Raw genomic sequence first — 57,671 nt, 5'->3', positions numbered from 1 at the left:
CTGCAAAGACACAGCAGAAAAGAAACTTGTTAAGAGTTCAGGAACTGCAAAGGATACAGTAAGTAAAACTGTAGCAGAAAAAGAAAATAATATTGAAGAAGAAGAATTTAAAAATGAATTTAATATTCTGATACCTCAAAATTACAGGACTTTTAATAATCAAAATCCGGTAAAAGCATTAAATGAAAAATGGGTTGAATTGTATAAAGAAAATGAAGACTATTTTTTAGGAAAACCAAATTATAAAATCGAAAAAGGATATAGTGAATGTTCCGGAGATTCAGTGCTTTCTATTATTCCGGAAAAGAAGGTGGTATTGTTGATGGATTATCCGCAGTTAAAAACCGGAAAAATAAAATCGCTGAAAATTGACATTGACAAAATCTGGCCAAAAGAAAAACTAAGTTTTGTGTTTAATAATGTCAATTATACTTTGAGAGGAGAAGGGAAGGTTCTTTCTGAAGAAAAAATAAATACTGACGATGATAAAATAGAGATTTTTAAAAAAGTAGAAGATTATAAGCTGTATTTAACCGTAGGGAATAATCCGGAAAAACTGCTTTTAACAGAAAACTCTTTTAATGATACATTTGTAGAAATGCTTTTTGCAGGTGACATTGATGGTGACGGAAAACTGGATTTTATTTTTGGCGCCAATAGAGATTATGAAGAAGACCGTGCGCTTTTGTTTCTTTCGTCAAAAGCAGAAAACGGAGAGGCAGTGAAAAAAGTTTCAGAAATAGCAGTACAATTTGACTGCTAAATAAAATTAAGATCTAAATAACGCAGATATAAAAAATGAAAATTAAACAATATCGTACTCAGTTTATTAAAGAGTTAGCTCCTTTGTACGATGCGTACGAAGCAGAAAGTTTTTTCTATTTAATTTTAGAAGACAAACACAAACTGCGTCAAATAGATTTAGCCTTAAATCATGAATTGTTTTTTTCTGAATCAGATTTTGCTGTCTGGGATTTATTACTGGCACAATTAAAAAGAGAAGTTCCTATTCAGTATTTACTGGGAAAAACCAGTTTTTACGGTTTAGACTTTGAAGTAAATGAAAATGTTTTAATTCCGAGACCGGAAACAGAAGAACTGGTAGAATGGATTATAAATGAAAATGCGGCGACGGATAAAAGTAAAAAATTAAAAATTTTAGATATCGGAACCGGAAGCGGATGTATTGCGATTTCGCTTGCCAAAAATCTGCCAAATGCAGAAGTTTATGCTATTGATGTTTCGAAAAAAGCCATAGAAACTGCGAAACGAAATGCAAACAGAAATAAAGTTGATGTAACTTTTATGTTTCAGGATATTTTAGAAACCGATGAATTGAAATGTCAGTTTGATATAATCGTTTCGAATCCTCCGTATGTTCGAAATTTAGAAAAAGAAGAAATCCGAAAAAATGTTCTGGACTATGAACCGCATTTAGCACTTTTTGTAGATGACAATGATGCGTTGGTCTTTTACAGAAAAATAGCTTCTCTGGCTCAGAATAATCTTTTAGAAAACGGAAAGTTATATTTTGAAATCAATCAGTATTTAGGAAAAGAAATGATTGATCTTTTAGGTAAAATGGATTTTATAAATATTGACCTGCGAAAAGATATCTACGATAATGACAGAATGATTTCCGGTAGAGTTTCTAAAGCTGTATAGCTGTTATTTTTTTTACAAAGGATGAAAACACGAATTCGGAATTTTAATTTAGATCAAATCTCTGAAGAATTTGATATTTTAATTCCTTCAGAAGGTTCTTCGGATTTAAAAGTTACATATGTTAATTTCGAGTTTGAAGAAAAACCAAACCATAACATCACTGCGAAATTTTTTCTCAATGAAAACAATGATCAATTAGTTGAATTTAATTTTTTTTACTTCAAAAATATAGATCTAATCTTTTTTAGATTTATATATCAATGGGGGATAATTGATTTGAAAAATAAAAGACTAAAGAGAAATGTAATTGATTATTCTCTAGATTTTCCATTTTTCTACTTGTATGAAAACTGTATTTTAATAGTAGATGATGTATTTGCAGAAACTGTAACATTTGATGGTAATACAATAGATACAATTCGAAATGAGCAACCTTATGAAATAATTGAGTTTGATAATTATTTTGAGTTTGACATAATAGGAGTTGAAAAAAGAAAACTTATGAAATTTACTCATAACGCAAAGCTTCAATAGGATCTAATTGAGAAGCCTTAATTGCGGGATACAAACCAGAAACGATAGCCACCATAAAACTTGTTGCAAAAGCAGCAAAAATCGCCATCCACGGAATTACAAAAGCGAAACTCATTGCAGAGGCAAAAGCAAAACCAATTAAAATTCCCAGTACAATTCCCACCAGACCGCCAATTTGTCCAATCAGCAGTGTTTCAATAAAAAACTGAACAGATATAGTCACTTTTGTTGCGCCAAGTGCTTTGCGTACACCAATTTCACGAGTACGTTCTGTAACAGAAACGATCATAATATTCATTAGAGCAATTGAAGAACCTAAAATGGTAATGATAGAAATAATCCAGGATGCCCAGCCCAGATATTTTGTAATTCCTAAAATTCGGTTGATTAAATCGTCGCTTCGTCCAATTCCAAAATTATTATCACGTACCGGACTTAGTTTACGAACTCTTCTCATTGTACTTGTCGCATTATCAACGGCTTCGTCTAAAAGTTCTTTTTTAGAAACCATGACACTAATCGTATAATTAATGTTTGGAGCAGTAAATAAAGAGCGCGCTACCTGAATAGGAATCAATACCCGTAAATCCTGATTGTTTCCAAAAGTAGATCCTTTTTCTTTTAAAACGCCAATAACTTTAAAACGCGCACCGCGAATCGAAATCGTTTTGTCGATTGGGTTGACATCTTTCAGTAAACCTTTTTCAAAATCAGAACCCACAACGCAGGTGTACGTATTATTGTCAATGTCAAATTGATTAAAAGATCGGCCTAATGTAGTTTCTAAACCAGAATTGGAAATATAATGTTCATCTACACCCACAATAGCAATTTCCGGATCCGTTTTAGTATCTAAATATTTAACCTCAGAAGTCGAAGATGCAGTAAAGGAAAGAGAAGTTTCGGTAAACGGATATTTGTATTTGTTTTTGAAGGCAACTGCTTCCGGATAAGAAATAATAGGATTTATAATTTCACGTTCATTTCCGCCTCGGTTTCGAACCGTATTTTCATATTGATTGATATTGAAAGTATTCGCACCCATCGAAGCAAAATTGGTAGAAACTGTATTTTCAAGAGCTGTTACAACCGTTAAAATTCCAACCAAAGCTGTAATCCCGATAGCAATAATTAAAACAGTAAGAATGGTTCGTAATAATTGAGTTTTGATAGAACCAAAAGCAATCCGAATATTTTCTTTAAATAATTTCAGCATCATGACCAATTTGTCACGAAAATACGGTTTTTGTTACAAGTTTGTTTTCGAACTGCTATTATTTATTTTAAAAAGTAAGATATTTGCAGACTTAAATTAAGTTGAAAGTTGGAAAGTAATTTAGTCTAAAAGTGTAAAGCTGCATGTCTAAAAGTCCAACGACCTAAAAATCTAAAAAAAAATAATTTTAAAGGTTTATGAATTTAAGTTTCAAACGAAATCTAAAATCTAAAATCTAAAATCTAAAATCAGAAAAGATGGCTTCAAAACCAAGTATTCCACAAGGGACAAGAGATTTTTCACCTGCCGAGGTGTCAAAACGTCAATATATTATTCAGACGATAAGAACTAATTTTGAGAAATTTGGTTTTCAGCCAATAGAAACTCCTTCGTTTGAAAATTCAGATACTTTAATGGGGAAATATGGGGAAGAAGGAGATCGTTTGATTTTTAAAATATTGAATTCAGGTAATTTTTTCTTCAATAAAAATAAAATTGAATTACCAGAATCTTTGGAAGCACTTCAAACAAATTCTGCAGAAACAATCAGTCTTGATCAAAGAATTGAGCTGAATAAATTTACAGGAAGAATTTCAGAAAAAGCATTGCGTTATGATTTGACTGTTCCTTTTGCCAGATATGTTGTACAGCACCAAAACGAAATAGAATTTCCTTTTAAAAGATACCAAATCCAGCCAGTTTGGAGAGCAGATCGTCCGCAGAAAGGCCGTTACAGAGAATTTTTTCAATGTGATGCCGATGTGGTAGGCTCAAAATCACTTTGGCAGGAAGTTGAATTGGTACAGTTATATGATACAGTTTTTACAGCTTTAGGTCTAGAAGGTGTTACAATTAAAATCAATAACAGAAAAATTCTATCTGGAATTGCTGAAGTAATTGGTGCTTCAGATAAATTAATCGATTTTACAGTTGCCCTTGACAAATTAGATAAAATAGGTGAAGATGGTGTAAAGAAAGAAATGATTGAAAAAGGTATTTCTGAAGAAGCTTTGGTAAAAGTACAGCCGCTTTTCAGTTTTAGTGGCACTTTTGCAGATAAAATCAATCACCTTTCAGAATTGTTGTCATCTTCTGAAGAAGGAATGAAAGGTGTTGAAGAATTAAAATTTATTTGTGACAATGTGGCTGATTTAGGTTTGTCAACTGCAATTTTAGATTTAGATGTTACTTTGGCACGCGGTCTAAATTACTATACAGGAGCTATTTTTGAGGTAGCAGCACCAAAAACGGTTTCAATTGGTTCGATTGGAGGCGGTGGTAGATACGACGATTTGACTGGTATTTTTGGTTTAAAAAACATGAGCGGTGTTGGAATCTCTTTCGGACTGGATAGAATTTATTTGGTTCTTGAAGAATTAAACTTGTTTCCTGAGACTGTTGCGGCAACTTCAAAAGCTATGTTTTTAAATTTTGGAGACAAAGAAGCGTTGTATGCTTCAAAAGCAATCCAAAAATTAAGACAGGAAAATATAAAAGTAGAATTGTATCCTGATAACGTAAAAGTTGGGAAACAGTTTCAATATGCTGATAAACGTTTGATTCCGTTTGCAGTAATTGTTGGAGATCAGGAAATTACTTCAAATACATATGCACTTAAAAATTTAGTGACAGGAGAGCAGGTTTCTGTAGATTTTGACGGATTGAAAAAAGCTTTGTTAGGTTAACTATTTGTAACGAAGTTTTTTGCCACAGATTACACAGATTTAAAGGATTTTTTATTTCACGCAGATTAGGCGGATTTTAGCAGATTTAATTTAATTTTTATATAAAATGAATCTGCGCAAATCTGCCTAAATCTTTTTTAAATCTGCGTGAAATAAAAATTTAGGTTAACTATTTGAAATAAAGGTTTTTGATTCAGACAGCCTATATTTAAAGGATTTTCTTTTGAAATCTCTACCTGAAATAGTTGCTTGAGAAGAAAAAAAACTTTTAATTTGCCAACCTTAAATTACGGGCGTAGTTCAAGGGTAGAATAGCGGTCTCCAAAACCGTTGATGGGGGTTCGAATCCCTCCGCCCGTGCAATATTTTTTTACCGCAAAGGATTTTTTTTACCGCAAAGATCGCAAAGATTTTTACGATGAATACTTTAAAAAGACAAAGTTCACAAAGCTAAATCAATACAAAGCTTTGCGAACTTTTCCTTTTTTAAAAAGCTTAAGAGTAAAAAATCTTAGCGTTCTTTGCGTTAATTTTTTTTTAAGATAAAAAGCATAAAAAAAAGCTTCGTCTCTGTAAGGCGAAGCTTTTTTTAATATAAGGTAAACTTGAATTAATAATTATTTAGAGACCGAAGCCAACCCTTAAATTCAATTTTGATAGGTAATAATTTAGTTTTTACTTTGGAGATCAAATATACGACAAACTAAAACGTAATAGTCTTAAAATTATAATAAAATTTCAAGCCTGTAATTTCGTTTTTTAAAAGGCTCATAATTAATAAAGTGACAATTTGACATTTTCAAAGATTTGGCAGTACTTTTGCAATCCAAAACAAAGTAATAAATAAAATGAAGTTTAAGAATATTTTTAAAAATAAAAGTAATATGACTACGGAAAATACAGAATTCGATCAGGAATTAGATGATGTAACGTTAGAAAACAATGCAAACGGAGAGCAGTTAATTGTTGAAGAATTAAGTGTTGAGGAGCAATTAGCTAAAGACTTGGCTCACGAAAAAGATAAGTTTTTGAGATTATTTGCTGAATTTGAAAATTACAAAAAAAGAACTTCAAAAGAGCGTCTTGAATTGTTTAAAACTGCAAACCAAGAAGTTTTATTGGCTATGCTTCCTGTTTTAGATGATTTTGACAGAGCTGCAGTAGAAATCAACAAATCTGACGACGAAAACCTTAAAAAAGGTGTTGAGCTGATTCATGAAAAATTGAAAAGTACTTTAGTTTCTAAAGGTTTAGAGCAAGTTGAAATTCAGGCAGGAGATGCTTTCAATGCTGATGTTGCAGAGGCAATTACTCAAATTCCGGCTCCATCTGACAAATTGAAAGGAAAAATCGTTGATGTTATTGAAAAAGGATACAAATTAGGAGACAAAATTATTCGTTTCCCTAAAGTTGTAGTTGGAAACTAAAAGCAATTAAGATTCTGAAATTCAGGTTTAATATTGGAATTTGGAATTTTAAAATTTAGAATTTTACCTAAATTATGAAAAAAGATTTTTACGAAATACTAGGCATTTCAAAAAATGCTGACGCTGCCGAAATAAAAAAAGCATACAGAAAAAGTGCTTTAAAATACCATCCTGATAAAAATCCGGGCGACAAAGAGGCAGAAGAAAACTTTAAATTAGCGGCAGAAGCTTATGAAGTTTTGAGTGATCCGCAGAAAAAAGCAAAATACGACCAATACGGACATCAGGCATTTGATGGTTCTGGCGGATTTGGCGGTCATGGCGGTATGAATATGGATGACATTTTCAGCCAGTTTGGTGATATTTTTGGCGGTGGATTTGGCGGTTTCGGAGGCGGAGGCGGAGGTCCTCGTCGTGCTAAAGGAAGCAATCTTCGAATTAAAGTAAAACTAACTTTAGAAGAAATTGCTAATGGTGTTGAGAAAAAAGTTAAAGTAAAACGTAAAGTTCAGGCAAAAGGTGTAACGTATAAAACTTGTACAACTTGTAATGGTCAAGGTCAGGTAATGCGTGTAACCAATACTATTTTAGGAAGAATGCAGTCTGCATCAACTTGTCCTACATGTGGTGGTTCTGGTCAGATTTTAGATAAAAAACCAGCCGAAGCAGATGCTCAGGGAATGGTTCAGGAAGACGAAACAGTATCAATCAAAATTCCTGCTGGAGTTGTTGACGGAATGCAGTTGAAAGTTTCTAACAAAGGTAATGATGCGCCAGGAAACAGTATTCCGGGAGATTTAATTGTTGCTATTGAAGAAATTGAACACGAATTCTTAAAACGTGAAGGAGAAAATGTTCACTATGATTTATACATCAGTTTTCCAGAGGCAGTTTTAGGAGCTTCTAAAGATATTGAAGCTATCAACGGAAAAGTTCGTATTAAACTGGAAGAAGGAATTCAATCTGGAAAAATCTTAAGATTAAAAGGAAAAGGTATTCCAAGTATCAATGGTTACGGAAGCGGAGACTTATTAGTTCACGTAAATGTTTGGACGCCAAAAACATTAAATAAAGAACAAAAACAATTCTTTGAAAATGCTTTAAACGACGAGCACTTTGTTCCAAGCCCGGAAAAATCAGAGAAATCATTTTTTGAAAAAGTAAAAGATATGTTCTCATAATCTAAACTTTTTTAAAAGTGTTTAAATAATTCAAAAACCCATTCTAAGCATAAATAGAATGGGTTTTTTGCGTATTATTATGCAGATTCGCTACTAATTATTTACTTTTACAGCCTGTTGGCAGAAATAGCAGAAACCAACACAAGAAAATCTAAAAAACAAAATGAGCAACTTACTCGAAGTACATAAAGTCGTAAAACAATACGGCGATTATGTAGCGCTTAACGAAGTTTCATTAAATGTGCCAAAAGGCAGTATATATGGGCTTTTAGGTCCAAATGGAGCAGGAAAAACTTCCCTTATCAGAATCATCAATCAAATTACACTGCCAGACAGCGGTGAAGTGATTTTGGATGGAGAAAAATTACAGCCAAAGCATGTGCAGACCATTGGCTATCTTCCGGAAGAAAGAGGTTTATACAGCTCGATGAAAGTAGGCGAGCAGTGTTTGTATCTGGCGCAAATGAAAGGACTTTCTAAAACCGAAGCCAAAAAACAATTAGATTATTGGTTCGACCGCTTAGGAATTCAGGGCTGGTGGAATAAAAAAATTCAGGAACTTTCTAAAGGAATGGCGCAGAAAATTCAGTTTGTGGTTTGTGTACTTCATAAACCAAAACTGCTGATTCTTGATGAGCCTTTTTCAGGATTTGATCCCGTAAATGCCAATATTATTAAAGACGAAATTTTAGCGTTAAAAGAACAAGGCTCAACTATTATTTTTTCAACGCACAGAATGGAAAGTGTAGAGGAGTTATGTGAAAATATTGCCTTAATTCATAAATCAAACAAACTGATTGAAGGAAAAGTAGCCGATGTAAAACGTCAGTTTAGAACGAACAGTTTTGAAGTCGGAATTCTGACTAACAATGTTGAAGGTTTGATGTATGATATTACACAAAAATTTACGGTTTCTCCGGCAAGTTTTAAATCATTAAACGACGATTTAAAACTAAATATTCAAATAGGAAATGCCGCACCAAACGAATTGTTACATGTTCTTACACAACGCGGACAGGTAACGCATTTTGTTGAGAAAATTCCAAGTATAAACGATATTTTTATTCAAACGGTTACTGAAAATAAAGTTTAGATTTCAGATTTTAGATTTTAGAGTGAAGACCTAAAATCTAAAAATCTAAAGTCAACAATCTAAAATCTAAAATCAAGAAATGAGTATTATTTCATTAATTATAAAAAGAGAATTTATTGCCAAAGTCCGCAATAAATCTTTTGTTGTCATGACTTTTTTGAGTCCGCTTTTGTTTGTAGCAATAGCCATTTTTATTGGTTATTTAAGTTCGATGAAAGCCGAAACAAAGCGTATCGCTATTCACGACGAAACCGGTCTTTTTGCATCTGATTTTTTAAAAGAAAACAAAAAAGGTGCTGAATTCAAATATTTAAATCTGTCTGAAATTGAAGTGAATGCTTTAAAAGACAGTATTAATAAAGAAAATTTCAGTGGTTTAATTGTTATTCCTAAAACGAATTCAGAGAAAGATCTAGAAAGCAAAATCGAGTTTATTTCCAACAATAGCCCAAGTATTTCTTTTGTTGAAAATACACAAGATATTATTGCATCAAAAATTACAAAATTAAATCTCGAAAAAGCAAAATTAGATACACTTGCGATTCAAAAAGCCAAATCAAATGTCAATTTACATTTGGTAAAAGCGTCCGGAGAAGAAAGTTTAAAAGGTTTAAATGAAGTAAAAATTGGTATTGGCGGTGCTTTTGGATATCTTATTATGATGTTTATAATCATTTACGGAAACATGGTAATGAGAAGTGTAATCGAAGAAAAAACAAATCGCATTATCGAAATCATCATTTCATCAGTAAAACCATTTCAGTTAATGATTGGTAAAATTGTCGGAACTTCATTAGCCGGGATTCTGCAGTTTACAATTTGGGCCATTATTGGTTTAAGTCTGCTTTTTGCAGCCTCGGCATTTTTTGGGGTTAATGTTGGTCCTGAAACCCGAATTCCGCCCGTATTGATGCAGACACAGCATGATTTACCAGGAATCATACAAATGGGATTAAAAGAGGTATGGAATCTGCCAATTGCCAGTGTTTTAACAGGTTTTGTAATTTATTTTATTGGAGGATATTTTCTATACAGTTCCTTCTACGCCGCGATTGGAGCAGCTGTAGATAATCAAACAGATTCTCAGCAATTTTTACTTCCAATCTTAATGCCTTTAATTTTAAGTGTATATATAGGTTTTTTTACAGTTGTAAATGACCCGCACGGAACGGTTGCTGTTGTATTCTCAATGATTCCGCTTACATCGCCAATTGTAATGTTAATGCGAATTCCGTTTGGAGTGCCGTGGTGGCAAATCGCAATTTCGGTATCATTATTGTTTGCTACCTTTTTCTTTGTAGTCTGGTTTGCCGGAAAAATTTACCGTGTAGGTATTTTAATGTATGGCAAAAAACCAACATGGAAAGAATTGTATAAATGGCTTAAATACTAGCTTTTTAAAGTTGCAAAGTTACAGAGTGACAAAGGTTCAAAGTTTTTGTATTTGAATTTTTTATAACTTAGAAAGGTAACTTTAAAATTGTATTGAAGTATAAAAGATATTACTAATAGCAGGTTAATAGGTAACATAGCGACAAAGATTTTAAACTTTGTCACTCTGCAACTTTGCAACTTTGAACCTTAGAAAAAAATGAGTAAAATACTAATTATCGAAGACGAAGCAGCGATTAGAAGAGTTTTGGTGAAAATTTTATCAGAAGAAAATGATTCTTATAAAGTGGATGAAGCAGAAGACGGTGTTTCAGGTCTTGAAAAAATAAAAAACAACGATTACGATTTGGTTTTGTGTGATATCAAAATGCCAAAAATGGACGGAGTTGAGGTTTTAGAAGAAGTAAAAAAAATAAAACCAGAGATTCCGATGGTGATGATTTCAGGACATGGCGACATGGAAACTGCAATTCATACGATGCGTTTAGGAGCTTTTGATTATATCTCAAAACCGCCAGATTTGAATCGTTTATTAAATACAGTTCGTAATGCTTTAGACAAAAAACAATTAGTAGTAGAAAATAAAATACTAAAGAAAAAAGTCAGCAAAAATTACGAAATGATTGGCGACAGCGAGTCGATTAATCATATCAAAGTAATGATTGATAAAGTCGCTACAACTGAAGCCAGAGTTCTAATTACAGGACCAAACGGAACGGGAAAAGAATTAGTAGCGCATCAATTGCATGAAAAAAGTGAACGCGCTAATTTTCCTTTAATCGAAGTAAACTGTGCCGCGATTCCGAGTGAGTTGATTGAAAGTGAATTATTCGGACACGTAAAAGGTGCTTTTACATCGGCAGTTAAAGATCGTGCCGGAAAATTTGAAGCAGCCGATAAAGGAACAATTTTCTTAGATGAAATTGGAGATATGAGTCTTTCGGCGCAAGCCAAAGTTTTACGCGCCCTTCAGGAAAATATGATTACCAGAGTTGGTGCAGATAAAGATATTAAAGTTGATGTTCGCGTTGTAGCAGCAACTAATAAAGACTTAAAAACAGAAATTGCCGAAGGCCGTTTCCGCGAAGATTTATACCATCGTCTGGCAGTTATTTTAATCAAAGTTCCGCCATTGAATGAAAGGCGTGATGATATTCCGGCTTTGATTAAACATTTTGCAGAGAAAATTGCTTCAGAGCAAGGAAACGCCGTAAAAGGATTTTCTACTCAAGCGATACAATTACTGCAGGAATACGATTGGACAGGAAATATCCGTGAACTTCGAAATGTGGTAGAAAGATTAATCATTTTAGGAGGAAACGAAATCTCTGAAAGTGATGTAAAAATGTTCGCAAGCAAATAAATGCTTCACGCGATAAGCTTTAAGCTGTAGGCTTTAGGCTTTTAAAAGTAATATTTTTAGCTTAAAGCCTACAGCTTAAAGCCTACAGCTTAAAGCCTAAAGCATTAAAAAAAATGAAACTAAAAAAGATAAACGAGAAATTACAAGACGGATTAATTGAAAACGGTTTGACCGAGGCTAATGCTTTGCAGATGGAAACCTTTTCAACCATAAAAAGTGGTGCCGATTGTGTAATTATTTCTCCGGATGGAACGGGAAAAACAACTGCTATTGTATTGAATGTGATTCAGCAATTGGCAGGGAAAAATGAAGAATCACCTCGTGCTTTGATCATTGTTGAAGACAAAGAAAAAATGACAGCAATGGTTGAGCTTTTTAACAAATTAGGGAAATATACCAATCTCGAAATTTATGGCGTGCATGACAAAGGCGATATGGATTATGATAAAAACTACGTTTCAACCGGAATTGATGTTTTAATTGGAACTCCAACCAAATTAAACGATATGTTTAGTACGGCGGGATACAATGTAAATCGTTTAAAAATGTTTATTTTGGATGATGCTGATCCTATTCTGAAATTACGTCACGAGCCAAAAATCATGCGTATTTCAAACAGTATTGCTAAAACGCAGCGTTTAATTTTTGCTGAAACGTTAACTGAACGTATCGAAATCCTTGCAGATAAAATGTTAATTGAGCCTTATTTATTTGATATGGATGAAGAAGGAGAGGAAGAACTGGATGAAGAGGAAGACGATATAGAAGAAGAGTAAATAGTCGCAGTTTACAGTCACAGTTTTTCTGGAAACTGAGACTGAGACTGAAAACTAAAATTAAATATGGAAATACTCAAAACGCTTAAATTCTTTTCAATTGTACTTTTGTGCTTTTTTCTGGTTATTTATATTTTGATGATTTCCTATGTTTATTTTAATCAGGTTGAATTAGTTTTTCATAGTTCGAGACTTCCAAAAGATTACAAATTTGATTACCAGCAGAAATTTGAAGAAATCAATATCAAGTCATTTGATGGAAACAATCTGAATGGATTATTGTTTAAAGCTGAAAATTCTAAAGGCTTAGTTTTTTATCTTCATGGAAATGCCGGAACACTTGAAACCTGGGGCAAAATAGCAAAAATTTATACCTCTTTAGGATACGATATTTTTATTTTGGATTACAGAAGTTTCGGTAAAAGTGAAGGTGAAATCGAAAATGAAGAACAATTGTCAAAAGATATTTCAATTGTTTACAAATCAATGACTAAAAGATATTCCGAAGATAAAATTATAATTGCCGGATATTCTATTGGTTCTGGTTTTGCGACTAAATTGGCTTTAGAAAATAAACCAAAAGCTTTGATTTTACAGGCTCCGTATTATAATTTTCTAGAATTATCGAGTTCAAGAGTGCCTCTTTTTCCAGATTTTATGAAAAAGTTTAGTCTGGAAACGAATGTTTATCTTCCAAAAATAAAAACTCCAATTTATATATTTCATGGAACTGACGATAAATTAATTCCTTTTGAGAATTCAGTTCGGTTAAAAAAACTTTTAAGCTCGAATGCTTATTTATATCCGTTGAAAAATCAGGAACATATTGGAATAAATGAAAATGAAAGTTTTCAAAATCAATTAAAGAAAATATTAGAAAATTAATAACTAAAAATAAATGTCATGGGATTAATGAAAGTGTATTCAGGAAGTGAAGTGTTAGCAATTGCTTTGCAGGAAAGATTAGAAGAAGCGGGAGTAGAAACCGTGAAAAAAGATAATATTCAATCAGCTCGTTTAGGAGGTTTTGGCGGTACAGATCTGGCTGTTGAGGTTTTTATTCAGGAAACAGATTTTGCAAAAGCAAATCCGGTTATTGAAGAATTTAGAATGAGTCTTTAAAAGTTTTCAGTTGCAGTTTTCAGTTTACTATTAGAACTGAAAACTGCGACTGAAAACTGCAAACTAAAAAAATGCAATACAAAATGTTAGTGCTCGACATGGATGATACCTTGTTGACAGATGATCACAGAATTTCGGATTTAAATAAAAAAGTTTTATTAGAAGCACAGGCAAAAGGTGTTTATGTTGTTTTGGCTTCAGGGCGACCAACTTCTGCAATGACAGCTTACGCTAAAGAGCTGGAATTAGATTTAAACGATTCTTATATGATTTCGTTTAACGGAGCAGTTATAAGTCGTGTAAAAGACGATTTGGTTTTCTTTGAACAGAAATTAACCGTAGAACAAATTCATGAATTATATGATTATAGTGTGAAAATGAAAACTCATATTATAACCTATTTAGACGATGAAATTATAAGCGAAACGGATTCTGAATATATAGAAGTTGAAAAGGAAATTACAGGAATGGCGCATCATAAAGTTGCCAGTTTTAAAGATTATGTTGACAGGCCTGCTGTAAAATGTATTTTATTAGAAAATCCGGCCTATTTAAAAACAGTAGAAAAAGATTTGGCAGAAACAATGCCGGATTTGAGTGTTTCTATGTCGAAACCTTTTTTCTTAGAAGCAGCACAGCAAGGAATTGATAAAGCCAACAGTTTAAAGCTTTTGGCAGAAAAACTGGGAATTCATCAAAATGAAATTATTGCTGTGGGAAATGCCGGAAATGATTTAACAATGATCGAATATGCCGGTTTAGGTGTTTGGGTAGATAATGTAAATCCCGAGTTGCGCGATAAAGCTGACTTAATTGTAGCTTCAAATAATAATGATGGCGTTGCTGAGGTTGTGCAGAAATATATTTTAAATTAAAGTTGATGAAAAATCCAATCGAAACAGAACGCTTATTATTGCGAGAATTACTTCTTTCAGATGTAGAAGGAATGTTCGAATTGGATTCTAACCCAAATGTTCATATTTATCTCGGAAATAAACCTGTCACCACAATCGAAGAAAGCAAAGCTCAGATTGAAAATATTCAGCAGCAATATAAAGATTTTGGAACAGGGCGCTGGGCAGTGATTCTAAAAGAAACCAATGAATTTATTGGCTGGTCTGGAATTAAGTTTATTACAAATGAAATAAATAACCATCAGAACTTTTACGAGATTGGTTATCGGTTTATAGAAAAACACTGGAATAAAGGTTACGCAACCGAAGCCGGAAAAGCTTTTATAAATTACGCATTCAGCGAAATGAAAGTCGATGCAATTTATGCCTACGCAGATGAAGGCAATCAGAATTCAAGAAAGATTCTCGAAAAACTCGGTTTACAATTTGTAAACTCTTTTGAATATGAAGGAGAAATTGAAGTTTGGTACGAATTAAAAAATCCAAACTTATAATTTGTTTAAAGAAATCCGTTCCAAATCTTTGAAGCCTTGTAAAAAGTCTGCAAAGATTTGGAAAACGTAGTTCTTTAAATTATTTATTTTTTTGCTACAGAAACAAAATATTTATTTCCGTCACCCATTGTAAGTTTTACACGTTCGTCGCAAAGGTCGATAGCATAATTTACACTTTCGTAACAGCTGCAAGTAGTGTTTTTGTCTTTAGACATTTCAGTTTTGCAATTGTTATTTTTAAATGTAGCTAATTGTGGAGTATATAAACTCACTAAGTCTGTAGAAGCAGTTACCAAAGAGATAATACTTGCAGAGTTATTGTTAGTAATTCTGTAAACAATTCTGTCAGTATAGTTTACTTCATTTACAGTTACTTTACGAATGTAGGTATAGGCTGTAGATTCTGCACCAGGCTCCTTTACTTCAAATTTAAATCCTACCGCACGAATGGCAATATCAAATTGTGACTGAGAATTTAAACTCGCCCAAGTTGTCAAAGTACTAATAGATGGAAATGGATTTGCATTTGCAGCCGGAGCATTAGTTTGCGCTTGCGAACTAAAAATGGTTAAGAACATCAAGCAGATTGTGGGTAAAAATGCTTTCATAGTGGAGTTTTTGAATTTTTAATTTTTGCCTACTCTTTCTGGTTTTCGGCGTTCCCATTCGTTTTTAATAACAAAACAACAACATAACGATTGAAAATCAAAATTGTTTTATATGAATTGTTATAATATTAATATTAACGTTTAAAATCTCTAAAAACTCAATTTAAAACTGAAATTTTCTAAGCAAAGTTAAATGTAAGAAAATTTTAATTTAAAACTAAAAAAAATGCATTTAATCGATAAAATTTGCATTTGATCGATATTTTTGTCATTTTATTCTTATCGAATTAAAAAGTAAATCTTTTAGAATCCTTAAATTTAAGAAATATTTGATTTGAAATTTAGTTTTTTAAATCATTTTAAAATTAGTGATTAATGCAAAATATTGATATATAGTACATTATTGATTTTATTTTAAAGAATATTGTATGTAAATTTGCAAACTCTTTAATAGAGATGTAAATATAATATCTTACTACTTATAAATGTAGTGTACTCCCATGGAAAATAGAAAAAAAGTTGCTTTTTATACACTTGGCTGCAAACTGAATTTCTCAGAAACATCCACAATTGCGAGAAACTTTCAGGATGAAGGTTTTGATCGTGTTGATTTTGAGGAAATTGCCGATATATACGTTATCAATACCTGTTCTGTAACAGAGAATGCTGATAAGCAGTTTAAGCAGGTTGTAAAAAAAGCAATGAAACTTAATGATAAAGCTTTTGTTGCCGCTGTTGGATGTTATGCTCAGTTAAAACCAGAAGAATTGGCCGCAGTTGATGGCGTTGATTTGGTTTTGGGAGCTACAGAAAAATTCAAAATCACCGATTATATTCATGATTTGAGCAAAAACGATATGGGTGAAGTGCACTCATGCGAAATTGCCGAAGCTGATTTTTACGTTGGAAGTTACTCAATTGGCGATCGTACACGTGCTTTCTTAAAAGTTCAGGACGGATGCGATTATAAATGTACCTATTGTACAATTCCACTGGCAAGAGGAATTTCAAGAAGTGATGCTTTAGAAAATGTCTTAAAAAATGCCAAAGAAATCTCAGAACAAAATATCCGTGAAATTGTTTTAACCGGAGTAAATATTGGAGATTACGGAAAAGGGGAGTTCGGAAATAAAAAACACGAACATACTTTTCTGGATTTAGTTCAGGCTTTAGATAAAGTAGACGGAATTGAGCGTCTTAGAATTTCATCTATAGAACCTAATTTATTGAAAAACGAAACGATAGATTTTGTTTCAAAAAGCAGAACTTTTGTACCGCATTTTCATATTCCATTACAATCAGGAAGCAACGATATTTTAAAATTAATGAAACGTCGTTACCTGCGCGAAGTTTATACAGACCGTGTAAATAAAATTCGCGAAGTCATGCCGCACGCTTGTATTGGTGTCGACGTAATTGTTGGTTTCCCTGGTGAAACAGACGAACATTTCTTAGAAACGTATCATTTCTTAAACGAAATGGATATTTCTTATCTGCACGTTTTCACTTATTCTGAAAGAGACAATACGGAAGCGGCGAATATGGAAGGAGTTGTTCCGGCAAATGTTAGGGCAAAACGAAGCAAAATGCTTAGAGGTTTATCGGTTAAAAAACGTCGTGCTTTTTACGAAAGTCAATTAGGAACCAACAGAACGGTTCTTTTTGAAAGTGAAAATAAAGAAGGTTATATTCATGGTTTTACCGAAAACTACGTAAAAGTAAAAACTCCGTGGAATCCTGAATTGATAAATACTTTGCACGAAATTAATTTAACTAAAATTGATGAAGACGGAAGTGTGCGTATGGAGTTTGTAAATAAGCTGGCAGAAGCGTAAAAGATATAGAGTTTTAACTTTGTCAAAGTTTTAAACTTTGACAAAGTTCTAATCGTTACATGAATGACAAAAAAAGCCCTTTGTAAAAAGGGCTTTTTAATTATCAAAATTCTATTTCTGATTCTCAGGAATGACTAATTTCAAAGAATTAATATAATCCGTATCAAATTCTATAACTCTGATTTTTTCGGGATTAAAACTCAATTCGCCGCCAAACTGACCTCTGGTATCCAGAAAATCTATTGTAAGTTCTTCATCTGTCAAAGAAATTAATTTTCCTAAATAAGCTGACTTTGCAGACTTTTTAGAAATCTGAAAAATGCCATGTTGATTGTTGATAAAACTTAAAATTGAATTCAAATCCCTAATTGGAATAATATCTTCAGAATTTGTTTTTAAACCTTTTAAACGAATTACTTTTTCTGTAAAAGCCAAATCCTGATCTCTATGAACAGCTTCAATATTTTTATTTTTCAGAATTACATAACCATCCAAAATATAATCAACAGGATTGTTTCGAAGTAAAATCCAGTCGTCAGAATAATCAATAAGAAATCCTGTAAAAAGTTCCTTCTTATCTGTGAATTCTATCGCTATTAATTGTCTTAAATATTGTTCCATTTGATTTTATGTTAAGGCTGTTAGGAACTTTGTCAAAGTTTTAAACTTTGACAAAGTTGTCAGAGAAATGTTTTTTAAGGATTAGTAGACCAAATACTGCTGTTTTTGATAAAAACTCTACGGTTTAATTTTAACTGCGCAATGATTAAATCAGCCATATCTTCAGACTGCATTACTTTTTCAGGATTTCCGTCAGTTAAGTTTAAATCAATTGCCATATCAGTTGCAACTGTACTTGGCGTTAAAGCCGTAACACGTATATTGTGTTTTCTCATTTCCTGCATCAAAGAATCTGTTAAACCTAAAACAGCAAATTTAGAAGCACTGTAAGCACTTGTCATCGCATTTCCGTTTAAACCGGCAGTTGAAGAAATGTTGATAATATCTCCCGTTTGTCTTTCAATCATATTTGGGATAATAGCACGAGTTGTATAATACGTTCCCATTAAATTAACCTGAATAATTTTTTCCCAGTTGGCAGGTTCTAAATCCAAGAATTTTGCAAAAGAAGCAATTCCGGCACTGTTAATTAAAATGTCTATATGTTTAAATTCGGCTAAAGCTTTTTCAACTGCATTATTTATAGAATTAATATCCGAAACATCGGCAGATAAAGCCAGAGATTTCACCCCCAGTTTGTTGATTTCAGCAGCAAGATTGTCAACGTCAGCCTGAGTTCTTGAAACTAAAATTACGTTTACACCTTCTTTTGCTAAAGCAATTGCAGCGGCTTTACCAATTCCTTTACCAGCGCCGGTAATGAACGCATTTTTATTTTTTAAGTCTGTCATGATTTATTTTTTAGAAATGCAGAAAGCATTATTTTAAGTCTAACAAAAATAAAGCTTTTGCAAACTAAAATAATGCTTTCGGGTGTTTTCTTAATCTAAGTTTAACAACTTTATTATTCTTTCAAAACCATGTCGATACACATTACGGCAGCCAGAATTAATTGTCTAAGCGGACTGTCTGCTGCTACAGTATCTTCAATTTGAAGTACATAATTATCAGCACTTGTAAAAAACTCTTTTCCTAATCCTGCCCATTTTTTACTTACCTGAGCAAGTTGTTTATTTTCATGAGAAAATTTAAAATCCCATCCTGTCCACTTTCCTTGCAATGTTGCAGCAGGTTTGTCATTTTTATCTAAAATTTCAAATCTTCCTCCAAACGAGAAAAATTTTTGTTTAAAAGTTCCAATTAACCTGTCTTTTTCATCAAAGACTTCAACAGTCGAACGGAAAATGGCAATTCCTCTTTTTACAGAAATTAATTTTTCTCCAGAAGCTGTTGTAATATCAATATTAAAAGGCGTTGCTCTTTTATAATCAGTAAAACGAAGTATTTTAGTAAAGAAACCCAAATTGTTTTCTCGGCAATTCATAATTATTTGATTGCTCTGCGGATCATAAATGTCATAATTGTTTGAGGCTTTAAACATTCCGATATGTTCTTTAACTAAAAAAAGATTTTGGCTTAAAATTGGATTCATACGTTTATTAAAAATTAATGATTCGATTAAAAGCCAAATGTAAATAAATATTTATTAATTATATTCTTCAGAAGTTTCAATAAGACGAATAAATTCAGCTTTGTAGCCTCCTTTATCGTATGAAATTCCTTGTTGTGCTAATTCGAGAATATCTTCAGATGATTTTTGAGTAATTAATTTTGAGTCTCTTAGTTTTAATCCAAACCAAGCCACGGCTGTACTAAATTTAAAATCATCACTTGCTTTATCTAAACTAACCGATCTGTTGTTGATTATCTGAACCATTTCGATGCTTTTATCCCCGTCAGGTTTTTTATAACGGAATTTTATGGTCGCCAGCTCTCCGTTGTAATTGTTTGAACTTGTTTCGGTTTTAGTGTATTTCAAATCATCTGGCTGAACGTTTAAATAATCGCTTTTTACACCAGCCGGAATAATTTCATACAAAGCCGTAACGGTATGATTACTTCCTAATTCTCCGGCGTCGATTGCGTCATTTTTAAAATCTTCCGGGCGAAGTTTTCTGTTTTCATAACCAATCAATCGATATGCCTGAACTTGTTTCGGATTAAATTCAATCTGGATTTTTACATCTTTCGCAATAGCAAACATTGAACCTTTAAATTCTTTTCCAAGAAAACGATTGGCCTCATGAATGTTATCGATATAAGCATAATTTCCGTTTCCTTTATCGGCAAGAATTTCCATTTTGCTGTCTTTGTAATTTCCCATTCCGTAACCTAAACAAGTTAAGAAAACACCAGTTTTTCTTTTTTCTTCGATTAATTTTTCCATATCAGAATTGGAAGAACTTCCCACATTAAAATCACCATCGGTAGCCAGAATCACACGATTGTTTCCCCCTTTTATGAAATTTTCTGCAGCAGTTTTGTAAGCGAGTTCAATTCCTGCTCCGCCAGCCGTGCTTCCGCCAGATTGTAATTTATCTAAGGCATCAACAATAGTTTTTTTCTCATCTCCGGAAGTTGGAGGTAAAACCATTCCAGCAGCGCCCGCATAAACCACAATGGCCACTTTATCTTTAGCTCTTAATGCGTTTACCAATATTTTTAAAGATTGTTTTAATAAAGGCAGTTTATTCATGTCGCTCATTGAACCTGAAACGTCAATTAAAAAGACCAAATTTGAAGCTGGCAAATCTTCGGTTGGAATATTTTTTCCCTGTAAACCAATTTTTAGAATTTTAGTGTTCGAATTCCAAGGTGAATCACTTACTTCAGTATTGATAGAAAATGGATGTTCGTTTTTTGGCTGCGGATAAGTGTATTTAAAGAAATTCACCATTTCTTCCACACGAACAGCATCTTTTGGAACTTCTTGACCGTTGTTTAAAAAACGTCTGATATTAGTATATGAAGCATTATCAACATCAATAGAAAAAGTAGAAAGCGGTGCTGTTTTTGGACTTTCAAAAGCATTTTCCACAAAAGAATCATAATCTTCCTGATTTGGTTCTGTTGGTATAGGAGTAATTTTTAATTTTTTATCCAATTCTTTTTCTGAAAGGTTTTTATAGATTTCATTTTTAGTCGAAATTACAACAACGCCATTTGAAGCTTTATTTCCATAAACCGAAGTTGCTGCCTGATCTTTTAAAACCGAAACATTATCAATGTCATTCGGATTAATTTTTGCCATTTGATTGGCTTTTGCAGGAACTCCGTCAATAATATACAATGGTTCATTTTTTGGAGAAACAGATGTAATTCCGCGTATTGCCACACTCTGACTTGGTATGGCAGTATATTGAACATTGTTTTGAATTTGAACTCCCGCTACTTTTTCCTTTGATTTTTCTTTTTTCTCTCTTCTTCTTTCAGCGCGGGCATAACTTCGGTCTTCATATTCAGAATCACTTGAGCCATAACTTGTAACAACAACTTCTTGTAAATTTTGATAAGCTTCCTGCATAGTAACATTAATCACACTTTTATCTTTTACTTCTACAGATTGATTTTCGTATCCGATGAAAGTGAAAACAAGAATATCTCCTTTTTGGGTTTGAATCGTATATTTTCCATCAAAATCAGTTTGGGTATTTTTTTTAGTGCCTTTAATTAGCACCGTAACGCCTGGTAGTGCTGTATTAAATTTATCTGTAACAATTCCTGTAATGGTTCTTTCTTGTGCAAAGCTTATGAAACATATAAGCATAGCAATGGCTGATGAAATAAGTTTTAGACTTTTCATGATAGTAAGTTTTAAGAATTAATGTTCGGATTTTGCTTTGTCAAAGCTGCAGACTTTGACAAAGCTTAGGATTATTTTTTCGGAGCTGGTTTTCCTGTTTTAGTCGTAATGATTACAACTCCTTTTTTCCCCCTTTCACCATATTTTGAAGTGGCTTCAAGATCTTGTAAAATGGTTATTGTTTTAATGTCTTGTTTGTCTAAAGGCGCGTAAGGACTCGTTGGATTATTTCCAAATAAATCATTTTCAGAATAATAAATACCGTCGATAATGTATAAAGGCTCATCTAAAATTACCAGCGATTCTACATTTTCAGGTTCAAGATTTGTCATTTCTGACTGCATCATTTTATCCTTTTTGACATCATCGCTGTGTGCCATTGCATTTCCGTTAAGAATAACTAGTGGTGCACTTTTTTTAGCTCTTGCAGAGGATTGTTTTGCCGCTAAAGCAACTTTAGCAGATTCTCTTTCTTTAGCTTTATATTCTATTTCAGAGTTTGAATCTTCTTTAGAATAAGCAACTTTATCTGCTTCATAATCATCTTGTACAGGCGCAGAAGCTACAGCGGGAGCAATTGATTCTGCGCTGGCTTTTTTGTCTGCTATAGGTTCAAACATGGCATTAGGAGCGGCAGATGTAATTTCCTGAACAGCAACCTGTTCTTCTGGTATACTTTGTTTTTCAAGAATTTTAACCGCTTCTTCTTTTGGAACTAATTGTGAATCTGATGAAACGACATCTTTGGTTTTTTCTGAATTAGTATTTTTGATTGTTTCATTTTCATTAACCACAACTTTTGGCGTTTCGATAATTGCTTTTTTGTCCGTTTTTAAAAATTGATACCCTAAAGAGATTACTAATAAAAGCGAAGCGGCGACTGCGATTTTTTTCCAAAGTGAAATTGTTTTTTTATCTTCTTTTCTGTCGAGTTTATCTTCTAGGCGCGACCAGACTTTTTCCATTCCCGGAAAATCTTTGGTTTCTGCATTATCTGCAGCTTCCTTAAATCTGTTGAATATTTTATCTTGATTGTCCATGACTATTTTGCTTTTTGATAATATAATTTATTAACCAGTTCTTTTAGTTTGGTTTTAGCCGCATTTAACTGCGATTTTGAAGTACCTTCAGAAATGTTAAGCATTGCGGCTATTTCCTTGTGACCGAAACCTTCAATAACAAAAAGGTTAAAGACAGTTTTACAGCCATCCGGAATGTGGTTTAATAAATTAAGTAAATCTTCTTCTTCTAATGTGTTCATTTCATCTGTAAAAGGTTGTGAAAGCACTTTTACATCATCAAGATACATGTTGAAATTGGTATTTTTCTTGATGGAAGCCAAACAGTAATTAACGGCAATTTTTCTAGCCCAGGCTTCAAAGGCTTTTTCTTCCTTTAACTGATCTAATTTTGTGAAGATGGTATAAAAAGCGTCGGCCAGAGCTTCTTCAATTTCTTCTTCTTTCTTTAGGTATCGTTTGCAAACGCGATACAATTTCGGAGCCATGTGCTCATAAACCTGACGCTGAGCATCTCGGTTCATTTTTTTGCAGTTAGAAATTAGCGTTTCGTTTATCACAATGTTGGTCTTTATTTATAAAGAGAGATAAAAAGATAAAAAGGTTGGGACGGGGGTGAAAAAAAGTTTTTTTTTAAGGTTCAAAGTTGCAAAGAAACAAAGTTACAAAGGTTTTATGGTAGAGACGCACAGCAGTGCGTCTAGCGTCTCGTAAATCCGCAATCTTGGCATCAATTATTTTTACATTCTTCGGAGACGCACTGCTGTGCGCCTCTACGTTACTACTGGAATCGAAATTTTTTGTGAACCTTTTGCGAAAAACCTTTGCGAATCTCTGTGTTATAATTTTACCGCAAAGATTCACAAAGAATTACGCAAAGCTAATATCTTATTTAACAGGTAAAGTCAATTTAAAAATCTTAGTTTCCAACAATTCCGTATCATTATCCTCACAAAGCAAAAACTCAATTTTGTTATTTTCTTTTTTGTAAAAAGTTAAGCCTTCAAATTTATTAGTAGAAGTTATTTTTTGAGTAAAATCGATTTTCATGGTTTTAAGATCAATTCTTCCAATAAAACTTCCTAAGATTTCGCCATCATCATAAGTTGATTTTGTGTCTTCGGCAGTAGAAAGAAAATAAATTTTATCTTCGACCAAAACAGCATCGGTAAAACTGGAACGAACGCCTTTTATTTTTGGCAGTTTATAATTGGTGGCAACTAAAGCAAATTCATCTCCAAGACTTTTGGCATGAATGGTAAAAATGGTGTTTTTATTTGAAATTCCGTTTCCGCGATTGAATAAATACCAGTTTTCGCCGTCAAAAATTGCTCCTTCAAGATTGAAATCTTCGGGTTTTATAGATCCGAAATTCTGCATTACGCCATATAAATCGACTAAATTATTTTTTTGTAAAATGGTTTTTGATTTAAGATCAAACTCTATCATTTTATTTCGGTTTTCGGTTGAGCCGGAACCAAAAACATAAAGTGTATCATTGTGATGTGTAAGAGATTCAAAATCGGGTTTTAAGTTTTTCGGAATATTCTGCGTCGGATTATCAATTAAAGCATGTTGGCTTAACTGCTGATTCTGCATATTGTATTCGTATAAAAATCCGCTGTTGTCGCCAATAATATAAAGCGCATTATTATTGTAAAATAATCCTGATGCCGAACCGATTCCGATGATTTGAAATAATATTTCTAAGGTGAATTTTTCCATGAATTTTTGTTTTGAAAGTCTTTTATTAATGAGACTTTATTTTTTTGAATGTATCGTTTTTTTTTGATTCTGAAGTTATTTTTTCAAGAATATCAGCAATTATTTTGCTCTTTAAATTAATATTATGTTTGTAGTTTATGTTTGATTTTTGAGAGTATTCATCTTTTTCCTGAAGGGCAAATTCATCAAAACGTTTTTCGATTGTATTTCCTTTTAATAATAATCTGAAATTATGATGACATGAATGGTCAACAACCTTTGTGTATTTTACTTTTTTGGAGTTTTGAAAAGTTTCATATTCATAAGGCATTACTTTTTCTTCGTTAATGATTTTTTTATTTGAATTATAAATCTTCCAAAAATTATCTTTAGCAATCTCAATTTTAGAAAATTCCCAGCAGTAATTAATTTTAGTTAAAAATGTTTTTTTATTTTCTTTCCAAAATACATAAACTGGTTCGTTGGTCAAATCGTCGGTGCAGGTTTCTTTTTCATCAATTAAAGGTTCATCATAAGTCATTATAGACCCCACACAATAACTTTGATAAACACATATTGTATCTATTTTTTGTCTTTGAAGTTCTTTAATATAATTTGAAACTAATTCATCAATCTTGACTTTTTGATTTGTTTGAGCATTTCCTAAAAAAGCTAAAAATGGCGTAAGTGCAATAAGAATCCTTTTAATCATTATAAATTTTAAAAAGTAGAAATATTATTTTGAAAGCCAAAACTTATTCCTGATAGCAAATTATTGAAATGAATAGCAGGAATTTGCTTCGTAAAATTACTATATTTATAATACAAAATTTGAAAATATGAAATCAATAGATCCGAAAGATTTTAAAGTTACAGATAAAATTAAATTAAGTAAAATTCCGACTTTATTAAAAGTGGATGCAGACGACGATGAAAAAGAAGATAAACTTGAAAAAGTAAAAGAAAAACTGAGTGATTTTCAGGATATAATGTATGCGCACAATAAATATGGAGTTTTAATTTGTCTGCAGGGAATGGACACTTCAGGAAAAGATAGTTTGATTCGAGAAGTTTTTAAAGAATTTAATCCACGTGGGGTTGTCGTACATAGTTTTAAAACGCCGAATTCTACAGAACTGGAACACGATTATTTATGGCGTCATTATATTGCCTTGCCGGAAAAAGGAAAGTTTGCCATTTTTAACCGAACGCACTATGAAAATGTTTTGGTAACGCGCGTTCACCCTGAATTTATCTTGGCAGAGAATTTACCGGGAATAAATTCTGTTGACGATATTAAACCTAAATTCTGGAAAAACAGAATCGAACAAATTAATAACTTCGAAAAGCATATCGCCGAAAACGGAACGATTGTCATGAAGTTTTTTCTGCATTTGAGTAAAGACGAACAAAAGAATCGTTTATTGCGTCGTTTGGAAGAAGGAAAACACAATTGGAAATTTTCTCCGGGCGACTTAAAAGAACGCAAACATTGGGATGAATATCAACAATATTATGAAGAAGCCATAAACGAAACTTCTAAAGAACACGCACCATGGTATGTAATTCCTGCCGATGATAAAGACATGGCAAGATATATTGTTGCCAAAATTATTTGGGAAGAAATGAAAAAATACACTGATATACAGGTTCCGGAACTGCCTAAAGAGATTAAAGATAATTTTGAAACTTATAAGAAGACTTTGGAGAAAAGTTAGTAATTAGATAATGTGTCAATTTGATGATGAGATAATTTCTTCAAAACTAAACCCGACAGGTTTTTAAAACCTGTCGGGTTTAGTTTTTGGTGTAGTAATTTAAAATTCTTTTTTATTCGAATGTTATTGTAAGTTTATGTCTATTTTGTATTACTAAATTAATGTTAATTTTTCTCTTCATGTTATCCGTTTTTGAGAAAAGTCTTCTTTTTTTCATAATACCCAAATCATTTTAAGTTAAAGAGTAGGGATTTACTTTGTAAAAAAATAAAAACCAATATTTAGCTTCATGAAACGAATTATTCTACCTCTACTAGTTTTAGGCTCTTTTATTACATCTTGTAATAACAACGATTCTAAAGACGAAACAGAAACAACAAGTGTTGTTTTAAAAGACCAATCTGTAACGCCAAGTTTAATAAAGGCACAGGCAGGTTTCGAAAATCTGAAAATTTACTCTCTTTTTAGTTCAGATGATGTTTTTCCGGATAGCCCAAAATATGTTTTTGGAGGTTCTGCAGATGGATCTGGTTTATTGAAAAACGCAGACGGAACTTTTACTTTTTTGGTAAATAACGAAGACAATTTTGCTGTTTCAAGAATTACTCTGGATAAAACATTCAAACCTGTAAAAGGAGAATATTTATTAAACTCTAACGGAGGAACTTGGAGATTATGTGGTGCTACAATGGCTACACAAGCAGAACATGGTTTTGGACCAGTTTATCTAACTTGTGGAGAATCTGGAGAAGAATCTCGTACACACGCCTTAGATCCTTATGGAGATGCGGGAGCAGCATCTGTATCTAAAGAATTAGCTGGTTTTGGACGTTTAAGTGCTGAAAATGCACTTCCATTACGTACTTCTGCTTATAGTGGTAAAACGGTTGTTGTAATTGGTGATGATGATTCTGGAACTTACGGAGGTCAGGTTTTTATGTATGTATCAAATAGCGTTGGCGATTTAACAAACGGTTCTTTATACATGTTAAAAAGAAATGACGATAACCAGAGAGAAAAAGACATGGAAACTGGTAAAACGTATGCTGTTTCTTTTGTGAAAATTGATAATCATAAAACACTTACAGGAGCGCAGATTAATGCTTCTGTAAATACTTTAAAAGCAATTAAATTTGGTCGTGTTGAGGATTTAGATTACCGTAAAGGCGGTGCTGCTGCTGATCGTGAAGTATACTTTAATGTAACCGGACAAGATATAACAGGAACAAATGCAGATGGTTCTAGAACTAAATACGGTAGAGTTTACAAATTAAACCTTGATGCGGCTGACCCGTTAAAAGGAACTTTAGAAGTTATTTTGGATGGTGACAATCGTTCTGGAATTGCTGGTAAATTTCAAAACCCGGATAATATTTGTGTGACTAAAAATTATGTATATGTTGAAGAAGATGCAAACGGATATGGGGACGAAACTCATGACGCATATATTTATCAATATAATATTGCAACAAAAGAATTAAAAGTTGCATTAGAATTAGATCACCGTCGTACAGCGACTGATGCTGCTAAATACAACGTAGGAGGAACATCTAAATTTGGAAGCTGGGAGTATGGTGCTTTAATTGACGTTTCTGAACAGCTTGGTATTGAGGATACTTTTATGTTGAGCGTACAACCGCATACATGGAAAGGAGAAAGATATCTAAAAGCAGATGGAGGAACAAATCGTCCAAAAGAAGATCAAGCAAGTCAAATTGTGGTTATTAAAGGTTTAGCGAGATAAATTTTTAAGTACTAGAAAAAACAGATATCCACTATTTCAAATTGAGGTAGTGGTTTCTGTTTTTCTAAAAATCCGTTTTTAAACGTTACGACATCATGAAAAAAATATATTGTTTATTATTCTTGTTTGTATTTGCTGCCTGTCAGAAAAAAAACAAACATGAGGAAATAAATAAACTCTTTCAGAAAGACATTACTTTATTAATTGAAAAAGTTACCGAACTTAAACATTCAGTAGAGTCAGATGCTGTAGAAACTCAAATTCAGCAGCAATTTCTGGAGGCACATAAAAGTTATAAAAAAGTAGAATTGCTGAGTGAATATTATTCGCCAGCGGTTTCTAAATCAATCAACGGACCGGCAATTCCTGAGTTTGAAGAAAATGATAATATAACAGTTGATCCCGAAGGATTTCAGGTTGTCGAAGAATTGATTTTCCCTAAATACGACAAAAACAACAAAGAAGAACTACTGAAAGAACTGGGAGTTTTATCTGCTAATTTAATTCGGTTAGAAAAAGTTTCAGGTTCAAATGAACTGACAGATGCTCATGTTTTTGACGCCATGCGATTAGAAGTTTACAGAATTATTACTTTGGGAATTACAGGGTTTGATTCACCTGTAGTTTTAAATTCGCTTCCGGAAGCGAAAGTATCTTTAGAAACAATCGAAAAATATTATCGCATTTATCTTGAAAATAATGAAATTTCAAATTCAAAAGAACTTCTTGGAATTTTAGAAAAAGGAAAAAAATATTTAGAGACAAATAACAATTTTAATGCTTTTGACCGCGCCTATTTTATAAAAGAAATTTTGAATCCGTTAAGCAAGGGACTTTATAAAACGCAGACAGAATTAGGAATTCCGTTTATGAAAGAACAGCGAGGGTTAAAAACCACAGCGCAAACATTATTCGAGAAAGATGCTTTTGATCCTGAAGCATTTTCGGGTTTTCCAGATTATAAAACAACACCTGAAAAAATTGCTTTAGGGAAAAAATTATTCAACGATCCTATTTTATCCGGGAACAACACTCGTTCTTGCGCATCTTGTCATTATGAAGAAAAAGCTTTTACAGACGGATTAGAAAGAGCTGTTTCATTAGACGGAAAATCAATGATTCAGCGCAATACACCAACCTTAACCAATATTGCTTTTCAGCGTGTTTTTTTTATGGATTCAAGGGTAAGTTATTTAGAAGATCAGGCCGTTGCCGTAATTAAAAATGAAAATGAAATGCACGGATCTTTAGAAAAATCGGCTTTAGCCATTCAACACAAAGCCGAATATGTAAAAGATTTTAAGGAAGCTTTTCCAAAAGGAGAAATAAATGAATTTGCCATTAAAAATGCTTTAGCATCTTATATTCGTTCGCTGAGCAATTATGATTCAAAATTTGATAATTATATGCAGAATAAGTCAACATTTACGACAGATGAAAAAGCAGGATTTAATTTATTTGCCGGAAAAGCCAAATGCGCAACCTGTCATTTTATTCCGCTTACAAACGGAACAGTTCCGCCCAATTTCGCCAAATCTGAAAGTGAAATTTTAGGAGTGCCTGATAAAAGAAAAAAGCTTGATGGTGATTTAGGTAAATATGTTATAACGCAGGCTGCAATTCATAAAAATTCCTTCAAAACGCCTACAATTAGAAATATAGAACTTACTGCTCCGTATATGCACAATGGCGTTTATAAAACCCTTGAAGAAGTTATAGATTTCTACGATCAGGGAGGAGGTTTAGGATTAGGATTCGATCTTCAAAATCAAACTCTGCCTGAAGACAAACTGAATTTATCTGATAAAGAAAAAAAACAGCTGATTGCTTTCATGAAAACTTTAACCGATAAAAAGTATGTGAAGTAATTTGATGATGAGAAAATATCTTTGTCAAAGTTTAAAACTTTGACAAAGATTCAGAAGATTTGAATATCTACCAGCTTCTATAAAATACAAAACCCGGAAGACTATGAAACTTCCGGGGTTTGTTACCAAAAACAAAAAAATAAAATAAACCTTTCTTTTTATAAATCAAAACCATAGGCTAGACGCAGAGCCACTTGATTGGTTTTGAATTTCTGATAGTCCTCATAACGGACACTAATGTCAATGTATTTGTTAGCATATCCAATTCCTGGCGCCCATAAAAAAGTAGTGTCGTCATAACCGTTTGTTACAGCAAAACCGGCACCTACTTCTCCTAAAACATAAAATTGATCTTCCCAGATAAAAGCTTTAAAACCAGCTTTTGCAGGAATAAATCCTAAATCTTTTATGTCATTTCCTAATTCATCTTTTCCTAAAAACAAGTTTGTAAAACCAGTTGTTAAAGTCAATGAAGTTCTTTTAGATAAATCGTATTGTAAACGAACGTCGCCGCCAAGTGACCAGTCATAATCTTTACTGTCTGTTGGGATTCCCCCGTTTAAACCAAAACCTAATCTAAATCCCTGATCGTAATTTGTTGCTGCAGTCTCTTGTGCAAAAGTGGTGTTGGAGTATAAAAATGCGAAAGCAGCGAGGCATATAAACTGTAATTTTCTCATGGCAAATATTTTTCAATTATTAATAATGTAAAAGTAGAACAGAGGTCTTTTGAGCTTGTTATATAATTTTTAAAAATCGTTATATAATATTATGGTATGCTAAGTTTAGCCTTAAAAAACGCTTATATTTTTATTAATAGGACAGAATTCGAAGCTTCTGACTATCTTTGCCCACAAAAAAGTATAAAATTGAATTTAAAGCAGTACACAAAAGAGTTTTCTTATAATTTCAGACTGGCATATCCTATAATATTAGGAATGGTTGGTCATACTTTAATTGGTATTGTCGACAATATTATGGTTGGAAAATTAGGCAGTACAGAATTGGCAGCCGTTTCACTTGGAAACAGTATGATTTTTATTGCCATGTCATTAGGAATTGGCTTTTCTACTGCCATCACACCAATTGTTGCCGAAGGAGATGCTGAAAAAAACGATGGCAAAATTCGTTCTGCATTTCATCACGGCTTGTTTTTGTGCGCTATTATTGGATTACTTCTTTTTACTTTAATTGTTCTAGCAAAACCATTAATGGAATTACTGGAACAGCCTAAAGAAGTAATTGTATTAGCAAAACCTTATTTAGACTGGGTTGCTTTTTCACTGATTCCATTAGTCATGTATCAGGGCTATAAACAGTTTGCCGACGGAAAATCGATGACAAAATATTCGATGTATGCGATGATTATGGCAAACGTACTTCATGTAGGGATAAATTATGTGTTGATTTACGGAATTTGGATTTTTCCTAAAATGGGAATTATCGGCGCAGCACTTGGTACCGTAATTTCGAGAATATTTTTAGTCATGTTCATGCATATTATGCTTTCAAGAAGAAATGATTTAAAACACTTTTTCAAAAATTTTAGTTTCAGCGAAATTAAAAGTGCAACGCTAAAAAAAATAATAAATTTAGGATTTCCATCAGCTATGCAAATGCTTTTTGAAGTTGTATTGTTTACAGCTTCGATATGGCTTTGCGGAAATATTGGTAAAACCAGTCAGGCAGCCAATCAAATCGCTTTAAGTTTGTCGTCACTTACTTTTATGTTTGCCATGGGATTAAGTGTCACATCTATGATTAGAGTAAGTAATCAGAGAGGACTGCAGGATTATAAAAACCTTGTAGTTGTGGCTCGTTCTATATTTTTACTTGCCATTATTATAGAAACTTTTTTTGCCTTTTTGTTTGTAGTTTTTCATGATTTTTTCCCGCATATTTTTTTAAATATGGAAAATACCGGACAAATTCTGGATAACACTGAAGTAATTGCAATTGCATCAAAACTACTTTTAATTGCTGCAATTTTCCAAATTTCAGACGGGATTCAGGTTGTAGTTTTAGGCGCTTTACGTGGATTGCAGGATGTAAAAGTACCTATGTATATTACCTTTGTGGCCTATTGGGTTATTGGTTTTCCAATTTCATATTATTTGGGAGAATATACTGAATTGAAAGCACAAGGTGTATGGATAGGGCTTTTGGCAGGTTTAACTACAGCAGCCATTTTTCTGTATATGCGTTTTCATTTTCTAACTAAGAAATTAATCTCCAATTCATTTGCAAATAATTAAATTTGGAGCCTAAAATAATATGCCACAGATTTCAGAGATTATAAGGATTAAAAAATAATCATTTCAATCCGTGAAATCTGTGGCAAAAAAAATCAACCTGTTTAACAGGCATTAATAAATCTAAAATAAACTTAAATACTATGGAATTACCTAAATTTTTACTTGGAGACAATACAGATTTTCCAGATGATATCTTTATCATTCACCTGGATTATCCAAGATTTATAATCAATCTAAAAGATGATGAGGTTGAATTTTTAGAAGAAGCAGAAGATCTTGATGAAGCAGAATTAAATGCTGAAATGGAAGGTTTAATCGAAAAAGCTAATGATTTCTACGACAGAGAAATAAATCGTTACGAAGAGTAGACACGCAGAATAGTGCGTTTCATGACGTGCTTAAGTCAAAATAATGTGAATTATTCAATGAAAAAATTAAGTTTTTTAAAACCTATTTTCAATTTTATATTGATCGGATTACTGATTACCACTTTAAGCCGAATATTTTTATTTTTCCTTTTTAAAGAAAGAGTAGAACAAACACCTGATTTCTGGTATATTTTTCCAATCGGACTTCGAATGGATTTAATTTTACTTTGTTATTTGTCATTTCTGCCAGCAGTTCTAATCACCTTTTTACCCAATAAATGGCTTAAGTTTACCAATAAGTTTTTGGTCATTTACAGCTTCTTATTTTTGTTTTTGATTCTTTTTGTAGAATTAGCTTCTCCTGATTTTGTAAAACAATACGATACACGCCCCAACAAGATTTTCTTAGATTACCTCATTTATCCGAAAGAAGTGGTCGGAATGCTTGTAAAAAGTTATCTGACATCTATAATCGTAACTTTTTTAATTCTGGGAGTTGTCATTTATTTGGCTTTCAAAAAAGGGAAAAAATATTTCCATACAACAAGTACCGAATATAAATTCAAATTAATGGTTTTTCCATTATTAGCATTTTTATTGTTTTTTGGAGCACGTTCAAGTTTGACTTCAAAACGCCCAATTAATGCCAGTAATGCTGTTTTTTCTACAGATCAGCTTACAAATACGTTGGGACTAAATTCATTTTATACCGTTGCTTTTGCTGCATATTCAATTAAAAATGAAGGAAATACCAAAATGTACGGTAAAATGGATGAAGCCGAAGCGATTGCCCGTGTAAAAAAATACATGATCGCTGGTCCAAATGATTTTACAGATAAAGAAATTCCGTTTCTTCATGTACAGCAGCCAGATTCAGTTAAGAAAAAGCCATACAATTTGGTTATTTTTTTACAGGAAAGTTTAGGGGCAGAATACGTTGGAATTTTAGGCGGAAAACCTTTAACTCCAGAGTTTGATAAATTATCTAAAGAAGGATTATTGTTTACCAATTTGTACTGCACGGGAACCAGAAGCGTGAGAGGAATCGAAGCTGTTGTAACCGGATTTTTGCCTTCGCCATCTGAAAGTGTTGTAAAACTTGGAAACTCACAACAAGGATTTTTTACCCTTGCCGATGCTTTAAAACATAAAGGTTACGACACGAGTTTTATTTATGGCGGAATGGCCAATTTTGATAATATGGCTTCGTTTTTCAACGGAAATGGTTTTACTGATATCGTAGACCAAACTGATTTTGAATCAGATGGAAATAAATATGCTTTTAAAGGAACCTGGGGTTATTCTGATGAGGATTTGGTTACTAAAGCCAATAATTATTTCAAATCAAAAGGAGATAAACCATTTTTCTCTTTAATGTTTTCAACGTCAAACCACGAACCATTTGAATATCCTGCGGGAAGAATCAAACAGTTTGATAAAAAAGCTGCAACGGTAAACAATGCAATGAAATATGCCGATTTCTCGATTGGAAAATTCTTTGAAATGGCTAAAAAAGAACCCTATTTTAAAAACACAATTTTCATCGTAATTGCAGATCATAACACAAGAACATACGGAAAGAATTTAGTGCCAATAAATAAATTCCATATTCCGGCTTTTATTATGGGGCCGGGAGTTCCAAAAGGAGCCGTTTATGACAGACTGGCAAGTCAGATCGATATTCCACCAACATTATTAAGTTATTTAGGAATTCCGTTTGAAACACCAATGATGGGAAGAAACTTAAATAAATTAGATCCAAAAGTACAAGGAAGATCAATTATGCAGTTCAATGACATCAATGCATTTAGAGTTGAAAATCAGGTTGTCATTATGCAGCCAAATTTAAAACCGCTGCAATTTGAAATTAAAAATGATACTACTTTAATTCCGGTAAAATTAAATGAAGAATTAGCGAAAGATGCTTTGGCACATGTAATTACAGCTGGAAATTTATATAAGGAGAATAAATATAAGCTTAGAGGAAAAGGTTCTAAGTAGCTGATTTTTAAATAACAATATTTAGAAAAAGCTTTACACCTACCTTAGTACGTAAGTATCTTAGTCCCTTAAAAAAAGCTGTTAAGTATGTAATTTCATACTTAACAGCTTTTTTTTTGTATTAAAATTCAAACGAAACGGGTAACAAAAAAATAATTTAATTGATATATACGAAATCAAAAGGCGTAACCCGAAAAGCCAGCGATAGAGTAGGGACAATTAAATTATTTTTTTATGAAAAATTTACAACAAAAAAAATCTGAAGTATTAAAAGTAATGTTAGTTTTTGCGTTTGCCGCTTTTTTTATAAGCTGTAATAACGATTCTAGTGAAGATCAAAATTCTCAATCATCAAACACTGAGCAGCAAAATCAACCAAATACTCAAAAGTATTTGCCTCATTATGAAGGGTTTATTGTGCGAGCCTGGGGAGCACATAATGTTGACTGCAGCCAGCCGGAAGGGTTTTGTAATTTTGTTGTTTATAACTGGATGACCTATGGCTTTACGAAACCAAACCCTGACGGAACACCAGTACGTGTTGAAAATGAAGCAGATAAATTTGTTATGACAATTCAAAAAAGTGCTTTAACCGAAGAACATAAAAAAGGGTTATTACGAAATGGAGACATTTATATAATACCGGAAGGGCAAACTATACTTCCGGAATTAGTTAAATCTTTAAAATTCAATTCAGATATTTTAGTTCCTGGTAAATATCCTATTCAGGAAAGTGAAGAAACTTATAAACTTTCAATTAATGTGAAATAAATATTTAAGTAACTAGAAGCCTTTTTTATACTCATTTAATAAAAACTGAGCGGCTGCAAAAGGTGATATTTCATCATTTTGCACCGCTTTTTTAATTTGTTCCATTTGTGCAATAATTCCTGGCTGATTGTAAAAGTTTGATTTCAATTGTTCATTGATAGTTTCCATCATCCAGAAATGATTTTGTTCGTTTCTTTTTTCCTGAAAAAAACCAGATTCTTTTGTCATTTCAAAATAATCAGAAATGGTGTTCCAGATATCCGAAATTCCATCTTTGGTAATCGCACTGCAAGTCGTAACCTTTGGCTGCCAGTTTGATTTTTTTGGAGGAAATAAATGCAAAGCTCTGTTAAACTCCAATTTCGCCTGATTCGCTTTTTTGATATTATCGCCGTCAGCTTTATTGATGACGATGGCGTCAGCCATTTCCATAATACCGCGTTTAATACCTTGAAGCTCATCTCCGGCACCGGAAATTTTCAGTAAAAGAAAAAAGTCAACCATGCTGTGAACCGCAGTTTCGCTTTGACCAACACCAACTGTTTCAATAATTATAGTGTCAAAACCTGCAGCTTCACAAAGAATAATCGTTTCACGGGTTTTGCGAGCCACACCTCCTAAATTTTCTCCGGAAGCACTCGGACGAATAAAAGCATTTTCATCTTTTACCAATTCCTCCATTCGGGTTTTGTCGCCTAAAATACTTCCGTGTGAAATTGTACTGCTTGGATCAACGGCCAGAACAGCCACTTTTTTTCCTGCTTGCGTTAAGTAAGTACCAAAAGCCTCGATAAAAGTACTTTTTCCAACTCCGGGAACTCCCGTAATTCCTATACGAATTGATTTATTAGCGTGAGGTAAACAGCTTTTTATAATTTCTTCTGCTTTTTCAGTATGTTCAGGATTTGTGCTTTCGACAAGTGTAATCGCACGACTCAGGGCCGTTCTGTTTCCCAAAAGAATTCCCGAAATTAATTCTTCTGCCGAAGGCTTGTGTCTGCGTTTGTTTTTAATTTGATTTATAGCCGAAACATTGGTGATTTCGGGAGGTGAAATTCCAGCTTTTTCAGTTAAACTGCCGGCTTGTTTATTAAAATCAGACAAAACGCATTTTTTAGAATTGTAAAAGTACTGAAAACAAAAACAGTTTCAAAAAGTTAGTTTGCCACGAATTACACTAATTTTAACTAATTTGTTATCATATTTTTTTCATCCTGAGTGAAGTCGAAGGACACGCAAGCAGCTCGACAAAGATTGTTAATTACAAAGTTTTGAGACAAAGAGACCCGACAGGTTTTTAAAACCTGTCGGGTCTAAATAGTATTGCGGAGTTTCTAGCGTGTCCTTCGACTTCGCTCAGGATGACACACAGAACTTAATTTTAATTATAAAAAATTCGTGAATTTGTGGCTATAAAAAATTAATACGCCGCAGTAAAACGAACTTGATGATGTTTTGGATTTTCTACTTCATCTGCAATAACAACTGCTAAATCTTCTACAGATAAAATACTTCTTTGTTCATCATTGAAAACTGGATTTTCTAAACCTAAACGATATTTTCCGGTTCTTCCCGTTGTAATTCCCTGATGCATTTCAAGAGCTGGACTAAAAAATGCCCAATCTAATTCTTTTTCTTCTTTAATAACATTTAGATAATCTCTTGCTGCAGAAGCGGCTGTGTAATATTCTTTCGGAAACTCTGGAGTATCAACTGCTTGCACGCCTGGCGCAACATATAAACTTCCAGCGCCTCCAATGGTAATAAAACGTTTTACACCTGATTTTTTTGCTGCTTCCTGAATCGATTTTGATCCGTTTTCGAAATCAACGGCATAATTTGTATTTGTCCAGCCTGGATTATAAGCATTGATGATGACATCATGACCTTTTAAGATTTCTGCCAAAGCAGCTACATTAAAAATATCTGCTGCAACCCAAGTTGCATTTGCAGTATCTTTTGGAGTTCTTGCAATTGCTGTAGTTTCGTGTTTTCTGTCTGCTAATTCATTTAAAATTGCTGAGCCAACGAATCCTGTTGCTCCAATAATTGCGATTTTCATAATATATAAATTTATTTAGTAATAAAAAATGTTACAGTTTTAGGTAAAAAAATAGCTCTAAAATTGGTTCGAAAAATCTTCCAAAGAAATTCCCTGCAATTGTGCGCTGACTTTCTCATTCATATCGGCATATAAATTAGCCAAATGCTGATTTATATTTTTACCAACGGGACAATCCGGATTTGGCTGATTTTTGGCATAGCCTAAACCAATAGTTTCAAAAGTCATTTCAAAAATCTCTTTTAAAGTCAGTTTAGATGAATCTACAGCCAATTTTGTTCCGCCATTTTTTCCTTCTTTACTTTCTACAATATGATGTGCTTTTAGGTTTGCAATTTCTTTTCGAACCAAAACCGGATTCAAATTAATACTTCCCGCAATATATTCTGATGACAAATAATCATTTGGAAATTTATTGAGCAAAGTTAGAATGTGAATCGTTATGGCAAATTTACCTGAAAGCATACTGTAATAAAATATATTACAAATGTAGTGAGTTTTTATAAGAGAAAAAAGAATTTAAGTTTTTTTTAGTAATTAGCTTCTGGTGATTAGTAAATAGTAAGTTAGTGATTAATAATTTGTTTAAATGTGCCGTTAGGCACATAATATCGGCAGCAAATAGGTTTGTAATTCACAGGCGTGCCGTAGGTACGCAATATTATTGTTGATTGCGTACCTACGGCACTCCAAATTTATTCTCAATTTATATTTTCTACCGATATTATGTGCCTAACGGCACGTTTTTAACTTTGTACATAAATTATTTTATGCTAATCACTAGAAGCTAATTACTAAAATATAAATAACTACTTTTGTCCTGAAGCCTTGATATGAACAACTTTATTATAATATTCTTCTTTTTGTTTTTAGGATTGCTTTTGCAGAATGTAAAGCGATTTCCAGTCAATGTTTATAAAACAATCAATAAAATTGTTATTTACATCTGTCTTCCTGCGATTACTTTATATCATATTCCGAAGATAAAATGGAGTAACGAATTATTATTTCCTATAGGTGCGGGGTGGATTAGTTTTTTCCTGGCTTTTGTATTTTTTCATTTTTTAGGGCGGCGATTAGGCTGGTCAAATAAACTGATAGGCTGTTTGATTTTAACAGCAGGATTAAGTAATTCATCCTTTCTGGGTTACCCAATTGTTGAAGCTTTATTTGGAAAAAAAGGCCTTGAAACGGCAGTTTTAGTAGATCAGCCGGGAACTTTTGTGGTAGTTTCAACTTTGGGCGTTTTTGTGGCGGCTTTTTATTCAAAAGGGAATCCGGATTTTAAAAGTATTACCAAAAAAATAATTTTCTTTCCGCCGTTTATCACATTCGTTGTTTCGTGTTTAATGAATGTTTTTAGCTATGATTTAGATGTTAATGTTCAGTCTCTGTTATTAAAATTAGGAAGTTTAGTAACGCCGCTAGCTTTATTTTCGGTGGGATTACAGCTTACTTTTAATAGAAAAAGTAAGCACTGGAAATTTCTGCAGCTTGGACTTTTCTTTCGTTTAATAGTAACGCCAAGTATTATTTTCATTCTTTATGTTTTTATTTTTAACCAGCATTCTGAAGCGATAAAAATTACAATTATAGAAATTGCAATGGCACCAATGATTACTGGCGCAATTTTGGCTTCGACTTATGGCTTAAAGCCCAAATTAAGCAGTATGATGATTGGTTTCGGAATTCCGATTTCTTTTGTAACCCTTGTTTTTTGGTACTTCATCGTGAGTTTTATTTAATTTAGAATATTAATTAGATAGAGAATGTAGAATTTTAACTTTTTTTTAATTCTTACATGTTTTCTAAATGTATTTTTTAGTTAATTTTAGTGGAACTAAAAAATATAAATTATGTCAACATTACGATTAGGCGATATAGCTCCGGATTTTCACGCAGAAACCACACAAGGACCAATCAATTTTCATGAATGGTTAGGAGATTCCTGGGGCGTTTTATTTTCGCATCCGGCAGATTTTACTCCGGTTTGTACTACTGAATTAGGAACGGTAGCGAATTATGTTCCGGAATTTACTAAAAGAAATACAAAAGTTATTGCGTTAAGTGTCGATGGATTAGATTCTCATAAAGAGTGGATTAAAGACATTAACGAAACTCAAAATACTGAGGTTAATTTCCCGATTATTGCTGATGAAGATAAAAAAGTAGCGAATTTATATGATATGCTTCACCCGAACGCGAGTGATAAATTTACGGTACGCTCTGTTTTTGTTATCGGACCAGATAAAAAAATCAAATTAACATTGACTTATCCGGCTTCAACAGGAAGAAATTTTGACGAATTACTTCGTGTAATTGACAGTTTACAATTGACTGCAAATTATAGTGTTGCAACTCCTGCAAACTGGAAAGATGGAGAAGATGTGGTAATTGCTCCGGCAATTCCGGATAGTGATATTCCAGCAAAATTCCCAAAAGGACACACACCAATTAAACCTTATTTGAGATTAACTCCGCAGCCGAATAAATAAATTTTTGAAGTTACAAAGTTACAAAGGCTCAAAGTTACAAAGGTTTTGAGGTTTTATTCTCAGTAAGTTTTGTTTTCTGTCAAAAATATAAAAAAGCGCTAAGATTTCTATTTACGAAACCTTAGCGCTTTTTATATAAAAACCTTTGTATCTGAGAACCTATGTCCCTTTGTCCCTTTTAAAAAATCAAAGTCTTTTAAAATTACTTAACTCGATCATTTTCTTTTTGTCGCCTACAACCCAAATAATGTCATTTGGCTGTAAAAGTAAACTCGATTCAGGATTTAAAATACGATTTCCATTTCGCTCAATTCCAACAACCATTCCGTTTGTTTTGGCTCTGAATTGTCCAATGCTTTTTTGAATGAATTCGTCCTGAGAAACTTCAAGCTGACGAAGTACAATGTCTGTTTCTTCAATTATGCCCGGAGCTTCGGTTTCGTTTTGGTTTAAATATTTCGTAAATTCAACAATTTGAGCATCGGTACCAATTACACAAATTTCATCTCCCGGAAATAAACGTTCTGTTTTGGTAGGAATTGGAATGGTAATTTCACCTCGTTTAATATAAGCAATATTGATTCCGAGCTGCTCACGAATTTTTAATTCCTCTAATGTTTTACCCACTAAATTAGATTCTTTTCCAATATCAAAAAAAGACATGTGACCGTCCCAAGGCATTAAATTGGCATATCTTCTGTCGATTTTTTTATTTTCGCGGTCGTTGAGGTTTTTCAGGAAGTGACTTTCAATTCTATGATATTGTTCGTTTAATTTTTTAGGGAAAATTTGATACGCTCCAATAGCAATAATCAAAGCAACAAAAGCGACTAAAGGAGAGAAAAAGATATTGAGTAAAAATCCAACGAAAAATAATCCGAGGCTCATTCTAATTAAAATAAGCATTAAAAGTGCACCTCGATATTTACGTTCTTCCCATAAAATTTCAACTTCATCTACTTTTACACGACGCAGCGAAAGTGCCCATAAAAAAGGAGCAATAACAATAAGTGTAAGGAAAGCAGCCAAAGTATTTCCAAATCGGGTATCAGCTACTAATGGCGCTACAAATTTTGATGATAATAAAATAATAGCGGTTATAATTATGGTATGCAGAATAATCTGCGTAATCGAAGATCTCAATACAATCTGCCACGTACTTACTGATTTAATGGCCTGTGCATTTACACTATAACGGTTAATATTTTTAACCCATTTTTTAGGCATTTTACTTTCTAAAAGCTGAGCAAAAGACTCTGAATATTTAATTAAAAACGGAGTTGTAAAAGTGGTTATGGCAGAAACCGCAACAATTATAGGATACAAGAAATCGCTTGTAACTTTTAAGGTCATTCCTAATGTTGCGATAATAAATGAGAACTCTCCAATTTGAGCCAAACTCATTCCGGTTTGAACAGATTGTTTTAAAGGCTGTCCGGAAAGCAAAGCTCCGATAGAGGAACTGAATGCTTTTCCGAAAATCGTTAAAAGAGTTATTAAAGCAACAGGAAGAGCGTATGTAACCAATGTTCCCGGATTGATTAACATTCCAACCGATACAAAGAAAACAGCACCAAATAAATCTTTAACAGGCTGAATTAAATGCTCGATTTTTTCGGCCATTGTGGTCTCAGCAATTATAGAACCCATTATAAAAGCCCCTAAAGCAGGAGAAAAACCAACATTTGCGGCAAAAATTACCATCATTAAACATAATGCCAATGAAATAATTAATAACATTTCATCAGTTAAAAGATGTTTGGCTTTTTTCAAAATGGTCGGAATAATGAAGATTCCGCCCAAAAACCATATAATTAAAAAGAAAACCAGTTTTAAAACAGATTGTATTAATTCACCTCCCGAAACCTGATCGCTTACGGCAATGGTCGATAATAAAACAAGCATTAAAATGGCCACAATATCTTCGACAATCAGGGCTCCAAATACAATCCCAACGAACTTTTTTCCTTTAACTCCTAATTCGTCAAAAGCTCTGATAATGATTGTTGTAGATGAAATAGAAAGCGTGGCGCCAAGAAAAATACTGTCCATTTTTCCCCAGCCCATCCATTGGCCGACTAAATAACCCACAAAGGTCATAAACAGAATCTGGGTTATGGCGGTGACAGAAGAAGTCCCTCCAACTTTCATTAATTTTTTAAAGCTGAATTCGAGTCCTAAACTAAATAATAAAAATATAACCCCAATTTCGGCCCAGACTTCAACACTTTTCATGTCAGTAATAGAAGGGAAAAAATCAAAATGGTTTCCGGCCAAAAAACCTGCAATCAGGTAGCCCAAAACCAAAGGCTGTTTCATTTTTTTGAATAATAGAACGGCAATTCCGGCAGTCATCAGGATTAATCCCAGATCACTAATTAAAGGTTGTAAATGGTGAGTAGTTTCTGCTGTGGCATTTAAGGCAATCATAGAAAGGTGTTTTAGTTTTAGAAAATCATTCCGTTTTTTATATCAAATAAAAATCACTGGATTTCTTTCTAAATAAGATTAAGTGAAGTATTCTGGTCTACTCCGGATTAAATAAAAAAAGCTATCTCGATAAAGATAGCTTTTTTTGACAAAATATTTTAGGTTTTCTTTAAATTCCTGTGTAATTGCTAGGAGTTATCTGCAATAATTCTGCTCTAACGGCATCAGAAACTTCTAAAGTTGCAATAAAATTATGAATTGCATTTTTATCAATTGCTTCATTTGTTCTTGTTAAACCTTTTAAAGCTTCGTATGGATTTGGATACGCTTCACGACGCAAAATAGTCTGAATGGCCTCGGCTACAACCGCCCAGTTTTTCTCTAAATCCTCGGCAAATTTGCTTTCATTCAAAAGTAATTTGTTCAAACCTTTAAGAGTAGCTTCAAAAGCAATAATGGTATGTCCAACCGGAACACCAACATTTCTTAAAACCGTACTGTCAGTTAAGTCACGCTGTAATCTTGAAATTGGAAGTTTTGCGACTAAATGTTCAAAAATAGCATTGGCGATTCCTAAGTTTCCTTCAGAATTTTCAAAATCAATTGGGTTTACTTTATGCGGCATTGCAGATGAACCAATTTCTCCTGCTTTGATTTTTTGTTTAAAATAATCCATCGAAACATACGTCCAGATATCACGGTCTAAATCGATAATAATATTGTTGATTCTTTTTAAACCATCAAAAAAAGCAGCAAAGTGATCGTAATGTTCAATTTGAGTTGTTGGGAAAGAATGCTGTAAACCTAAACCAGTTTCAACAAATTTAGTTCCGAATTGCTTCCAGTCAATTTGAGGATACGCTACGTGATGTGCATTGAAATTTCCTGTTGCGCCACCAAATTTTGCCGCAAACGGAACATTGAATAACAAACGCATCTGCTCTTCTAAACGCTCAACAAAAACCAGAATTTCTTTTCCTAAACGAGTAGGAGAAGCCGGCTGTCCGTGTGTACGTGCCAGCATTGGGATGTCTTTCCATTCTACGCTTAATTCTTTTAATTTAGAAATTAAAGCCACTAATGAAGGCATATAAACCTGCTCAAAAGCTTCTTTTGTAGAAAGCGGAATAGCAGTGTTGTTGATATCCTGAGACGTTAATCCGAAGTGAATGAACTCTTTGTATTGAGACAAACCTAATTTTTCAAAAGCATCTTTAATAAAATATTCAACCGCTTTTACGTCGTGGTTCGTTACTTTTTCAGTTTCTTTAATCCAAAGTGCATCTTCAGTAGAGAAATTTTTATAGATATTTCTTAAACTTTCAAATAAACCTGAATCAATGCCTTGTAACTGAGGTAAAGGAATTTCGCATAAAGCGATGAAATATTCCACTTCAACTAATACGCGGTATTTTATTAAAGCTTCTTCAGAAAAGAAAGGGGCTAAATTTTGAGTTTTATTTCTATATCTTCCATCAATTGGCGATATAGCATTCAATTCGTTTAAAGTAGTCATTGTTATGTTGTTTTTCGAAAGGTGCAAATATAAACAGAATTTGCGGATTTAAAGTAATCAGAAAGTCAATTGACAACATTTTAAAAGGGAAAAAAGAAGAAAACACAAATTTCACGAATTAGCACAAATTTTTACTTCTTCATTGAGAAATAAAATGATTCGTGCTAATTCGTGAAATTCGTGAAATTCGTGAAATTCGTGTTCAATAATTATATCTACGATTTTAATTTTTCTCTCATTTCGACAACACCTTCGGAAGCAACTTTAGCAATAACTTCAACTTTGTTTCGAATATTCGGAATTGAAATAGGTTTTGGATCAATATAAAAAACCGGAGTTGTACTGGGCGTATAAGAAATCAAACCCGCTGCCGGATAAACTTGCAGAGAAGTTCCGATTACGGCAAAATAATCTGCCGTTTCTGTTATATCAATGGCTTCTTCAAGAGCCGGAACTTCTTCTCCAAACCAAACAATATGCGGACGAAGCTGATGTCCGTTTTCATCTAAATCACCCGTAAGTAAATCTTCTGTCCAGTCTAAAATTAAATCCCGATTTCTAACGCTTCTTACTTTTAATAATTCGCCATGCAAATGCAAGACTTTAGTACTTCCGGCGCGTTCGTGCAGATCATCAACATTTTGAGTGATAATATAAACGTCAAAATCCTTTTCTAATTCGGCTAAAATTTGATGCCCTAAATTCGGCTGAACTTCTTTTAACTGCTGACGTCGCTTGTTGTAAAAATCTAAAACCAAATCCTGATTTTTATGCCAGCCTTCGGGAGTTGCAACTTCCATTACATCATGACCTTCCCATAATCCATCGCTGTCACGAAATGTTTTAATTCCACTTTCGGCACTAATTCCGGCGCCGGTTAAAACAACAAGTTTCTTTTTCATTTTGAAATTTTATTAAAAGATAAAAATAGTGATTTTTGTGAATCAGTAGGTAAAATGTGCCGTCAGGCACTAAATATCGGTATAAAAAAGTGTTTGAATTGATTTGGCATGCCATAGGTATGCAATGGTGGTTCTGTTGCGTACCTACGGTACGCCAAATTTGTGTCCATTTTATATTTTCTACCGATATTTAGTGCCTGACGGCACATTTGTACGATTCTTTTTTTAATATTTTTGAGAAAATAAAACCGTAATTATACTTATTGTTTTGACTTTGCAGATTGTCTAGTTTTAATGCCTCATAAAAACAAAAGATTTTCTAAATGATTTTAATTCAGTTTACAGGATTATCGGGCTCGGGAAAAACCACTCTGGCACAAAATGTTCGGCATTTATTAATCGAAAACGGTTATAAAGCTGAAATTGTCGACGGCGATGTATACCGAAAAACGGTTTGTAAAGATTTAGGATTTTCTAAAGAAGACAGATGTGAAAATGTTAGAAGGTTATTCAATATTGGAAAAAACTTTGTCGAAGAAAATACAATCGTATTAATGTCAGTAATAAATCCGTATGAAAATCTTCGAAATGAATTGAGATCAAATGAGTTTGTGCGAACTATATTTTTGGATTGTTCGATAGATAATTTGATAAAAAGAGACCCTAAAGGCTTGTACAAAAAAGCATTACTGCCAGACAATGATGCTGATAAAATTCAAAGTTTTACCGGAATTAGTGATGTTTTTGAAACGCCGCAAAATGCAGATTTAATCTTAAAAACCGATTTTGAAACAGTATCATTTTCAACAAATAAACTCTACCAGTTTATTATTGACAATTTATCTTAGACAGTAAGATTGTAAGATAAGAATTTCTCAATTTGTAAAATTTTGCTTATTTATTCGACAATTGGTTTCGTGTATTTTATATATTTACACAACCAAAACGAATCTCAAATTTAATCCTTCGTAGCTTATGAATCCTTCGTCAAGCAAACTGCCTATTTCTTTTTCAATAGAAAAATTACAGCATGAACTTACCATTTGCGAAAATGATTTATGGACACCGCATTTTAATACAAACCGGTACGAAGGAAATTGGACGAGTGTTTCCCTGCGGTCGCAGTCTGGTTTGGTAAACGACATTACTTCTTTTTCTAACAAAGAATACAAAAATACGCCGCTGCTTGATAAGTGTCATTATTTTAAAGAAATTATGGATTGGTTTGAGTGCGAAAAAGAGGCAGTTCGATTGCTTCGATTAGGGCCAAACAGCGAAATCAAGGAACATGTTGATAATGATACTTCGTATGAAGATGGATTTTTTAGAATTCACGTACCAATTATAACAAATTCAGAGGTTTATTTTTATGTAGATAAAAAACTCGTTCCTATGAAAATGGGAGAGTGCTGGTATGCTAATTTTCAGCTTGCGCACAGTGTTGAAAATAAAAGCAATGAACCGAGAATTCATCTCACACTTGATTGCATACGGAATGAATGGTCGGATAAATTATTTGCAGAAATGGGATTTGATCTCAATTTTACTTCAAATAAAAATGAATTTTCGGATGAGGTAAAACAACAGATTATTGCTGAACTTCAGCGGAATCCATCTGAAGTAAACAATAAAATTATCGCAGGTCTTCAATCTAAATAAAATCAAAAATGGAAAATATAAATCACCCTCTTTCAAACTGGATTCCTTATAAATTAATAGAAAAAGACAACAATATTTATTTTGAATGGATTTATTTGGGTGATATAAAATATCTCGATCCTTTTTTTGATGAGACGATTTCAAAATGCAGAAAACTGGATTATAATTCAAAGCGATTTAGAGTAATAAGTACTGTAGAAAATCTTATTGAATGGTCTGATGAATTAGTTTCTGTCGATTTAAAATCTTTAGTGTTTCATGTTTCAAGATGCGGTTCTACAATGCTGAGTCAGTCATTGGCAACTTCTTCAGAAAATATTATGGTTTCTGAGGCACCAATTTTTGATGAAATTTTAAGGAGTAATCTTTTTGGACTTGATACAAAAACGACTCTCCTAAAAGCGGTACTTAAATTTTTAGGGCAAAAAAGATTTCCCGAACAAAATAATCTTATTCTAAAACTAGATGCCTGGCATATTTTTGATGCAGGATATTTGAGATCTATTTTTCCTGAAACTCCTTTTGCACTGCTTTACAGAAACCCGACAGAGGTTTTAAAATCTCATCAAAAATTAATGGGAATGCATATGGTGCCAAATTTACTGCCGCCAAGTGTTTTCGGAATTACACCTCAGGAAATTAATGAAATTAGTTTTCAGCAGTATGGCGCATTGGTTTTAGAGAAATATTTTCAGGGCTTTTTAAGTTTTTATGAATCAGATCAAAATGTTACTTTCCTGAATTATAATGAAGGAATGAAACAGGTTATTGAAAAGTTTATTTCTTTTATTGATGCCCGTTATGCTGATGAAGAAATCGATAAAATGTTTGAACGCTTAAACAAACATTCTAAAAATGAAAATGCAGAATTTAAAGGCGATTCTTTTAAAGAAGAAGCACTTAATGTCGATTTTGCAAAATTAGTCGTATTGCATGAAAAATTAAATAATGCATTACTGGAACATTCAGAAAGTTAGAAAATAAGAATCAATTTTCTTTCTGTTGATTTATATGTATTTTTGCGGCAAATACAAACAAAATGATTGATTTAGATTACCTCGCTTTTCTTGAAAATATATTAACGGATAACCGAAAAGAAAGATTTTTAGAAGTACTTAAAAACCGCACTAAACATTTTACTGTTGCTGTAGAAGATGTATACCAAATGCACAATACAAGTGCCGTAATGCGCAGCTGCGAAGTTTTCGGAATTCAGGAATTGAATATAATTGAACAGCGTTTTGGAAAAAGAATCGATAAAGAAATCGCTTTGGGTGCGCAAAAATGGGTTGACATAAACAGATTTGATACTATCGATGGCTGTGTTTCTAATTTAAGAGAAAAAGGATATCAAATCATCGCTACAACGCCTCATGAAAATGATTGTATGATTCAGGATTTTGATATTTCTAAACCAAGTGCATTATTCTTCGGAACTGAAAAAGACGGACTTTCACCGGAAATTTTGGAAAAAGCAGACGGTTTCCTAAAAATTCCTATGGTAGGTTTTACAGAAAGTTTGAACATTTCTGTTTCTGCCGCAATCATCATTCAAAATCTAACAAACCGATTAAGAAATTCAGATATAAAATGGCAGTTATCTGACGAAGAAATTCTGCAAAAACGCCTTGACTGGGCCAAAAATTCGATTAGAGATATTAAAAGAATCGAAGCCAGATATTATCAGGATAATCCGAGATAGCGATTTCCTGCAAAGGTTTTTAAAACCTTCTAGGTATTTGGAGTATCAGTTTAAATAAGAAAGGTTTTTCGCCACGAATTCATGAATTTTTTATGTAAATGCATTCGTGAATTCGTGGCGAAAAAAAACTTAAAACCTTAAAATGTTATACCTACAAGGTTTTGAAAACCTTGCAGGAGAGTCGTTGAGAAAAAACTTAGCATCTTAGTCCTTAGAATCTTAGCATCTTTTAAAAAAAAAACTATCTCCCGAAAGAATCGTAATTATCTTCGGCGTATTTTTCGAAACGTTTTAATAAAACGATATTTTGTTTTTCTGTTTCTGTCAATTTATCATCAACGTTTGCGGCAACCGGAATATACCATTCTACATCATCAAAAAACTGACGTACTGTTTTCGTTTTAAACGAAAGTCCATGTCTGGCGAAAATGGTATTTCTAAGAATTTCCAAATCAATTTTCTTCAGGTTTTTGATATCAGATTCTTTTAGTTTTTTTGTCGATGAATTGATGTTTGAAATATCTTCAGATGCCATTCTGTAAACACTTTCCGTATAAGTTTCAGCTTTATTACTTATAGAATCTTCCGCGCTTTCATAATAAGTTACCTTTTCTTCTTTTGGGTTTTCATAGTCAATATAAGAACCATTATTAGGTAACATTAAATTAGGATCGTATTTGAATTGTTTTTTAACTAATTCAAATTTTCTTTTACGAACTTCTTTTTTAGGATTATTCGCTATCCATGTTCCGGAAATTATACTATCGTTTACTACATCAAAATCAAAAACGCCGTCATTTTTATCATCGCCGGGTTCTTTAAGTGTAAAATGAATTACTTTTCCTTTTTTTGTCATTTCGCCTTTAAGAGGTCTTACGTTACCAGCTACTACACTTTGTCCCGTAACTTCAGAAGCAGTAATTTTTTTAATGCTAATATTAATCTTATTGATAAAATTTTCTTTTACTTCTTGGGTTGTATCACGTTCTGCAACAATAAATGAGCCAACCCACGAACCGTATAAATCCGTTCTGATTTCATCTGTAAGTAAATTGTCGGCAGTATTTTTTGTGTTTTTTTCTTTAGAATTACAGGAAAAAAGTAAAACGGCTAAAAATAAATAAAGAAGTTTTTTCATTTTTTTGATTGATGATAAAGATAATATTCGACGATTAATAAATTCGGAACCCAGCCCAGCCAGGCTATAATTTGATATAAATCCATTGGTGCCGGATGAAACAAATATACAAGAATAACCTTCCAAAAACGTAAGGTAACTGCAGAAAATGTTAAAGCAAAACTTCGAAGTAAAAATGCTCTGTGCTGCGGGATATTTTTGTTTTTTATATAAAGAAAACCTTTTAAAGTAAAATAAAACCACAATACAGATAAGGTTACAAAAGATATTTTTGAGTAGAATCCGCCATTGGCAAAAAAGCCAATAAATAGTCCCGAAGGTGCGCTTAGAAACAGAATTACAAAAACATATAATTTTCCAAAATTTCTGTGAATGCGTGGGTATTTCCTTAGCAGTGAATCATTAAACTGAAAAAATCCCGACAGCAAAACAAAAATTGCCGAATATACGTGAATGTAAAAAAATACAATGTAATATGGAATTTGAGAAACTTCAGTCTGCTTAATTTGAAGAAAAGCGACATCATTTTTTAACGGGATGTACTGCAAGGTCAGCTTTAGCATCAAAATAAAAAAATAACTAAAAATGGCTGACCAAATTAGCATTAATGAAAACTGAATCTTTTTTCTCAATTTTTGTAAGAGGTTTATTAATGACCAAATATAAAAAATCCCAAGAATTTTCCGCCACGAATTCACGAATGTATTTGTAAAAATTCGTGAATTCGTGGCGGAAAAAATTTAGAACCTTTGTCTACTTTTTGAGAAATAAAATAAAACCTAAAATGCTGACAGTTAAAATGCTCAAAGCTGCCAGAACAGTAGCCAGATCACGAATATTTTTTCCAGCCCAATCCATAAATAAAAATTTATGCAATATGGCAAAAGAATATCCTTCAACTTTATCCGAACTTTTAACTACCGCTGCCAATCTTGAAGTTGAAGTTTCGATAAAATAGGCCGCTTTGTCCGGAGTGTCATAAACTAATTTTATTACAGGTAAACGTTTGTTTACAAAGCCGTATTCTCTGCTTTCGAAATCAGTTAAAATTTTTGATTCTAATAATTTAGCATTTTCTAATGAAACTTCAGGTTCTTCAGAAGTTTCGATCATTTCGCAGCACGCCGCTTGTGGAGCTCCGCCTGTAAAATAATAAGCTAAATATTCAGCATATTGAAGATCAATATTTGGTACAATTCTATTAGTCGTCGCATTAATATAAATTACTTCCGATTTTTGATCTTTCTTTTTACCCCATTTTGAATTAGAATCTACTTTTGAAGTTTTGTACTTTCCTTTTTCAAGCAATTCACATCGGAAATAAGTCGTATCGTTTAAAGTAATAATGCTTGCATTTTGAAAACGAGTCCAGTCTAAATCTAATGCATTATTAGCCAGTGGAATATCTTTAGTTACGAATGTTGGTTCGTAAACCATTTGCGATAAAGTGTAAGGCGACCATTTTGTTGTGGCGTGATAGGCGCCGCTAAAAGCAAATGTCAAAGTAAAAAGTGAAACCCAAATTCCAATTTGGCGATGGTATTTTCTAAGTCCTTTTTTAGGCGCTGCATTATCCGTTTTTTTGAATTGTTTCCAAAGTAAACCATAAATTAAAATTCCGCTCAGGGCAGAAAATCCAATAATTGAGAGTAAAAATATCATCGTAATGATTCTGATACTATTGTTGGAAATCGCATCAATAAATGACCAGTTATGAAAAGTATCAAAGAACCAGATGAAAAATTGTCTCGAAATAGGATTGTAAGTCGCCAGTTTGCTCGATGAGGTTTCAACATAAACCTGCATGGCATCCAGACGATCAAAACTTAATTTGTAAACGGGTAAATAACGGTTAACATATTTGTATTGAGAAGTAAATTCAGTTACTACTTCACTATTTTTTACTTTGCTTTTTTGATCGTCTAAGAAATAACGAGAAAGCCATTCAGCATATTTTTGATCTCCATTTTCAAGTTTTTCAGCAGTCGATGCATCAAAATACCATAAATCCCCAATAATGGTTTTTACCTGATAATAAACGGTATTATTAAACGAAACAATTCTGAAATTTTTGAATTGCGTGATTTCATTTTTTAACAAAATTTCCTGAATAGAAAACTTCAGTTGATTTTTATCAATAACCGTCTGTTCAATTTTATCATGGACGATTTCTGGTTTGAAAAAATGCGCCATAAAAGGGTGCATTAACCCGGAAAATGTCCAGAAAATTATAGGAACAATCGTAATCAAGCCAATAACACGATGCCACTTGTACATGTTCTGTTTGATTTTTTTGATGAATTTAGAATCTTTCTTCTTCGAAGATTTTTTGTTTGTTTCCTTACTCATTGTTTTAGTTTTTTTGCCACAGATTAAAAGGATTATTTATCTGTGTTAATTATTTTAATCTGTGGCAGGATAATTTATTTTTTTAATGAAAAATTATACTGAATTCCAAATACAAATGTTCTTGGAGCTGCTGCCGTATAAGTTGGCTGGGCATTTGTGGTATTGGCTCTCGAAACATTATAAGCGTACAATTTATCAGTTAAGTTCATTACGTTCCCGTACACTTCAATTCCTTTCCACTGATAGCCAACTCTGGCATTGAAAATGTTGTAACCATCATATTTAAACGTATTTATCTGATCTTGGTAATAACTTCCCACAAGTTGCCATTCAAAAGAAGTTCTTAAATTAGGAAGCCAGTTTGGATAATAACTTACTTCAGAATTTCCGGTCCATTTTGGAGCGGCCGGCATTTCTTTTCCGTTTAAATTCTGAACAGGATCAGTTGGTTTATCAGAAAGTTTAAAATCAATATAAGTATGCTGCGCGTAAGTGCCGCCCAAACGAATATTGAATTGTTTAGAAGGTTTGTACGAAGCTCCAAATTCAATTCCTTTATGACGTGTTTCTCCCGCTGAGCGATAATCTGTTGAGTTATCCGGAAGTTTGATGTTCAGTAATTCGTTTTTACCTTCCATATAATAGAAAGCGTAATCAAAATTTAATTTATTTTGAAAGAAAGAAAACCATCCGCCAACTTCATAATTATCAAAATCTGCTGGTTTTAAGTTATAATAAAACTCGGCAGGAACACCAGTTGTGCCTCCAGTTCCGGGTTTAGTTCTAAAAATAGAAGTAATTCCCGGAGGTGCAAAACCTTGTGAATAATTACCGTAAAAACCGGCAAATTCTACAGGATTGAAATTTGCTCCAATTTTGAAAGTAGCTTTGTCATACACTTTGCTTCCGGTAGATTTGTCTAAAGCATTATTATAATTCACTTTCATGTTGTCATATCGACCGCCAATTGTCAAAACTAATTTTGGAAAAGGATTAAAGCTAAATTGAGCATATTCTGCAGAATTATAGATGTCTGCAGTATAATCAGCTAATTTTGAATCTGGATGCTCTGCAATAATTTCATAAGAATCGACAGTTTGTTTTCCTGGTTCTCCCGGATTTAAATTGGCTTTTAAATCAATTACATACGACCAATAGTTTACAGGAGAATAATCGTATAAAGCTCCAGCAACAAATTTCATATTTAGTAAATCAAATTTTTGAGTATGCTGGCGCAATTGCGCCATAACTTTTAAAGTTATTCGAATTTACTTCGCCTTTTGCAGTTGTCGGATTTACAGTTGGACTCCATTTGATTCCGTAAGAAGGATTTTGGCCTAATTTGTTATCACGAAAATAAGCTGTTATGTAACTACTTGAATTAGAATTCCAATCGTGTTCAAGTGTCAAACGGGTTCTTAATGCATCAGATTTTCTATAGGTAAAGTTTGAAGTGCTTTTGTAAGTTCTGTTATAAAAAGCATCTTCATTGACAGAGCCGCTCATATCCGAATAATATTTTCCGTACATGGTATTACTTATCAATCGGGTAGAAGGAGAAATGTTATAATCGATTCTCGCATTAAGATTATCTTTGTTATAATCAGAATAAGTCATCCAGCCATTTTCCTGCAAGCTTGAAATTCCGGCAATATGAAAACCAACTTTCCCAACAGTTGCGCCACCGGCAGCCTGAAATCTTCTGTAACCATAATTATCAGCCTGAACCCCAAATTTAAATTCAGGATTAACTGGTGGCTTTATTGAAATTAAATTAATTGTTCCTCCAACTGCTTCAGGACCGTATAAAGAAGAAACCGGGCCTTTTACAACTTCAATACTTTGAAGATTATATTGGTTAATTTCTAATAAAGCATTATGGTTAAAAATTCCCATTGGGCGAATTGGCAGTCCGTCTTCTAAATACAAATAATAAGCATTTGTTGTCATTGGCTGACGAATAGACATCATATGCTGTTCGTTTCCAAGATTTACCATTAATACACCCGGAGTTTTGTTTATAATTTCGTAAATCGCAGTAGCTTTGGCTTCGTTGATAGTTTTAGCAGTTAATTTGCTAATCGCAACCGGAGTTTCTTTTCTTAAAGTTGCAGTACGGTTGGCCGTTATATAAACATTTTCTAATTCTTGAGATTTAGTTGTGTCCTGCGCCGTTTTATTTTGCGCTAAGACACATTGCCCTATAATTAGTAGGGTAAAGTATAATTTTTTCATTTTAAATTATATAAATTTTAAAAAGCAACTGATATTCTTTGGTTTTATGCCAAAGAAAGAGTGTTAGGTTTTATAGTAAAACCAGTTTAAAAATTTATATAAAATAGGATGGAGGGCGAAAAGTTGTGCTTGAAACAGCAACAGGTTTTTTGTCGAATGGAGCAAAGATTTTTGCTTTTGAATCGATTGGTGCTGTAAGTTTGAAATTATTTAAAATAGGAGTCTGAATGTAAACTACTTCTGCTTTTTCTTTCAGATTGTTTTGCATTCTTTTCTCATTATCAGCGTATTTCTTTAAACTTTTTTGAAGTTCACAACGACCGTTACAGGTATTAAAAACCATTTTGCGCTGCACACATATAGTTTTTGAAATCTCTTCCTGATTTAATTTGAATGAAGTATAAACAAAGAAACTGCCAAAAGAAGGTACTAATAGCATGCAGGAAAGAAATATGACGAAAAATCGTTTCAAAATGTGTTTCGTTGTTTTCGACTGCAAAAATACATTTAATTCGTTTTAGAAAGAATTTATTTTAGAGTTTTTCTAAAAAAAAGTTTTCAGTGTCAGTCCCAGTTCTCAGTTTTCTGTAAACTGAGACTGATTACTGAAAACTAAAAACCCGACTGGTTTTTAAAACCAGTCGGGTTTGATATGTAATAACAGTCAAGCTTGTAAACTGCGCCTGAAAACTAAAAACTAAAAATTATTCTTTAACAAGAACCCAGGTTCCGGCAGCTAATAAACTTTCAGCTTTTTTGTATTTCATTGTTTCTGTTTTACCAGTTGCCACTTCCTGAACCGTTACAGTATCGTTACGATTGATTTTTGGCATATCTCTTACAATCGTTTCTGTAACCTGACGCTGTTGTGTTTCTCCAGCTTCACGGTTGATGCTTTCACTATTTGGAATTTCGTCTTTACTTAATTGTAAATTTTCTTTTTGACGAACTTCTCTTGCTTCGTGAATTTCAGATGTAACGTTTTGAGCCGGTAAATCACCTTTGAATAAGAATGAAATAACCTCTTTATTAACGTTGTCTAACATTCCTCTGAACAAGTTGAAAGCTTCTAATTTGTAGATTAGCAATGGGTCTTTTTGTTCGTGAACAGCCAATTGAACAGATTGTTTCAATTCGTCCATTTTACGTAAATGTTTTTTCCAGGCTTCATCAACAATCGAAAGTGTGATGTTTTTCTCGAAATCAGCAATTAACTGAGCTCCTTCGCTATCGTAAGCTTTTTTCAAGTCTGTAACAACATTTAGAGTTTTAATTCCGTCTGTAAATGGAACTACAATTCTTTCGAAATGATTGTTAGGCTCTTCGTAAACTCCTTTGATAATTGGGAAAGCTTCTCTTGCGCTTCTTTCTGTTTTTTCAGTATAGAATGCTAAAGCTTCTTTGTATACTTTTCCAGTGATTTCAATATCAGAAAATTTTGAAAAATCAGCTTCTGAAATAGGAGATGTGATTCCGAAATAACGAATTAAATCAAATTCAAATCCTTTGAAATCATTTGCCCCTTTGTTGTTGCTTACGATTAATTCGCAAGTATCATAAAGCATATTAGCGATATCCAGTTTCAAACGCTCACCAAACAATGCGTGACGACGACGTTTGTAAACTACTTCACGTTGAGAGTTCATTACGTCATCATATTCTAATAAACGTTTACGAACACCAAAGTTGTTTTCTTCTACTTTTTTCTGAGCACGTTCGATAGATTTAGTCATCATAGAATGCTGGATAACTTCACCTTCTTTCAATCCCATTCTGTCCATAACCTTTGCAACTCTTTCAGAACCAAACAAACGCATTAAGTTATCTTCAAGAGAAACGTAGAACTGAGAACTTCCCGGATCTCCCTGACGACCAGAACGACCACGTAACTGTCTGTCTACACGACGTGAATCATGACGCTCTGTACCCACGATTGCTAAACCTCCCGCAGCTTTTACTTCTGGAGATAATTTAATGTCGGTACCACGACCTGCCATATTTGTTGCAATAGTTACAACTCCGGCTTTACCAGCTTCTTCAACGATTTGTGCTTCCTGCTTGTGCATTTTAGCATTCAATACGTTATGAGTGATTCCTCTCATTTTAAGCATACGGCTTAATAATTCAGAAATCTCTACGGAAGTTGTTCCAATCAATACTGGTCTTCCGGCATTAGAAAGTTCAGTAACGTCTTCAATAACAGCGTTGAATTTCTCACGCGTAGTTTTATAGATATAGTCTTCTTTGTCATGTCTTGCAATCGGACGGTTGGTTGGAATTTCAACAACGTCTAATTTGTAAATCTGCCATAACTCACCAGCTTCTGTAACAGCAGTACCGGTCATACCACCTAATTTGCTGTACATTCTGAAATAGTTCTGTAAAGTAACCGTTGCAAAAGTTTGAGTTGCAGCTTCGATTTTTACATTTTCTTTAGCTTCGATCGCCTGGTGTAAACCGTCAGAGTAACGACGACCATTCATGATACGACCAGTTTGCTCATCGACAATCATAATTTTGTTGTCCATGATCACGTATTCTACATCTTTTTCAAAAAGAGCATACGCTTTTAAAAGCTGAGTCAAAGTGTGAATACGCTCGCTTTTTACTCCAAAATCCTGAAATAATCTTTCTTTAGCTTCTGCTTCAGCATCTTTGTCTAATTTTTGTTTTTCGATAGCAGCGATTTCAGTTCCAATATCTGGTAAGATGAAGAAATCTGAATCTGTGTCTCCAGAAAGATATTTGATACCGTTATCAGTTAATTCAACCTGATTATTTTTTTCTTCAATCACAAAATACAAAGCTTCGTCAACTTTATGCATTTCACGATTGTTATCCTGCATGTATTGGTTTTCAGTTTTTTGAAGCAATTGTTTAATTCCTTCTTCACTTAAAAACTTAATTAATGCTTTATTTTTAGGTAAAGATCTGTAGGCTCTTAGTAATAAGAATCCACCTTCTTTAGTATTTCCTTCTTTGATTAATTTTTTAGCTTCTGCTAAGAAACCATTTGCTAACTGACGTTGTTGAGCAACAAGGTTTTCGATTTTTGGTTTCAATTCGTTAAACTCATGACGATCTCCCTGAGGAACCGGTCCTGAAATAATAAGCGGTGTTCTTGCATCATCAATTAATACAGAATCGACCTCATCGACAATTGCATAATTGTGTTTTCTTTGAACTAAATCGCTAGGCGAGTGCGCCATATTATCTCTTAAGTAGTCAAAACCAAATTCATTGTTAGTTCCGTAAGTGATATCAGCGTCGTATGCTTTTTTCTTTGCTCAGTACTTGGCTGGTGATTATCGATACAGTCAACAGATAAACCGTGGAATTCGAATAAAGGTGCTTTCCACGTGCTGTCACGTTTTGCTAAGTAGTCATTCACGGTTACTAAGTGAACTCCGTTTCCGGTTAAAGCGTTTAAGTAAAGAGGAAGAGTAGCAACTAAAGTTTTACCTTCTCCCGTTTGCATTTCGGCAACTTTACCTTCGTGCAATACCATACCTCCAATTAGCTGAACATCATAGTGAATCATATCCCAGGTGATGTCTTTTCCGGCAGCGTTCCATTTATTTGCCCAGATAGATTTTTCGCCATCAATAACAATGTATGGTTTTGTTGCAGAAAATTCACGGTCTTTTGCAGTTGCAGTAACTTCAATATGAGAGTTTTCTTTGAAACGACGTGCTGTTTCTTTTACAACAGCAAACGCTTCAGGAAGAATCTCCATCAAAGTTTTTTCTGAGATTTCATAAGCTTCTTTTTCAAGAGTATCTATGGCATCATAAATATCTTCTCTTTTGTCGATATCCTCAATGTTTTCAACTTCAGCTTTAAGCGAAGCAATTTTAGCATCTTTATCTGCTCTTGCTTCTTTAATTCTTTCTTTAAAATAAACGGTTCTCGCTCTAAGTTCATCATGAGATAAGCTCATTAAACTAGTTTCGAAAGTTTTAATTTTGTTTAAGTAAGGCTGTAAAGCTTTGACATCTTTTTGAGATTTATCACCTACAAAGACCTTAATGATGCTGTTTATGAAACTCATAATTTATTTGTATTTCTTTTATTATATAATATGTGTATTTGAACCAAAAAAAAAG

Annotated in this window: 51 protein-coding genes, 1 tRNA gene and 1 pseudogene (1 of these 53 only partly in view); 29 read left to right on the top strand and 24 right to left on the bottom strand. The window is 33.1% G+C overall.

Annotated elements, in window-relative coordinates; all coding sequences use genetic code 11:
• The 3 genes in view from ABDW27_RS07065 to ABDW27_RS07055 are tightly spaced (at most 35 nt apart) and all read left to right on the top strand, a layout consistent with a single transcriptional unit that may run on beyond the window.
• Positions 1-763, top strand: the 3' portion of a protein-coding gene (locus tag ABDW27_RS07065; protein WP_343695240.1) for a hypothetical protein. Its footprint begins 47 nt before the window's first position; the window shows 763 of its 810 coding nt (coding positions 48-810); its start codon lies beyond the left edge, outside the window; its stop codon occupies positions 761-763.
• Between the two features lie 35 nt (positions 764-798).
• A complete protein-coding gene (gene prmC, locus ABDW27_RS07060; protein ID WP_343695239.1) occupies positions 799-1,665 on the top strand; it encodes a peptide chain release factor N(5)-glutamine methyltransferase in 867 nt (288 codons plus the stop codon).
• A 21-nt stretch (positions 1,666-1,686) separates the two neighbouring features.
• Positions 1,687-2,199: a hypothetical protein gene (locus ABDW27_RS07055; protein ID WP_343695238.1), complete on the top strand. Its 513-nt coding sequence runs from the start codon at positions 1,687-1,689 to the stop codon at positions 2,197-2,199.
• Here the strand turns inward: ABDW27_RS07055 and ABDW27_RS07050 are convergent.
• Positions 2,174-3,418: an ABC transporter permease gene (locus tag ABDW27_RS07050; RefSeq protein WP_343695237.1), complete on the bottom strand. Its 1,245-nt coding sequence runs from the start codon at positions 3,416-3,418 to the stop codon at positions 2,174-2,176. The two genes, ABDW27_RS07055 and ABDW27_RS07050, sit on opposite strands and share 26 nt — an antisense overlap.
• Positions 3,419-3,672: 254 nt before the next feature.
• Here ABDW27_RS07050 and hisS point away from each other — a divergent pair, with 254 nt between their 5' ends.
• The 12 genes from hisS (at position 3,673) to ABDW27_RS06990 (ending at position 14,862) form a co-directional block, all read left to right on the top strand.
• Positions 3,673-5,100, top strand: a complete 1,428-nt coding sequence (hisS, locus tag ABDW27_RS07045; RefSeq protein ID WP_343695236.1) for a histidine--tRNA ligase — start codon at positions 3,673-3,675, stop codon at positions 5,098-5,100.
• 289 nt (positions 5,101-5,389) lie between these two features.
• Positions 5,390-5,460: transfer RNA gene (locus tag ABDW27_RS07040), tRNA-Trp, on the top strand.
• Between the two features lie 488 nt (positions 5,461-5,948).
• Positions 5,949-6,527, top strand: a complete 579-nt coding sequence (locus ABDW27_RS07035; RefSeq protein WP_213257807.1) for a nucleotide exchange factor GrpE — start codon at positions 5,949-5,951, stop codon at positions 6,525-6,527.
• A 74-nt stretch (positions 6,528-6,601) separates the two neighbouring features.
• Positions 6,602-7,708, top strand: a complete 1,107-nt coding sequence (gene dnaJ, locus ABDW27_RS07030) for a molecular chaperone DnaJ (RefSeq protein ID WP_343695235.1) — start codon at positions 6,602-6,604, stop codon at positions 7,706-7,708.
• A 163-nt stretch (positions 7,709-7,871) separates the two neighbouring features.
• Positions 7,872-8,801 carry an ATP-binding cassette domain-containing protein gene (locus ABDW27_RS07025; RefSeq protein WP_343695234.1) on the top strand — a complete coding sequence of 310 codons (930 nt, stop codon included), beginning with the start codon at positions 7,872-7,874 and terminating at the stop codon, positions 8,799-8,801.
• A gap of 79 nt (positions 8,802-8,880) precedes the next feature.
• Positions 8,881-10,194, top strand: coding sequence for an ABC transporter permease (locus tag ABDW27_RS07020; RefSeq protein ID WP_343695233.1), 1,314 nt, complete (start codon positions 8,881-8,883; stop codon positions 10,192-10,194).
• Positions 10,195-10,392: 198 nt separating this feature from the next.
• Entirely contained in the window at positions 10,393-11,556 is a 1,164-nt protein-coding gene (locus ABDW27_RS07015; protein ID WP_343695232.1) for a sigma-54 dependent transcriptional regulator, read from the top strand.
• 113 nt (positions 11,557-11,669) lie between these two features.
• A complete protein-coding gene (locus ABDW27_RS07010; protein WP_343695231.1) occupies positions 11,670-12,332 on the top strand; it encodes a DEAD/DEAH box helicase in 663 nt (220 codons plus the stop codon).
• A 66-nt stretch (positions 12,333-12,398) separates the two neighbouring features.
• Positions 12,399-13,217 (top strand): alpha/beta fold hydrolase, encoded by an 819-nt coding sequence (locus tag ABDW27_RS07005; protein ID WP_343695230.1) that lies wholly within the window; start codon positions 12,399-12,401, stop codon positions 13,215-13,217.
• Between the two features lie 18 nt (positions 13,218-13,235).
• Positions 13,236-13,454: a DUF2007 domain-containing protein gene (locus ABDW27_RS07000; protein ID WP_343695229.1), complete on the top strand. Its 219-nt coding sequence runs from the start codon at positions 13,236-13,238 to the stop codon at positions 13,452-13,454.
• A gap of 71 nt (positions 13,455-13,525) precedes the next feature.
• Positions 13,526-14,329 carry a Cof-type HAD-IIB family hydrolase gene (locus ABDW27_RS06995; protein ID WP_343695228.1) on the top strand — a complete coding sequence of 268 codons (804 nt, stop codon included), beginning with the start codon at positions 13,526-13,528 and terminating at the stop codon, positions 14,327-14,329.
• Between the two features lie 5 nt (positions 14,330-14,334).
• Entirely contained in the window at positions 14,335-14,862 is a 528-nt protein-coding gene (locus ABDW27_RS06990; protein WP_343695227.1) for a GNAT family N-acetyltransferase, read from the top strand.
• Between the two features lie 83 nt (positions 14,863-14,945).
• Here ABDW27_RS06990 and ABDW27_RS06985 read toward each other — a convergent pair whose 3' ends face one another.
• Complete coding sequence (locus ABDW27_RS06985; protein WP_343695226.1) at positions 14,946-15,470, bottom strand: hypothetical protein; 525 nt, start codon at positions 15,468-15,470, stop codon at positions 14,946-14,948.
• Between the two features lie 500 nt (positions 15,471-15,970).
• Between ABDW27_RS06985 and mtaB the strand changes: the two genes are divergently transcribed.
• Positions 15,971-17,305 carry a tRNA (N(6)-L-threonylcarbamoyladenosine(37)-C(2))-methylthiotransferase MtaB gene (gene mtaB / locus ABDW27_RS06980; RefSeq protein ID WP_343695225.1) on the top strand — a complete coding sequence of 445 codons (1,335 nt, stop codon included), beginning with the start codon at positions 15,971-15,973 and terminating at the stop codon, positions 17,303-17,305.
• Positions 17,306-17,416: 111 nt separating this feature from the next.
• Here the strand turns inward: mtaB and ABDW27_RS06975 are convergent, their stop codons facing one another.
• From ABDW27_RS06975 to ABDW27_RS06940, 8 genes are all read right to left on the bottom strand, one after another.
• Complete coding sequence (locus ABDW27_RS06975; RefSeq protein WP_343695224.1) at positions 17,417-17,926, bottom strand: hypothetical protein; 510 nt, start codon at positions 17,924-17,926, stop codon at positions 17,417-17,419.
• 74 nt (positions 17,927-18,000) lie between these two features.
• Positions 18,001-18,717, bottom strand: coding sequence for a 3-ketoacyl-ACP reductase (locus ABDW27_RS06970; RefSeq protein ID WP_343695223.1), 717 nt, complete (start codon positions 18,715-18,717; stop codon positions 18,001-18,003).
• A 113-nt stretch (positions 18,718-18,830) separates the two neighbouring features.
• Positions 18,831-19,418 carry a phospholipid scramblase-related protein gene (locus tag ABDW27_RS06965; protein WP_343695222.1) on the bottom strand — a complete coding sequence of 196 codons (588 nt, stop codon included), beginning with the start codon at positions 19,416-19,418 and terminating at the stop codon, positions 18,831-18,833.
• Positions 19,419-19,472: 54 nt separating this feature from the next.
• Positions 19,473-21,629: a von Willebrand factor type A domain-containing protein gene (locus tag ABDW27_RS06960; RefSeq protein WP_343695221.1), complete on the bottom strand. Its 2,157-nt coding sequence runs from the start codon at positions 21,627-21,629 to the stop codon at positions 19,473-19,475.
• 71 nt (positions 21,630-21,700) lie between these two features.
• Positions 21,701-22,669 carry a hypothetical protein gene (locus ABDW27_RS06955; protein ID WP_343695220.1) on the bottom strand — a complete coding sequence of 323 codons (969 nt, stop codon included), beginning with the start codon at positions 22,667-22,669 and terminating at the stop codon, positions 21,701-21,703.
• Positions 22,670-22,671: 2 nt separating this feature from the next.
• A complete protein-coding gene (locus ABDW27_RS06950) occupies positions 22,672-23,172 on the bottom strand; it encodes a sigma-70 family RNA polymerase sigma factor (protein WP_343695219.1) in 501 nt (166 codons plus the stop codon).
• 364 nt (positions 23,173-23,536) lie between these two features.
• Positions 23,537-24,373, bottom strand: coding sequence for a hypothetical protein (locus tag ABDW27_RS06945; protein ID WP_343695218.1), 837 nt, complete (start codon positions 24,371-24,373; stop codon positions 23,537-23,539).
• A gap of 25 nt (positions 24,374-24,398) precedes the next feature.
• On the bottom strand, positions 24,399-25,064 hold the full coding sequence (locus ABDW27_RS06940; RefSeq protein WP_343695217.1) for a hypothetical protein: 666 nt from the start codon (positions 25,062-25,064) through the stop codon (positions 24,399-24,401).
• 127 nt (positions 25,065-25,191) lie between these two features.
• On the opposite strand from ABDW27_RS06940, the gene ABDW27_RS06935 reads away from it, so the two are divergent.
• The 3 genes from ABDW27_RS06935 to ABDW27_RS06925 all read left to right on the top strand — a co-directional run bounded on the left by ABDW27_RS06935 (position 25,192) and on the right by ABDW27_RS06925 (position 29,682).
• Positions 25,192-26,070, top strand: coding sequence for a PPK2 family polyphosphate kinase (locus ABDW27_RS06935; RefSeq protein WP_343695216.1), 879 nt, complete (start codon positions 25,192-25,194; stop codon positions 26,068-26,070).
• A gap of 289 nt (positions 26,071-26,359) precedes the next feature.
• Positions 26,360-27,814 (top strand): hypothetical protein, encoded by a 1,455-nt coding sequence (locus ABDW27_RS06930; protein WP_343695215.1) that lies wholly within the window; start codon positions 26,360-26,362, stop codon positions 27,812-27,814.
• 95 nt (positions 27,815-27,909) lie between these two features.
• Positions 27,910-29,682, top strand: a complete 1,773-nt coding sequence (locus ABDW27_RS06925) for a cytochrome c peroxidase (RefSeq protein ID WP_343695214.1) — start codon at positions 27,910-27,912, stop codon at positions 29,680-29,682.
• A gap of 158 nt (positions 29,683-29,840) precedes the next feature.
• On the opposite strand, the gene ABDW27_RS06920 is transcribed toward ABDW27_RS06925, so the two are convergent.
• Complete coding sequence (locus tag ABDW27_RS06920) at positions 29,841-30,362, bottom strand: hypothetical protein (RefSeq protein WP_343695213.1); 522 nt, start codon at positions 30,360-30,362, stop codon at positions 29,841-29,843.
• A 189-nt stretch (positions 30,363-30,551) separates the two neighbouring features.
• Between ABDW27_RS06920 and ABDW27_RS06915 the strand changes: the two genes are divergently transcribed.
• The 4 genes from ABDW27_RS06915 to ABDW27_RS06900 all read left to right on the top strand — a co-directional run bounded on the left by ABDW27_RS06915 (position 30,552) and on the right by ABDW27_RS06900 (position 35,077).
• Positions 30,552-31,937 (top strand): MATE family efflux transporter, encoded by a 1,386-nt coding sequence (locus tag ABDW27_RS06915; protein WP_343695212.1) that lies wholly within the window; start codon positions 30,552-30,554, stop codon positions 31,935-31,937.
• A gap of 140 nt (positions 31,938-32,077) precedes the next feature.
• The gene (locus ABDW27_RS06910) at positions 32,078-32,305 is read left to right on the top strand and encodes a hypothetical protein (protein WP_026984926.1); all 228 of its coding nucleotides are present in this window, start codon (positions 32,078-32,080) and stop codon (positions 32,303-32,305) included.
• A 57-nt stretch (positions 32,306-32,362) separates the two neighbouring features.
• The gene (locus tag ABDW27_RS06905; protein ID WP_343695211.1) at positions 32,363-34,306 is read left to right on the top strand and encodes an LTA synthase family protein; all 1,944 of its coding nucleotides are present in this window, start codon (positions 32,363-32,365) and stop codon (positions 34,304-34,306) included.
• A gap of 234 nt (positions 34,307-34,540) precedes the next feature.
• Positions 34,541-35,077, top strand: coding sequence for a hypothetical protein (locus ABDW27_RS06900; RefSeq protein ID WP_343695210.1), 537 nt, complete (start codon positions 34,541-34,543; stop codon positions 35,075-35,077).
• A gap of 12 nt (positions 35,078-35,089) precedes the next feature.
• Here the strand turns inward: ABDW27_RS06900 and meaB are convergent, their stop codons facing one another.
• From meaB to ABDW27_RS06885, 3 genes are all read right to left on the bottom strand, one after another.
• A complete protein-coding gene (gene meaB, locus ABDW27_RS06895; RefSeq protein ID WP_343695209.1) occupies positions 35,090-36,181 on the bottom strand; it encodes a methylmalonyl Co-A mutase-associated GTPase MeaB in 1,092 nt (363 codons plus the stop codon).
• 316 nt (positions 36,182-36,497) lie between these two features.
• On the bottom strand, positions 36,498-37,139 hold the full coding sequence (locus ABDW27_RS06890) for an NAD(P)H-binding protein (RefSeq protein WP_343695208.1): 642 nt from the start codon (positions 37,137-37,139) through the stop codon (positions 36,498-36,500).
• A gap of 57 nt (positions 37,140-37,196) precedes the next feature.
• Entirely contained in the window at positions 37,197-37,604 is a 408-nt protein-coding gene (locus ABDW27_RS06885; protein WP_343695207.1) for an Rrf2 family transcriptional regulator, read from the bottom strand.
• 368 nt (positions 37,605-37,972) lie between these two features.
• Here ABDW27_RS06885 and ABDW27_RS06880 point away from each other — a divergent pair, with 368 nt between their 5' ends.
• The gene (locus ABDW27_RS06880) at positions 37,973-38,884 is read left to right on the top strand and encodes an AEC family transporter (RefSeq protein WP_343695206.1); all 912 of its coding nucleotides are present in this window, start codon (positions 37,973-37,975) and stop codon (positions 38,882-38,884) included.
• A 111-nt stretch (positions 38,885-38,995) separates the two neighbouring features.
• Positions 38,996-39,634 (top strand): peroxiredoxin, encoded by a 639-nt coding sequence (locus tag ABDW27_RS06875; protein WP_073408764.1) that lies wholly within the window; start codon positions 38,996-38,998, stop codon positions 39,632-39,634.
• A gap of 186 nt (positions 39,635-39,820) precedes the next feature.
• Here the strand turns inward: ABDW27_RS06875 and ABDW27_RS06870 are convergent, their stop codons facing one another.
• The 3 genes from ABDW27_RS06870 to ABDW27_RS06860 all read right to left on the bottom strand — a co-directional run bounded on the left by ABDW27_RS06870 (position 39,821) and on the right by ABDW27_RS06860 (position 44,482).
• The gene (locus ABDW27_RS06870; protein WP_343695205.1) at positions 39,821-42,064 is read right to left on the bottom strand and encodes a cation:proton antiporter; all 2,244 of its coding nucleotides are present in this window, start codon (positions 42,062-42,064) and stop codon (positions 39,821-39,823) included.
• A 169-nt stretch (positions 42,065-42,233) separates the two neighbouring features.
• Positions 42,234-43,580: an adenylosuccinate lyase gene (purB, locus tag ABDW27_RS06865; protein WP_343695204.1), complete on the bottom strand. Its 1,347-nt coding sequence runs from the start codon at positions 43,578-43,580 to the stop codon at positions 42,234-42,236.
• A gap of 215 nt (positions 43,581-43,795) precedes the next feature.
• Entirely contained in the window at positions 43,796-44,482 is a 687-nt protein-coding gene (locus ABDW27_RS06860) for an NAD-dependent deacylase (protein WP_343695203.1), read from the bottom strand.
• A 323-nt stretch (positions 44,483-44,805) separates the two neighbouring features.
• Between ABDW27_RS06860 and cysC the strand changes: the two genes are divergently transcribed.
• From cysC to ABDW27_RS06840, 4 genes are all read left to right on the top strand, one after another.
• Positions 44,806-45,330 (top strand): adenylyl-sulfate kinase, encoded by a 525-nt coding sequence (cysC, locus tag ABDW27_RS06855; RefSeq protein ID WP_343695202.1) that lies wholly within the window; start codon positions 44,806-44,808, stop codon positions 45,328-45,330.
• A 127-nt stretch (positions 45,331-45,457) separates the two neighbouring features.
• On the top strand, positions 45,458-46,141 hold the full coding sequence (locus ABDW27_RS06850) for an aspartyl/asparaginyl beta-hydroxylase domain-containing protein (protein ID WP_343695201.1): 684 nt from the start codon (positions 45,458-45,460) through the stop codon (positions 46,139-46,141).
• A gap of 8 nt (positions 46,142-46,149) precedes the next feature.
• Entirely contained in the window at positions 46,150-47,118 is a 969-nt protein-coding gene (locus tag ABDW27_RS06845; RefSeq protein ID WP_343695200.1) for a sulfotransferase family protein, read from the top strand.
• 62 nt (positions 47,119-47,180) lie between these two features.
• Positions 47,181-47,843, top strand: coding sequence for an RNA methyltransferase (locus ABDW27_RS06840; RefSeq protein WP_343695199.1), 663 nt, complete (start codon positions 47,181-47,183; stop codon positions 47,841-47,843).
• A gap of 241 nt (positions 47,844-48,084) precedes the next feature.
• Here the strand turns inward: ABDW27_RS06840 and ABDW27_RS06835 are convergent, their stop codons facing one another.
• The 7 genes and pseudogenes from ABDW27_RS06835 to secA all read right to left on the bottom strand — a co-directional run bounded on the left by ABDW27_RS06835 (position 48,085) and on the right by secA (position 57,616).
• Positions 48,085-48,981 carry a YARHG domain-containing protein gene (locus ABDW27_RS06835; protein WP_343695198.1) on the bottom strand — a complete coding sequence of 299 codons (897 nt, stop codon included), beginning with the start codon at positions 48,979-48,981 and terminating at the stop codon, positions 48,085-48,087.
• Positions 48,978-49,613, bottom strand: coding sequence for a DUF2306 domain-containing protein (locus tag ABDW27_RS06830; protein WP_343695197.1), 636 nt, complete (start codon positions 49,611-49,613; stop codon positions 48,978-48,980). The genes ABDW27_RS06835 and ABDW27_RS06830 overlap by 4 nt, the downstream gene beginning before the upstream one ends.
• Before the next feature lie 121 nt (positions 49,614-49,734).
• Positions 49,735-51,330, bottom strand: coding sequence for a PepSY-associated TM helix domain-containing protein (locus ABDW27_RS06825; protein ID WP_343695196.1), 1,596 nt, complete (start codon positions 51,328-51,330; stop codon positions 49,735-49,737).
• A 74-nt stretch (positions 51,331-51,404) separates the two neighbouring features.
• Positions 51,405-52,577 carry a TonB-dependent receptor gene (locus ABDW27_RS06820; protein WP_343695195.1) on the bottom strand — a complete coding sequence of 391 codons (1,173 nt, stop codon included), beginning with the start codon at positions 52,575-52,577 and terminating at the stop codon, positions 51,405-51,407.
• Entirely contained in the window at positions 52,543-53,565 is a 1,023-nt protein-coding gene (locus ABDW27_RS06815; RefSeq protein ID WP_343695194.1) for a TonB-dependent receptor plug domain-containing protein, read from the bottom strand. The genes ABDW27_RS06820 and ABDW27_RS06815 overlap by 35 nt, the downstream gene beginning before the upstream one ends.
• A gap of 94 nt (positions 53,566-53,659) precedes the next feature.
• On the bottom strand, positions 53,660-54,004 hold the full coding sequence (locus tag ABDW27_RS06810) for a hypothetical protein (protein WP_343695193.1): 345 nt from the start codon (positions 54,002-54,004) through the stop codon (positions 53,660-53,662).
• 265 nt (positions 54,005-54,269) lie between these two features.
• Positions 54,270-57,616: pseudogene (secA, locus tag ABDW27_RS06805) on the bottom strand (preprotein translocase subunit SecA).
• Between the last annotated feature and the right edge of the window lie 55 nt (positions 57,617-57,671).

Source organism: Flavobacterium sp., from assembly GCF_039595935.1.
GTDB lineage: Bacteria > Bacteroidota > Bacteroidia > Flavobacteriales > Flavobacteriaceae > Flavobacterium.
Note: the sequence above shows the minus strand (reverse complement) of the source record. Positions and strands in the feature narration are given on the sequence as shown.

What these genes read in the sequence shown, in the direction of transcription:
- prmC (WP_343695239.1), top strand. Translation starts at nt 799, where the DNA reads ATGAAAATTAAACAATATCGTACTCAGTTTATTAAAGAGTTAGCTCCT.
- ABDW27_RS07055 (WP_343695238.1), top strand. Translation starts at nt 1,687, where the DNA reads ATGAAAACACGAATTCGGAATTTTAATTTAGATCAAATCTCTGAAGAA.
- ABDW27_RS07050 (WP_343695237.1), bottom strand. Translation starts at nt 3,418, where the DNA reads ATGATGCTGAAATTATTTAAAGAAAATATTCGGATTGCTTTTGGTTCT.
- hisS (WP_343695236.1), top strand. Translation starts at nt 3,673, where the DNA reads ATGGCTTCAAAACCAAGTATTCCACAAGGGACAAGAGATTTTTCACCT.
- ABDW27_RS07035 (WP_213257807.1), top strand. Translation starts at nt 5,949, where the DNA reads ATGAAGTTTAAGAATATTTTTAAAAATAAAAGTAATATGACTACGGAA.
- dnaJ (WP_343695235.1), top strand. Translation starts at nt 6,602, where the DNA reads ATGAAAAAAGATTTTTACGAAATACTAGGCATTTCAAAAAATGCTGAC.
- ABDW27_RS07025 (WP_343695234.1), top strand. Translation starts at nt 7,872, where the DNA reads ATGAGCAACTTACTCGAAGTACATAAAGTCGTAAAACAATACGGCGAT.
- ABDW27_RS07020 (WP_343695233.1), top strand. Translation starts at nt 8,881, where the DNA reads ATGAGTATTATTTCATTAATTATAAAAAGAGAATTTATTGCCAAAGTC.
- ABDW27_RS07015 (WP_343695232.1), top strand. Translation starts at nt 10,393, where the DNA reads ATGAGTAAAATACTAATTATCGAAGACGAAGCAGCGATTAGAAGAGTT.
- ABDW27_RS07010 (WP_343695231.1), top strand. Translation starts at nt 11,670, where the DNA reads ATGAAACTAAAAAAGATAAACGAGAAATTACAAGACGGATTAATTGAA.
- ABDW27_RS07005 (WP_343695230.1), top strand. Translation starts at nt 12,399, where the DNA reads ATGGAAATACTCAAAACGCTTAAATTCTTTTCAATTGTACTTTTGTGC.
- ABDW27_RS07000 (WP_343695229.1), top strand. Translation starts at nt 13,236, where the DNA reads ATGGGATTAATGAAAGTGTATTCAGGAAGTGAAGTGTTAGCAATTGCT.
- ABDW27_RS06995 (WP_343695228.1), top strand. Translation starts at nt 13,526, where the DNA reads ATGCAATACAAAATGTTAGTGCTCGACATGGATGATACCTTGTTGACA.
- ABDW27_RS06990 (WP_343695227.1), top strand. Translation starts at nt 14,335, where the DNA reads ATGAAAAATCCAATCGAAACAGAACGCTTATTATTGCGAGAATTACTT.
- ABDW27_RS06985 (WP_343695226.1), bottom strand. Translation starts at nt 15,470, where the DNA reads ATGAAAGCATTTTTACCCACAATCTGCTTGATGTTCTTAACCATTTTT.
- mtaB (WP_343695225.1), top strand. Translation starts at nt 15,971, where the DNA reads ATGGAAAATAGAAAAAAAGTTGCTTTTTATACACTTGGCTGCAAACTG.
- ABDW27_RS06975 (WP_343695224.1), bottom strand. Translation starts at nt 17,926, where the DNA reads ATGGAACAATATTTAAGACAATTAATAGCGATAGAATTCACAGATAAG.
- ABDW27_RS06970 (WP_343695223.1), bottom strand. Translation starts at nt 18,717, where the DNA reads ATGACAGACTTAAAAAATAAAAATGCGTTCATTACCGGCGCTGGTAAA.
- ABDW27_RS06965 (WP_343695222.1), bottom strand. Translation starts at nt 19,418, where the DNA reads ATGAATCCAATTTTAAGCCAAAATCTTTTTTTAGTTAAAGAACATATC.
- ABDW27_RS06960 (WP_343695221.1), bottom strand. Translation starts at nt 21,629, where the DNA reads ATGAAAAGTCTAAAACTTATTTCATCAGCCATTGCTATGCTTATATGT.
- ABDW27_RS06955 (WP_343695220.1), bottom strand. Translation starts at nt 22,669, where the DNA reads ATGGACAATCAAGATAAAATATTCAACAGATTTAAGGAAGCTGCAGAT.
- ABDW27_RS06950 (WP_343695219.1), bottom strand. Translation starts at nt 23,172, where the DNA reads ATGAACCGAGATGCTCAGCGTCAGGTTTATGAGCACATGGCTCCGAAA.
- ABDW27_RS06945 (WP_343695218.1), bottom strand. Translation starts at nt 24,373, where the DNA reads ATGGAAAAATTCACCTTAGAAATATTATTTCAAATCATCGGAATCGGT.
- ABDW27_RS06940 (WP_343695217.1), bottom strand. Translation starts at nt 25,064, where the DNA reads ATGATTAAAAGGATTCTTATTGCACTTACGCCATTTTTAGCTTTTTTA.
- ABDW27_RS06935 (WP_343695216.1), top strand. Translation starts at nt 25,192, where the DNA reads ATGAAATCAATAGATCCGAAAGATTTTAAAGTTACAGATAAAATTAAA.
- ABDW27_RS06930 (WP_343695215.1), top strand. Translation starts at nt 26,360, where the DNA reads ATGAAACGAATTATTCTACCTCTACTAGTTTTAGGCTCTTTTATTACA.
- ABDW27_RS06925 (WP_343695214.1), top strand. Translation starts at nt 27,910, where the DNA reads ATGAAAAAAATATATTGTTTATTATTCTTGTTTGTATTTGCTGCCTGT.
- ABDW27_RS06920 (WP_343695213.1), bottom strand. Translation starts at nt 30,362, where the DNA reads ATGAGAAAATTACAGTTTATATGCCTCGCTGCTTTCGCATTTTTATAC.
- ABDW27_RS06910 (WP_026984926.1), top strand. Translation starts at nt 32,078, where the DNA reads ATGGAATTACCTAAATTTTTACTTGGAGACAATACAGATTTTCCAGAT.
- ABDW27_RS06905 (WP_343695211.1), top strand. Translation starts at nt 32,363, where the DNA reads ATGAAAAAATTAAGTTTTTTAAAACCTATTTTCAATTTTATATTGATC.
- ABDW27_RS06900 (WP_343695210.1), top strand. Translation starts at nt 34,541, where the DNA reads ATGAAAAATTTACAACAAAAAAAATCTGAAGTATTAAAAGTAATGTTA.
- ABDW27_RS06890 (WP_343695208.1), bottom strand. Translation starts at nt 37,139, where the DNA reads ATGAAAATCGCAATTATTGGAGCAACAGGATTCGTTGGCTCAGCAATT.
- ABDW27_RS06885 (WP_343695207.1), bottom strand. Translation starts at nt 37,604, where the DNA reads ATGCTTTCAGGTAAATTTGCCATAACGATTCACATTCTAACTTTGCTC.
- ABDW27_RS06880 (WP_343695206.1), top strand. Translation starts at nt 37,973, where the DNA reads ATGAACAACTTTATTATAATATTCTTCTTTTTGTTTTTAGGATTGCTT.
- ABDW27_RS06875 (WP_073408764.1), top strand. Translation starts at nt 38,996, where the DNA reads ATGTCAACATTACGATTAGGCGATATAGCTCCGGATTTTCACGCAGAA.
- ABDW27_RS06870 (WP_343695205.1), bottom strand. Translation starts at nt 42,064, where the DNA reads ATGATTGCCTTAAATGCCACAGCAGAAACTACTCACCATTTACAACCT.
- purB (WP_343695204.1), bottom strand. Translation starts at nt 43,580, where the DNA reads ATGACTACTTTAAACGAATTGAATGCTATATCGCCAATTGATGGAAGA.
- ABDW27_RS06860 (WP_343695203.1), bottom strand. Translation starts at nt 44,482, where the DNA reads ATGAAAAAGAAACTTGTTGTTTTAACCGGCGCCGGAATTAGTGCCGAA.
- cysC (WP_343695202.1), top strand. Translation starts at nt 44,806, where the DNA reads ATGATTTTAATTCAGTTTACAGGATTATCGGGCTCGGGAAAAACCACT.
- ABDW27_RS06850 (WP_343695201.1), top strand. Translation starts at nt 45,458, where the DNA reads ATGAATCCTTCGTCAAGCAAACTGCCTATTTCTTTTTCAATAGAAAAA.
- ABDW27_RS06845 (WP_343695200.1), top strand. Translation starts at nt 46,150, where the DNA reads ATGGAAAATATAAATCACCCTCTTTCAAACTGGATTCCTTATAAATTA.
- ABDW27_RS06840 (WP_343695199.1), top strand. Translation starts at nt 47,181, where the DNA reads ATGATTGATTTAGATTACCTCGCTTTTCTTGAAAATATATTAACGGAT.
- ABDW27_RS06835 (WP_343695198.1), bottom strand. Translation starts at nt 48,981, where the DNA reads ATGAAAAAACTTCTTTATTTATTTTTAGCCGTTTTACTTTTTTCCTGT.
- ABDW27_RS06825 (WP_343695196.1), bottom strand. Translation starts at nt 51,330, where the DNA reads ATGAGTAAGGAAACAAACAAAAAATCTTCGAAGAAGAAAGATTCTAAA.
- ABDW27_RS06820 (WP_343695195.1), bottom strand. Translation starts at nt 52,577, where the DNA reads ATGGCGCAATTGCGCCAGCATACTCAAAAATTTGATTTACTAAATATG.
- ABDW27_RS06815 (WP_343695194.1), bottom strand. Translation starts at nt 53,565, where the DNA reads ATGAAAAAATTATACTTTACCCTACTAATTATAGGGCAATGTGTCTTA.
- ABDW27_RS06810 (WP_343695193.1), bottom strand. Translation starts at nt 54,004, where the DNA reads ATGCTATTAGTACCTTCTTTTGGCAGTTTCTTTGTTTATACTTCATTC.